Below are 56,939 nucleotides of genomic sequence, written 5' to 3'. Positions count from 1 at the left end.
GTCCTGCTCACGGGCCGACGCGTGACGCTTCTTCCACTCCGTCATGTCGGCGTCCGCCGCCGCGACCGGCTGCGTGCCCGCCTCGTCGTCGGCGAGCCGCCGCGCCTCGGCCAGGCCCTTGCCGAGCGTGGCCATGTTCTTCTCGAAGTCGAAGTCGTAGGCGTCGTAGGTCTCGTCGCCGACCTTCTTCGTCTCCGCGCCGCGCGCCACCAGCGTGAGGTTCTCGTTGCCACGGGCCTTGAGGGAGGCGATGCGGGCCTCGTGCAGGGCGTTCAGGGAGCGGACGCCGTGGTCGTAGGAGTCGTTCAGGTCCGACCGCGCGACGCTGTGGCCGACGACCAGCCAGAGCAGGACGATCGTCGCCGTGGTCGTGGCGGCGACCAGGCCGTGGTTGAGGATCCGGTTGGTGCGCCGGTAGTTGCGGTACTGCGCCCAGCCCAGGGCCGCGAGCGCGAGGACGCCGAGGGCGATCGCCGCCCAGGGGTAGGGCTTGGCGTCGGCGTAGTCGCCGCTCAGCCGCTGGTTCTCCCGCGTGTACAGGTCCTCCGCCGCCGGGAGCATCTCCTTCTGCATCTTCTCGTTGGCGTAGCGCAGATAGGCGCCGCCGACCGGGAAGCCCTGCCGGTTGTAGGTGCGGGCCCGCTCGATCAGGCCCTTGTACTCGGGCAGCAGGCGGTTCAGCCGGGTGATGGTCGTGGCGGCGGGGGAGCCGGCGTCGGAGTTGGCGGCGGCCTCCACGAGCCCCTCGGCGGCCGTGCGGACGCCCTTCTCGTACCGGTCGCGGGAAGCCTTCGTCTCCTGCCCGCCGGCCAGGAAGCCGCTGGACGCCGCGGTGTTGGCGTCGGCGAGGGAGCGGTAGATGTCGGCGGCGGCGGAGCTGAGCGGCTGGCTGCGGTTCAGCACGTCGTCCGCGGCGGCGGACCGCTCGTTCATCTGCCAGGCGGTGACCGCGCCGAAGGCGAGGACCAGCACGGCGAGCAGGGCTCCGATGATGCGCAGCCGGCCCGGTTCGGTGGTGGCCGCGGCGCGCAGGCGGTCCACGCCCTCGGCGAACGCGGTGCGGCGGGGCGCCGGCGGCGGGGACCCGGGCGGGGCGCCGTCACCCGACCGCTGCTGCGGCAGGGGCTGCGGCGGCACGGCGGGCAGCGGGGGCGCGCCCGCGCCCGGCGGTGGCGCCGCGCTGCTCTTCGGCGGTCGAGTCACTCTGACCTCCCCCATGGTCATCCGTCGCCGCAAGTATCGCGCCCCGCACCGACATTCGCACCGGCCTTCACCCGATCTTGATCCGAACGCGGGGTTCCGCATCCCCGCTCACGGCGCCGGCCGACCGGTGGAACCGCCCCCAGCCCTGCCCATGAATACGCGTTCGGAGCGGGTTCGGTTCCCGTCGGGGGCCCTCAGGCGCCGAAGTGCGCCCGCACCCGCTCCTGCGCCCCGGGGGCCGCTCCCGTCCGGTCCAGGCCCAGCAGCACCGCGCCCAGCACCGGGGGCGCGGTCACCACCCGCGGCACGGCCTTGGGCGCACGGGCCGCCAGCAACTCCCGCACCCGGTCGTCGAGCCGGGGGTGCCGGGCGGCCAGGACGCTGCCGCCGAGCAGGACCGGCGTCCGCTCGCCCAGCAGGTCGAGGCGGGTCAGCGCGACGGTGGCCATCGCCACCACCTCGTCCGCCTGCCGGTCGACGACCGCCCCGGCCACGGGGTCGCCGTCGGCCGCCGTGGCGAACAGGACGGGGGCCAGCTCGTGGCGCCGTACCGGCTCGATGTGCCGCAGGTGCAGGGCCTCGACGAGGGCGTACATGGAGTCGAGCCCGAAGTGCGCGGGCAGGGTCCGGGCCAGCGCCGTGGGCTCACCCCGCCCGTCCTCCGCGCGCGCCGCGTGCCACAACGCCTCCTCGGCCAGGGCCCAGCCGCCGCCCCAGTCGCCGGAGATCCGGCCCAGGGCCGGGAAGCGGGCGGTGCAGCCGTCGGGGCGCATGCCGACGCAGTTGACGCCGGCGCCGCACACGACGGCGACCCCGCGCGGCTCGGTGACGCCGGCCCGCAGGATCGCGAAGGTGTCGTTGCGCACCTCGACGGTCGTGCCCCACGCGCGCGCGTGCAGCGCGGCGGACAGTTCCTCCTCCTCCACGGGCAGGTCGGCGTTGGCCAGGCACGCCGAGACGTGGTCGACGCCGGTGACGCCGGCCGCGGCGAACGCCCGCGTCACCGCCTCGGCGAGGGCGTCCACCGCCGGTCCGACGCCCACGGCGGGCGGACGGAAGCCGCCGCCGCGTGCCGTGGCGAGCACCTCCCCGTCCGCCGCCACGACCGCCACGTCCGTCTTGCTGTTGCCCGCGTCGACGGCGAGCACGCTCGCGCTCAGGCCCACGCCAGGTGCTCCCGGTTGTGCGCGACCAGCCGGTCGGTGAGCTGCTCGGCGTAGGCGTACTGGCCGATCAGGGGGTGGGCGAGCAGCGCCCGGAACACCCGCTCCCGGCCGCCGCGCAGGGCCGCGTCCAGGGCCAGGTCCTCGTACGCCGTCACGTTCGCCATCAGGCCGGCGTACAGCGGGTCCACGGCCGGGACGGCCAGCGGTGTCGCGCCCTTGCGGCCCACCGCGGCCTGCACCTCGATCACCGCGTCGTCGGGCAGGAAGGGCAGCGTGCCCCGGTTGAGGGTGTTCACCACCTGGTACGGGGAGCCGGTGCCGCCGAGCAGGGCCGCCGCCAGGTCCACGGCCGCCTCCGAGTAGTAGGCGCCGCCGCGCTTGGCCAGCAGCGCCGGTTTCTCGTCCAGGGCGGGGTCGGCGTACATCTCCAGCAGCCGCCGCTCCATCTGAGCGACCTCGGCGGCCCGGGACGGCTTGTGGCGCAGCTCCTCGACGACCTCGTCGTGCGCGTAGTAGTAGCGCAGGTAGTAGGACGGGACGACGCCGAGACGCTCCAGGAGCGGCCGGGGCAGACGGAGGTCGGCGGCGACGGCGTCGCCGTGCTCGGCCAGCAGCCGGGGCAGGACGTCCTCGCCCTCGGGGCCGCCGAGGCGGACGCCGGTCTCCCAGGTGAGGTGGTTGAGGCCCACGTGGTCCAGGTGGACGTCGGCGGGCGCCGTGCCGAGCAGCGCGGCGAACTTGCGCTGGAGGCCGATCGCCACGTTGCACAGGCCGACCGCCCGGTGACCGGCCCGGAGCAGGGCGCGGGTGACGATGCCGACCGGGTTGGTGAAGTCGATGATCCAGGCGTCCGGGTTGGTCCGGCGCACCCGCTCGGCGATGTCCAGCACCACCGGCACCGTGCGCAGCGCCTTGGCCAGGCCGCCCGCGCCGGTCGTCTCCTGGCCGACGCAGCCGCACTCCAGCGGCCATGTCTCGTCCTGCTCGCGGGCCGCCTGGCCGCCGACGCGCAGCTGGAGCAGGACCGCGTCGGCGCCGTCCACGGCCGCGTCCAGGTCCGAGGTGGTCACGACGCGCCCGCCGTGGCCCTGCCGGGCGAAGATGCGGCGGGCCAGTCCGCCGACCAGCTCCAGGCGGTCCGCGGCCGGATCGACCAGGACCAGTTCCTCGACCGGCAGGGTGTCCCGCAACCGGGCGAAGCCGTCGACGAGTTCGGGCGTGTAGGTCGAACCGCCGCCGACCACGGTGAGTTTCATTCGGTCATCAACCCTTTACTCCAGTCAGCGTGACACCCTCGACGAACGCCTTCTGGGCGAAGAAGAACACGAGGATCACGGGTGCCATGACCAGCACGGTCGCCGCCATGGTCAGGTTCCAGTCGGTGTGGTGGGCGCCCTTGAAGGACTCCAGTCCGTAGGACAGGGTCCAGGCGCCCGGGTTCTCCGAGGCGTAGATCTGCGGGCCGAAGTAGTCGTTCCAGGCGTAGAAGAACTGGAACAGGGCGACGGCCGCGAGGCCCGGCTTCGCCATCGGCACGACCACCCGCAGCAGGGTGCGCAGCTCCCCGCAGCCGTCCACCCGGGCGGCGTCCAGGTACTCGTCCGGGATGGTCAGCAGGAACTGGCGCAGCAGGAAGATCGAGAACGCGTCGCCGAACGCCATCGGGACGATCAGCGGCCACAGCGTGCCGGACAGGTCCAGCTGCTTCGCCCAGAACAGGTACATCGGGATGACGACCACCTGCGGGGGCAGCATCATCATCGAGATCACCAGCAGCAGGGACAGATGCCGTCCGCGGAAGCGGAACTTCGCCAGCGCGTACGCCACCGGCAGCGAGGAGACCACGGTGAGCAGCGTGCCGAGGCCCGCGTACAGCAGGGTGTTGCGCCACCAGGTCAGGAAGCCGGGCGTGTCCAGGACCTCGCGGTAGTTGCCCTACTCCCAGGTGTGCGGGACCAGGTCGCGGGTGAGGGCCTGCTGGTCGCTCATCAGCGAGGTGAGGACGACGAAGACGAACGGCAGGGTGAAGAAGAGGGCGGCGGCCACGCCCAGACTGTGGACGGCGATCCACTGCAGCAGGACGCGCCGGCGGGCGGTGCGCTCCTCGGTGGGCGGCGTCCCGGCCGCCACGGGCCGGTCCAGTACCTGGGTCATCGGTCACCTGCCTGGATCAGTCCGCCCCGGCGGCGCATCAGCAGCGCCGTGAAGGCCATGGCCAGCACGAACAGCACGAGCGCGACCACGCAGGCGGAGCCGTAGTCGAAGCGCTGGAAGCCGAGGTTGTAGACGAGCTGGGGGAGGGTCAGCGTGGACTTGTCCGGGTAGCCCGGTTCGAAGGACTGGCCGGAGCCGCCGATGATCCCGGAGGCGACCTTCCCCGCGACCAGCGGCTGCGTGTAGTACTGCATCGTCTGGATCACGCCCGTGACGACGGCGAACAGCACGATCGGCGAGATGTTCGGCAGGGTGACGAACCGGAACCGCTGCCAGGCCGACGCCCCGTCCAGTTCGGCCGCCTCGTACTGCTCCTTGGGCACGTCGAGCAGGGCGGCCATGAAGATGACCATGAGGTCGCCCACGCCCCACACCGCGAGCGCGGTCAGCGCCGGCTTGGACCAGGCGGCGTCCGTGAACCAGCCGGGCGCGGGTACGCCGAGGCCCTCCAGCACGGAGTTGACCGGTCCGGTGCCGGGGTTGAGGAGGAAGACGAAGGCCAGCGTCGCGGCGACGGACGGGGCGAGGTAGGGCAGGTAGAAGAGGGTGCGGAAGGCACCGGCCCCCGCCTTGATCTTCGTGATGAGCAGCCCGACGCCGAGCCCGAAGACGACCCGGCAGGTCACCATGACGACGACCAGCCAGAGGGTGTTGCGCAGGGCCGGCCAGAACAGCGGGTAGTCCTGGAAGACGTACGTCCAGTTGGCGAGGCCCCGGAACTCGGGGGCGCCGAAGCCGTCGTACTTCATCAGCGAGAAGTACACGGTGGAGACCAGGGGATAGGCGAAGAAGACGCCGAACCCGACGAGCCACGGTGACATGAAGGCCACCGTCCGAAGCGCCGAGGCACGGCGCTTCGCGCGGAGAGTGTTCGTGGCCATGGACGGCTACTTCGCCTGCTCGATGTCCCGGTCGATCTGCGCGGCCGTCTGCTCCAGACCGGCCTTCAGGTCCGTCACCTTGCCCGACTCGTAGCGGTAGCCGAGGTCCTGGAGCGTCAGCTGGTACGTGGCGCCGTTGACGGAGGCGGGCGGGGAGTTCGACTCGGGGTGCTGGGCGATGTCGAGGAAGGTCTGGAACGCCGGGTCCGTCTTCAGGCCGGGCGACTTCAGGGCGGCGAACGTGGAGGGCACGTTGTGGATGGCGTTGGCGAAGGAGACGACGGCCTCGGTGTCGGTCGTCATGTACTTCACCAGCTCCCAGGCCGCGTTCTGCTTCTCGCTGTGCGGCGCGATGCCCATGACCGTGCCGGACAGGAATCCCTTGCCGTACTCGTCCACCTCGTCGTCGGCGACGGGCATCGGCGCCGTGCCGATCTCGAAGTCCACCCCGGCGTCCTTCGCCATGCCGAGCCGCCACTCGCCGTCGAGCTGCATGGCCACCTGGCCGGTGTGGAAGGGGTGCTCGGCGCCCCACTCGTCGCCGAAGGTGTTGCGGTACTTCTCCAGCCGGGTGAAGCCGCCGAGGTCGTCCACGAGCTTCTTCTGGTACGTGAACATCTCGGCGAACGCCGGGTCCGTGGCGACGCTCGACCTGCCGTCCTCGCGGAAGTAGGCGTGGTCCCACTGGGACATGTAGTGGTCGACGACCGTCTCGTAGCCGTGGTAGTTCGGCATGAAGCCGAGCTGCTCGTAGCCGTCGCCCTTGGGCTTGGTGAGCTTCTTGGCGACCTCGGCGAACTGGGACCAGGTCTTCGGCGGCGCCTCGATGCCGGCCGCCGAGAAGGCGTCCTTGTTGTAGTAGAGGCCGTAGGCGTCGCCGAGCAGGGGCAGGGCGCAGCGGGTGCCCTCGAACTGGGTGTACTCCAGCATCGGCTTCGGGATGAGCGCGTCGAGGTCGAGCTTCGACTTCTCCACGAACGGCTTCAGGTCCAGGAAGGCGCCCGAGGAGCAGAACTTGCCGATGTTGGAGGTGGTGAAGGAGGACACCACGTCCGGGCCGTTCGAACCGCCCGCCCGCAGGGCCTGGTTGAGCTTGTCGTCGTTGATGTTGCCGACGACCTTCACCTTGATGTTGGGGTGGGCCTTCTCGAAGCGGTCCACGTTCTCCTGCACGGCCTCGACCTCGGCGGGCGCGCTCCAGCCGTGCCAGAAGGTGATGGTCGTCTCGGCGTTCGGATCGTCCGTGGCGCCGGTGTCGGACTGGCCCGTGCAGGCGGTGGCGAGCAGGGCGAGGGAGGCGGAGGCGGCGACCGCGAAAGCCGCTTTCCTTGATGTTCCGGGCATGGCGAGGTCTCCCAGGGGCAGGGCGGGACGGGGCGGTGCTGCGGAGGTGGTGCCGGGACGGTGCGGGCGTCAGCGCGAGGTGTCGAAGACCTCGTCGCGGGTGGTCGCGAGCGCGCTCTCCAGCGCGCCGCGCAGTACGGGGTGTGCGGTGACGGAGCCGAGGACGAGCCGTGGCCGGGAGGCGGCCAGTTCCGCCAGCTCGTCCCGCACGAGGTCGCACAGCGCCTCGCCGCCGGCGGTGAGCGAGGTGCCGCTGAGGACGACCAGTTCGGGGTCGAGGACGGAGACCAGGGAGGCCAGACCGGTCGCCAGGCGGGTCGCGTACGCCCGCAGCAGCCGGCGGTGCGGCTCGTCGCCGGCCCCGGCCGCCCGGGCGAGGAGGGCGGCGGCGGCCTCCGGATGCGGACCGGCGGGCACGGGGGTGACGCCCAGTTCGCGGGCCAGCCGCGGCACCGCCTGGGAACCGGCCAGCTCCTGGAAGCCGCCGCTGTTGGCCCGGGTGACCTGGCGCACCAGCGGCGCGCCCGGCACCGGCAGGAAGCCGACCTCGCCGGCGCCGCCGGTCCAGCCTCGGTGCAGCCGGCCGCCGAGGACCAGGGCGGCGCCGAGCCCCTCCTGGTTCCACAGCAGTACGAAGTCCTCGTGCCCCCGGGCCGCGCCCAGGCGCTGCTCGGCCAGCGCGGCGAGGTTCACGTCGTTCTCGTACTCGACCGGCATCGGCAGGGCGGCGGCGAGTTCCGCCAGCAGGCCGGGGGAGTGCCAGCCGGGCAGATGGGCGGCGTAGCGCAGCCGGCCGGTGTTCGGGTCGAAGGCGCCCGGCGTGCCGATGACCAGGCGGCGGACGTCGTCCCGGGCGAGCCCGGCGGCCTTCACCGCGCCGTCGAGCGCGTCGGTGACCTGCTGGACGACGGGGACGCCGGGGCGCCGGTGCGGGGTGGGCAGTTCGTACCGGCCGACCGTGCGGCCGGTGAGGTCGGCGACCGCGGCGAGGACGCGGGCCGGGGTGACGTCGAGCCCGGCGGCGTACCCGGCGGCCGGGTTGACCTCGTACAGCTGGGCGCCGGGGCCCGGCCGTCCCTCCGTGGTGCCGCCGGCCAGCACCAGCCCCGCCGCCTCCAGGCGGGCCAGCAACTGGGAGGCGGTCGGCTTGGACAGGCCGGTGAGCTTGCCGATCCGGGTGCGGGACAGCGGCCCGTGCTCCAGGAGGAGGTCCAGGGCGGCCCGGTCGTTCATGGCGCGCAGGACGCGCGGGGTGCCCGGCGTGCCGGCGGTACCTGCCATGCGTGTCCACACCTGCCTCTCGGCCGCTCAGCTTTCCAGGGGGACGGGGGAGACGTCCACCGAGCCCGTACGGGACTGCGAAGGACTGTTAGGAAACTTTCCTGTTGGCTGAGAAACGTAGGGCCGCCCGGAGGAGCCGTCAAGGGATCGCCCCGGCCGGACCGCGCACAGGTCCGCCCCCGAGGCGACGCGGTCGTCACCTCGGGGGCGGGGAGCAGGGGCGGGGCCGGCTACTTGGTGGTGCTCGGCGGAGTGATCGGGGAGGCGGCCATCGACTGCGGCGACACCGTGCTCGCGTAGGCCGACGGAGCCGCGACGCCCGCCGTCGGGTCGGAGGTGACGGTGCCGTCCACCGGGACCGTGGCGCCGCCGACGATCGGGATGTCGGCCGCGTCGAAGGCCCGCTTGATGCGCCAGCGCAGCTCGCGCTCCACGGTGAGGGACTTGCCGGGCATGGTCTTCGCCGAGACGCGCACGACCATGGAGTCCAGCAGGACGCTGTCCAGGCCGAGCACCTCGATCGGGCCCCAGAGCATCTCGTTCCAGGGCTCCTCCTTGCTCATCCGCTCGGCGACGCCGTCGATGGTCTCCTTCACCTTGTCCAGGTCCTCGCCGGAGCGGACCGTCACGTCCACGCCGGCCGTCGACCAGCCCTGGGACAGGTTGCCGATGCGCTTGACCTCGCCGTTGCGGACGTACCAGATCTCGCCGTCGGCGCCGCGCAGCTTGGTCACGCGCAGCCCGACCTCGATGACCTCGCCGGAGGCCACGCCCGCGTCGACGGTGTCGCCGACGCCGTACTGGTCCTCCAGGATCATGAAGACGCCGGAGAGGAAGTCGGTGACCAGGTTGCGGGCGCCGAAACCGATCGCGACGCCCGCGACACCGGCGGAGGCCAGCAGCGGGGCCAGGTTGATCTGGAAGGTGCCGAGGATCATCAGGGCCGCGGTGCCCAGGATGACGAAGCTGGCCACCGAACGCAGCACCGAGCCGATGGCCTGCGACCGCTGCCGGCGGCGCTCGGCGTTCACCAGGAGCCCGCCCAGCGCGGTGCCGTCCACGGCCCCTGCGGTGCGGTTCATCCGGTCTATCAGCTTGGTGATCGCCCGCCGCACCACCGCTCGCAGCACCGTCGCGATGACCAGGATCAGCAGCACGCGAAGCCCGATGGCGAGCCACGTCGACCAGTTCTGCTCGACCCAGCTGGCGGCGTTCGTCGCGTGCTCCTGGGCGTCCTGGAGCGTGGGCACCCCCGGTGCCGTCGTGGAGGGCGACGGTGACGGTGACGGGGACGGACCGGCGGCCGACAGGACGGCGGCGGACAGGGACACGACGGATACCTCCAGGTGCGGCGGCCCGTCCCGCGGCGCGGGCGGCCGGGCGACCGCGGTCCAAGGGTCTGGTCCAAGGTCACGGAAAGGTCACCGGACGGGCAGGACAACCACACTAACGGGGCACCATGTGCGGAACGGCGCGAAGTCCACAGGAGAGACGGTGTTCACCCGCGCTTGAACTGGTCAGGCTCCGGGGGATGCATCAGGTGTGGTCGAAAACACTCCCAGCCCGTTACCGGGACATGGTGGCGCGTCCACCAGGCATGAGGGGAGACTGACTACGGATCGTCCCGGCGCGAGCCACGCGCCGCCGGCGTACAAGGAGGCATCCGTGCCGCATGTCCTGGTTCTCAACGCGTCGTACGAGCCACTCGGCGTCGTACCGCTCCGCCGCGCGCTCGTCCTCGTCCTCGAGAACAAGGCCGTGTGCCTCGAGGAGTCCGGCGCCTTTCTGCACAGCGCGACCGTCACCGTCCCCGCACCCAGCGTGGTCCGGCTCAAGCGATTCGTGCGGGTCCCCTACCGGGGGCCCGTTCCTCTCACCAGGCGGGCGCTCTTCGCGCGCGACGGAGGCCGGTGCATGTACTGCGGTGGGGTGGCCACCAGCGTCGACCACGTCGTCCCGCGCAGTCGCGGGGGTCAGCACGCGTGGGACAACGTGGTGGCGTCCTGCCGCCGCTGCAACCACGTCAAGGCGGACCGGCACCTCGGCGAGATCGGCTGGCGCCTGCGCCACAAACCCGCCCCGCCCACCGGCCTGGCCTGGCGCATCATCGGCACGGGCCACCGCGACCCGCGCTGGCTGCCCTACCTCCAGCCGTACGGAGCGGACGACGCGCTGGCCCGGATCGACGGCATCTCGGCCTGACGGACCGGGGGCCCGGGGCGACCGGCCGACCACTCGGCAAAAGTCTCCCGTGCGCCCCCGGCCGTCGAGGCGTCGTCACGCGTACCGCAGCTCTCCCGGAGTCACCGAGCGCCCCAGCAGGGGCAGGGCCGTCGCCGCCGCCAGCAAGCAGGACGCGTACACCGCCGGTGCGACCAGGAGGGCCGTCCACGGCAGCCCGGCGGTGCCGGTGAGCGTGGCGTACCAGGCGCCGACGACCATGCCCCCGGCGCCGGCCAGCAGCAGGGCGGGCGCGAGGGGAAGGGCGGTCTCCAGGAGGAGGGCACGGCTCAGAACCGTGCGCGGGACGCCGGCGGCGACCTGGGCGGCCAGTGTCCGGCGCCGGGTGGTCAGGGCCTCCGCGGTGCCCACGGCGAGGCCGGAGAGGGCGATCGCGAGGGCGACGAGGAGCGCGGCGCCGGTCAGGTCCAGGCCGGTGGTGTAGTACGCCACGTCGGCCCCGGTCTGCTCGTCGGAGCGCAGCTCGGTGAGGAACGTGTGCCGGATGCACAGGAAGGCCGTCGCGGCGACCGTCACCACCAGGAGGGCCGCGTGCGTGCGGGCCGGGGCCCACGGGTCGTCGCGCAGCCGCTCCGCGGCGATCAGCGGCGCCGCGCTCCGGGCCCGCCCGGCGATCAGCCGCCCGACGCCCCGGGACGTCGCCCCCGCCAGCCACACCGCGCCCGCCCCGAGCGCGAGGACGAGGCAGAACACCGTCAGCGGCGTCTCCCAGCGCGTCCGGTTGGCGGAGCTGTGACCACCGGTGATGGTGAACGCCGCCACCCCGGCCGACAGCGTCAGCGCGGCCAGGAAGAGCAGCCCCGGCCCGCGCCCCGTGGCCGGCCGGACCCGGCGCAGCCGGCCCAGCGGCGACGTCACCACCGGGCGCAGCGCCAGCGCGCCCGCCACCGCGCCCAGCACCGGCACACCGACGGCCACCAGCGCGATCCCCGCCCAGGTCATCGCGTTCGGCCCGCTCCACAGGCGCAGCAGTACGAGCACCGAGCCGGTGGTCGCGACGGCCGAGCCCGCCAGACAGGCCAGCCCGGTCTCCAGGGCCGCGATCCGCCGCACCTGCCACGGCGTCGCCCCGGCCAGCCGCAGAGCGGCGAGGCGCCGGTCCCGGTGCACGGCGCCGATCCGGGTGCACTGCCCGAGGAAGGCCAGCACGGGCACCAGCAACAGAAGCAGGCCGGCGATCACCCCGGACCGCGTGCCGGGGTCGCTCAGCAGGCCGTGGAGGACGGAGACGGTGTAGACACCCTCGACGGACGCCAGGGTGACGGCCGCGAGCGCGAAGCCCGTGGCGAGCGCCGCCCCCGCCCCCGTGAGCGCGATCCGCCACCACTCCCGGCGTTCGGAGCCGCGCAGCAGCTGCCGGGCCAGCCGGACATCGGTGAACAGGGGGAAACCGAACGCGCTCACGCCGGCACCTCCAGCGTCGCCACGGCACCGTCCCGCACCTGGACCTCGCGGTCCGCGTACGCCGCCACCTGCGCGTCGTGTGTGACGAGCAGCACCGCCGTGCCCGATTCCCGGGCCGTGTGCGCCAGCGCCGCCATCAGCTGCTCGCTCGCCAGGGAGTCCAGCGCGCCGGTCGGCTCGTCCGCGAAGACCACCTTGGGTCCGGTGACCAGCGCGCGCGCCAGCGCCGTACGCTGTGCCTGACCGCCGCTCATCGCGCCGGGCCGCAGCTCTGCCTGCCCGCTCGCCCCGAACCGCTCCAGCCACTCGCCGGCCCGCGCCCGCGCCTCGGCCCGGCCGGCACCCGCCAGCATCAGCGGCAGCGCGACGTTGTCCAGGGCCGTCAGCTCCGGGATCAGCTGGCCGAACTGGAAGACCACGCCGAAGTCGGTGCGCCGCAGCTCGCTCAGCCGCTTCTCCGGCAGCCGGTCCAGCCGCTGCCCGTCGTACACGACCGAGCCGGCGTCCGGCCGGACGATCCCGGCCAGGCAGTGCAGCAGCGTCGACTTCCCGCTGCCGCTGGTCCCGGTGACGGCGAGGATCTCACCGGCCCGCAGTTCGAGATCCGCACCGCGCAGGGCCGGCGTCCTGCCGTGCGCCTTGGCCAGTCCGGCGGCCGCGAGCAGCGGCCCCCTCGTCTCCCCGTTCGTCATGTCGCACAGACCTCCGCGGTCAAAGTGGTGAGCCGGGCCGCCGTGGTGGTCATCCATCGGAGGTCGGCGTCGAGGTGGTTGAGGGCGTAGTCGGCCGAGAGCACGGTCGTCAGGTCGGTGCCCGGAGCGGTCTTGACCGCCGTGAGTTCCCGCATCCGCCGCATGTGGGCGGCGCGCTGGGCCAGCAGATAGGCGTCCGCGTCGGCGCCGGTGAGGATCGAGACGACGAGCTTGGCGAAGATCTCGTTCGTCACGAAGGGGGCGGGCGGCGCGATCTCCGCCGCCCAGCGCGACAGTTCCCGCGCGCCCTCGTCCGTCACGCGGTACGCGGTCCGTTCCGGTCCGCCGTCCGAGGCGGTGCCGTCCACTTCCGCCAGGCCGTCCCGGACCAGGCGCTGCAGGGTCGTGTAGACCTGCCCGTAGGCCAGCGGTCGGGCTTGCGGGAAGCGTTCGTCGTGCCGCCGCTTCAGGTCGTAGCCATGGCTCGGCCCCGAGGCGAGCAGCCCCAACAGGATGTGACGGGTGCTCATGGCGATCAGTATTCACCACGTACATGTACTGAGTGAATAGTGGACTGGGGCTCACGCCCGAACGAGGGACGGCCGGAGTGGGTCTTTCGCCCGTATCCGGGGCATCTCCCCGGGGCAGAATGTGACCAGGGACACGTTGTCCGTCCCGGGGCGTCTGTCCGCGCGCCGACTGGGTAGGGCTGCCGTAACCCGTCAGAAGCGTGCTCGACCCAAAGGAGATCTCCGTGGCTGCACCGGCGCCCCTGCTGCTCCCGGCCCCTTCCAAACCCGTGGCGGAGCCGTCCACCCCCTGGGCGGAGCCCTCCGCCGACTCCGGCACCCCGCACTACTGCGTCTTCGGCGCGACCGGCAGCTGCGCCGAGACGCCGCTCACCAGCGAACCGCCGCTGCCCGACGCCGAGCCCCTCACCAGCGAGTCGCCGTTCGCCGACGCCGTGCCGCTGACCAGCGAATCCTCCCCCGAGCTCACGGCGGACGTGCCGGAGCAGGGCGGCCCCTCCTTCGCCGTACCGGAACCCACGAGGTCTCAGAGGTCATAGATGACAGCTGCCCGGCCGGCCGAGCCCCCCACCGAGGACCTGCCCGAGGACCTGTCCCGGCTCGCCGCACTGCACGGCGTCGCCACCTCCTACAGCCCGTCCCCGGACCGCACCGTCGCGGCTTCGGCCACCGCCGTCGCGCTCGCCCTGGCCGCCCTCGGCGTCGACACCCGCGGACCCGAAGCGGTGCGCGCCGCCCTCGCCGCCCGCGAGGACGAACTGCGCGAGCGCCTGCTGCCGCCCACCGTGGTCGCCCGCACCGGCGGCGGCACCCCGGCCGCCCTCGCCGCGCTGCCCGAGGGCACCGCCCTGCGCGTCGAGACCGAGCAGGGCGAGATCCGCGCCGACGCCGGGCAGCTCCCCGCCGGGTACCACCGCCTGACCGCCACCGCGCCCGACGGCCGGACCTCCCGAGCCCACCTGATCGTCGCCCCCGACCGGCTGCCCACCCCGGCCGGACGCTCCTACGGGCTCCTCGTCCAGCTCTACTCCCTCCTGTCCCGCCGCTCCTGGGGCATGGGCGACCTGGGCGACCTCGGCGAACTGGCCGCCTGGGCCGGACGCGCCCTCGGCGCCGGATTCGTGCAGGTCAACCCGTTGCACGCGGCCGTGCCCGGCGCCCCCACGGACCCCTCGCCCTACCGGCCCTCCTCCCGGCGCTTCCCCGACCCCGTCCACCTGCGGATCGAGGCCGTGCCCGAGTTCGCGTACGTCCCCGGCCCCGACCGCGTGCGCGCCCTCCAGGAGCGGGCCGGGCGGCTGCGGGAGGCCGTACTGGAGAAGGGCGCCCTCATCGACCGGGACGCCGTGTGGGAGCTGAAGCGCGACGCGCTGGACCTGCTCCGCGAGGTCCCCCTCGGACCCGGCCGCCGCGCCGCCTACTGCGACTACCTCGCCGAACAGGGCACGGCCCTGGAGGACCACGCCACCTGGTGCGCGCTCGCCGAGGTGCACGGCTCCGACTGGCGCCGGTGGCCCGAAGGGCTGCGGGACCCGCGCTCGGCCGAGACCGCCCGTGCCCGCGGCGAGCTGATGGACCGTGTCGACTTCCACTCGCGCCTCGCCTGGCTCACCGACACCCAGCTCACCGCCGCCCAGCACACCGCCCGCGAGGCCGGCATGCCGGTCGGCATCGTCCACGACCTGGCGGTGGGCGTGCACCCCCAGGGCGCCGACGCCTGGGCCCAGCAGGAGTACTTCGCCGCCGGCATGTCGGTCGGCGCACCGCCCGACGCCTTCAACGCCCGCGGCCAGGACTGGGGCCTGCCGCCGTGGCGCCCCGACCGCCTCGCCGGCTCCGGGTACGCACCCTTCCGGAACCTGCTGCGCGGCCTGTTCCGGTACGCGGGAGCCCTGCGGATCGACCACGTCATGGGCCTCTTCCGGCTCTGGTGGGTCCCCGAGGGCCACCCGCCCACCGAGGGCACCTACGTCCGCTACGACGCCGAGGCCATGCTCGCCGTCCTCGTTCTGGAGGCCACCCGGGCCGGCGCCGTCGTCATCGGCGAGGACCTCGGCACCGTGGAACCGGGCGTGCGTGAGGCCCTGCGCGAACGCGGGGTGCTCGGCACCTCGGTGCTCTGGTTCGAACGGGACTGGGCGGGCGACGGCCGGCCCCTGCCCCCCGAACAGTGGCGCGCCGACTGCCTGGCCACCGCCACCACCCACGACCTGCCGTCCACCGCCGCCCGGCTCACCGGCGAACACGTCGAACTCCGCGACCGGCTCGGCCTGCTCACCCGTCCGCTGGAGCAGGAGCGGGCCGAGGCGGCGACGGACGCCGCGGAGTGGCTGGACCTGCTCGCCCGCCTCGGCCTGCTGCACGGCACCGGCGGCGGCACCGACACCTCCTCCGAGGAGGCCGAGATCCAGGCCGTCCACCGCTTCCTGATGCGCACCCCCGCCCGCATGGTCGGCCTCTGGCTCCCCGACGCCGTCGGCGACCGCCGCCCGCAGAACCTCCCCGGCACCTGGGACCAGTACCCCAACTGGCGGCTGCCCGTCGCCGACGACCGGGGCCGCCCGGTGACCCTGGAGGAACTGGCCGCCGCATCGCGCCTGCACGCCCTGATCGAGGTGATGCGGGATCGTTCCGCGCGCTGAACGGGCCGCCCGGGTCCCCGTACGGCACCCCGGGCGCGCGCCCCGTTCGGCCGTTCGCTAACTTTGCACCGTGGACAAGAAGAACGCCCTGCGCGCCGGCGCCCTGGCAGCCGGTACGACGCTGATGATGCTGCTCATGTCGTCCCCCGCGCTCGCGCTGACCCGCGACGACGGCGACGACCCCGGCACGGGCCTGAGCGTCATCGAGACGCTGGGCCTCTACGTCCTGCTCCCGATCGCGCTGTTCGTGGTCATCGCGGGTCTGGTCATGGTCCTGGACAGGTCCCAGGAGAAGCACCGCGTGACCAGCCGCAACGTGAAGACCAGGGCCAACGCCAAGGCCTGACGGCCCACCACCGCTCCACCGAGGGCGCCGGCCCCGCCGTACGTACGCGCATCAGCCGTACGTACGACGGGGCCGGCGCCCTCGCGGTTTTCCGCGGGGGCGCCGCCCGCTACTTCTCGGTGCCGGCGAGGAGTTCGCGCAGCAGGCCGGCCAGCTGGCCGGCCCGGTCGGCGCCGAGGGCGGACAGTGCCTCGGTCTGGACGGCGAGACCGGCCCCGACCGCCTCGTCGATCAGCTCCAGCCCCTTCTCGGTGAGCGTGACCCGCAGTCCCCGGCGGTCGTGCGGGTCGGGGGAGCGGCGCAGCAGCCCGGCCCGTTCGAGCTTGTCGAGGCGGCCGGTCATGCCGCCGGTGGTGAGCATCAGCGTGGCCGAGAGCTGCCGGGGGGAGAGGGCGTAGGGCTCGCCCGAGCGGCGCAGCGTGGCCAGCACGTCGAACTCGCCCCGGGAGATCCCGTAGGGCGTGTACGCCTTCTCCATCCGGTCGCCCATCGCGCGCGAGAGCCGGAAAACGCGGCCGAACACCTCCATGGCGGTCGTGTCCAGGTCCGGCCGCACCGCCGCCCACTGGTCGATGATCGCGTCGACGGGATCCTCGTGCTCCTGGGGCCGAGGCCGGGGGCTTTCAGTCATGGCACGAGTATCGACGGCCGTCCGGTCAGCCGCAAGAAAGTGGCTTGACGGACACTTGCTTAGCGCTAAGCTACATTCAACCGAGCTGCTTCCCGCCGAGCTATCCCCGTCAAGCTGCTTCCGCCGAGCTACTTCGTCGCCCCGAAGGGTGCCCTCATGGCAACCGGCCGCCCCGCCCTCATCGCGCTCACCGCCCTCGCCCCCGTCTCCTGGGGCACCACCTACGCCGTCACCACCGAGTTCCTGCCGCCCGACCGCCCCCTGTTCACCGGGCTGATGCGCGCCCTGCCCGCCGGCCTGCTGCTGCTCGCCCTCGCCCGGGTGCTGCCGCGCGGCGCCTGGTGGGGCAAGGCGGCGGTACTGGGCGCGCTGAACATCGGGGCCTTCTTCCCGTTGCTGTTCCTGTCCGCCTACCGGCTGCCGGGCGGCATGGCCGCCGTCGTCGGCTCGGTCGGTCCGCTCTTCGTCGTCGGGCTCTCGGCGCTGATGCTGGGCCAGCGGCCCACCGCCCGGTCCGTGCTCACCGGCCTCGTCGCCGCGTTCGGCGTCAGCCTGGTCGTGCTGAAGGCGGCCGGGGCGCTGGACCCGCTCGGCGCGCTGGCGGCCCTCGCCTCCACCGCGTCGATGTCGACCGGCACCGTCCTCACCAAGCGGTGGGGGCGCCCCGACGGCGTCGGCCCGCTCGCCCTCACCGGCTGGCAGCTGACCGCGGGCGGCCTGCTCATCGCACCGCTCGCCTTCCTGGTCGAAGGCGCCCCGCCCGCGCTGGACGGCCCGGCGATCGGCGGCTACCTCTACCTCGCGCTGGCGAACACCGCGGTGGCGTACTGGCTCTGGTTCCGTGGCATCGGCCGGCTCTCCGCCACCCAGGTCACCTTCCTCGGCCCGCTCTCCCCGCTGACCGCCGCCGTGGTCGGCTGGGCGGCCCTGGGGCAGACGCTGACGGCCGTTCAGACGGCGGGCATGGCGCTGGCGTTCGGCGCGACCGTCGCGGGGCAGCTCACGCCGGGCAAGCGGGTCAGGCAACAGCGCAAACCTTTCAGTTCTCCTTCAAGGAACGGTCGAAAGGATTCGATGGACCTGACGGGACCGGCCCTGCGACGGTAGCGGCACCGGGCCTCCGACTGGAAAGGACCTTCGTGGCCGTCGCCGACCGCCGCACCACCACCCACCCCGCCGACACCCCCACCGCCCGGCCGAGGACGACGACTCCCGTCGCCCTCGGCCTCGCGCTCGCCGTCCTCGCGACCCTCGTCTGGTCCGGCAGCTTCGTCACCTCCCGGGCCCTCGGCGACAGCGTCCCGCCCGTCCAGCACGCCTTCTGGCGCTGGGTGGTGGCCCTCGCCGTCGTCGCCCCCTTCGGCGCCAGGCGGGCCTGGCGGCAGCGCGAGCTGATCCGCCGCCACCTCGGCTTCGTGCTCCTCGCCTCCCTGCTCGGCGTGACCGTCTACAACACGCTCGTCAACCAGGCCGGAGTCACCACCCCCGCCGCCAACATGGGCATGATCATGGCCGCCTCGCCGGTGCTGATGGCCGTCTTCGAGCGCGCGGGCGGCGTCCGGCTCGGCGCCCGCCGGATCGCCGGCCTCCTCATCGCCTGCACGGGAGTGCTGCTGCTCGTCGGCGGCGGGGCGTCGTTCTCGGCCGGTGACCTGTGGATGATCGCCGCCGCCTGCTCCTTCGGCTCCTACAGTGCGCTGCTGCGCCGCCGGCCCGCCGGTCTCGACGGCGCCGCGTTCCTGTTCACCACCTTCCTGGCCGGCACCGTCCTGCTGCTGCCCGCGCAGGGCGTCAGCCTCGCCGTCCAGGGCGGCTTCACCCCGACGACCGGCACGGTCCTGCCTCTCCTCTACGTCGGCGTCGCCTCCTCGGCCGTGGCCTTCTTCGCCTGGAACAAGGCGATCTCCCTGATCGGCCCGACCCGCGCGGGCGTCGTCTACTACCTCCAGCCGGTGTGCGTCGCCCTGCTGTCCTGGCTGCTGCTGGCCGAGCCGACCGGCTGGGCGCAGGCCGGGTGCATGGCGCTGATCCTCGGCGGGGTCGTGCTCGGCGCGGGGGCGCGTCGGTGACCGGGGCCGCCCGCGGATAGGTTGCCGCCATGGCCGACTGGGACATCCGCAAGCTGCAGATCCTGCGGACGCTGCGGGAACGGGGCACGGTGACCGCGACGGCCGAGGCGCTGCACATGACGCCGTCGGCCGTGTCCCAGCAGCTGACGAACCTCTCCCGGCAGCTCGGGGTGGAACTGCTCCGGGCCCACGGCAGGCGGGTCCGGCTGACGGACGCGGCCCGGCTCGTCCTGCGGCACGCCGAGGCGGTCTTCGAGCAACTGGAGCGCGCGGACGCCGACCTGGCGGCCTACCTGCACGGGGAGGCCGGTGAGGTGCGGGTCGGCGCCTTCTCCACCGCCGTGCCCGCCCTCGTCGTCCCGGCCGTGACCGCGCTGCGGGCGACGCACCCCGGCATCACGGTGCGGGTGCGGGAGGCCGAGGCGCAGGAGGCGTACGAGCTGCTGGCCGCGCGGGACGTGGACCTCGCCCTGTCCCTGGCGGCCCAGGCGCCCACCGCCGGCGACCCCCGCTTCACCCGCGTGCCGCTGCTCGCCGACCCGCTGGACGTCGCCCTGCCCCGCGACCATCCGCTGGCCGGCGCGGACGGGCCGCGGATGGCCGACCTCGCCGCCGAGCCGTGGATCTTCGGCGGCAGCGGACCCTGGTCGGACATCACCCGGGCCGCCTGCGAGACGGCCGGCTTCCGCCCGCACCAGGCGCACACGGCGGCCGGCTGGACGGCGATCCTCGCGATGGTGGAGGCGGGCATGGGCGTGGCGCTGGTGCCGCGGATGGCGGCGGTGCCCCGGGACGGCGTGGTGATGCGTGAACTGCACGCGGACCGCCCGGTCCGGCACGTCGTCGCGGCGGTGCGCAGGGGCGCGGAGGAGAGGACGGCGGTGGGCCGGGTGCTGGACGCGCTGCGGACGGCCGCCGCGCTCCGCCCCGGCGGACCTCAGGTGCCGTCGGCCGCCGGATAGGCGCTCAGCATGGTGTCGAAGTACCCCTCCACCTCGCCCTCCAGGTACTCCGGCAGGCGGTCCAGGAACGCCCGCAGGGCCGGGAGGGCGTTGTGCCGGTCCAGGTCGGCCTGGGAGCGCCAGACCTCGTAGAGGAAGAACCGGCCGTCGTCGTGCTCGTGCAGGTGGTACTGGAGGTTGCCTTCCTCGTGCCGGGTGGGCTCGACGAAGGAGGTGAGGATCCGTCTGACCTCGTCGGCGCGTTCCGGCCTGGGGCGCAGGAAGCCGTAGAGGGACAGGGGCGTTCGCGGTGAGGTGGTCATGGGCCGACCGTAGGATCTCTCATCGATGTGAGGTTCAAGGCCGTCGAGTGTGAGGTGGGGCACATGAGGATCGGCGAACTGGCACGGGCGACCGGGGTGAGCGTCCGTCTGCTGCGCTACTACGAGGAGCAGGAGCTGCTCGCTCCGCGGCGTGACGCGGGAGGCCACCGCCGGTACCCGGCCGAGGCCGTCACCGAGGTGGCGCGCATCCGTACCCTGTTGGCCGCCGGGCTCCCGACGCGGGTCATCCGCGAACTCGTCCCGTGCGTCCTGGGCGACGGCCCCGAGGTCGACGTCTGCGTCCAGGACCTGCTGCGGGAGCGACTGGCCGACCTGGACACGCGGATCGCCCACCTGCAGCAGGCCCGCGCGGCGCTCGGCGAGCTGCTGGACGCCTCCGTACGCGCGGCGGCCTGACGCGCAGGGGGCGCCCGGTGCGGCACCGGACGCCCCCCTGTTCGTTCCGCCTACTCGGCCGCCGCGGCGTCCGCCGCCTGGGCCTTCAGGGCGCGTTCCACGCCCGAGCGGGACTCCGAGACCAGCCGGCGCAGGGCCGCGTTCGGCTCCGCGGAGGCCAGCCAGGCGTCCGTGCGGTCCAGGGTCTCCTGGGACACCTGCACCGCCGGGTACAGGCCGATCGCGATCTGCTGGGCCATCTCGTGCGAACGGGACTCCCAGACGCCCTTCAGCGCCTCGAAGTACCGCTCCGTGTACGGCGCCAGCAGCTCGCGCTGGTCGGTCTGGACGAAGCCGGCGATGACCGCCTCCTGCACGGCGTTCGGCAGCTTGTCGGACTCCACGACCGACTCCCAGGCCTCCGCCTTGGCCTGCTCGGTCGGGCGGGCGGCCCGCGCGGTGGCGGCGTGGCGCTCACCGGCGGCGGTCTTGTCCCGCTCGTACTCGCTCTGGATCTCCGAACCGCCGAACCGGCCCACGGCCGCCAGCCGCTGTACGAACGCCCAGCGCAGCTCGGTGTCGACGGCCAGGCCCTCGATCGTCTGCGTACCGTCCAGCAGCGCGTCCAGCAGGTCGAGCTGTTCCGGCGTCCTCGCCGTCGCCGCGAACGCCCGCGCCCACGCCAGCTGGTGGTCGCTGCCCGCCTCGGCGGCGCGCAGGTGGGCCAGCGTCGCCTCGGTCCAGCGGGTGAGCAGCGTCTCGCGGGCGGCTGGGTCGGCGTACTGGTCGATGGCCAGCTTCACCTGGCGGTGCAGCGACTGCACGACGCCGATGTCGGACTCCTTGCCGATGCCCGACAGCACCAGCGACAGGTAGTCGCGGGTCGCCAGCTCCGCGTCCCGGGTCATGTCCCACGCCGACGCCCAGCACAGGGCGCGCGGCAGCGACTCGGTGAAGTCGCCCAGGTGCTCGGTGACCACGGCCAGGGACTGCTCGTCCAGACGGACCTTGGCGTACGACAGGTCGTCGTCGTTCAGGAGCACCACCGCCGGGCGGGGCTTGCCCACCAGCTGCGGTACGGCCGTCAGTTCGCCGTCGACGTCCAGCTCGACCCGGTCGCCGCGCACCAGCTTGCCGCTCGCGTCGAGGTCGTAGGCGCCGATCGCGATGCGGTGGGGGCGCAGGGTCGGCTCGCCCTTGGCGCCGGCCGGGAGCGCCGGGGCCTCCTGGCGGACCGCGAAGGAGGTGATGACGCCCTCGGCGTCCGTCTCGATCTCCGGGCGCAGCACGTTGATGCCGGCCGTCTCCAGCCACGCCTTCGACCAGGTCTTCAGGTCGCGGCCGGAGGTCTCCTCCAGCGCGCCCAGCAGGTCGGACAGGCGCGTGTTGCCGAACGCGTGCCGCTTGAAGTACGCCTGCACGCCCCGGAAGAACGCGTCCTCACCGACGTACGCGACGAGCTGCTTCAGCACGCTCGCGCCCTTGGCGTACGTGATGCCGTCGAAGTTGACGAGCACGTCGTCCAGGTCGCTGATGTCCGCCATGATCGGGTGCGTGGACGGCAGCTGGTCCTGCCGGTACGCCCAGGTCTTCATGGAGTTCGCGAACGTCGTCCACGAGTGCGGCCACTTCGAGCCGGGCGCGTCGGCCTGGCAGGCGGCCTCGGCGAAGGTGGCGAACGACTCGTTCAGCCACAGGTCGTTCCACCACTCCATGGTGACCAGGTCGCCGAACCACATGTGCGCCAGCTCGTGCAGGATCGTCGCCGCCCGCACCTCGTACGCGGCGTCCGTCACCTTGGAACGGAACACGTACTGGTCGCGGATGGTCACCGCGCCCGCGTTCTCCATCGCGCCCGCGTTGAACTCGGGCACGAACAGCTGGTCGTACTTCTTGAACGGGTACGGGTAGTCGAACTTCTCCTGGAACCAGTCGAAGCCCTGCCGGGTCACCTCGAAGATGGCGTCCGCGTCGAGGTGCTCGGCCAGCGAGGGCCGGCAGTAGATGCCGAGCGGAACCGACTGGCCGTCCTTCTCGTAGACGCTGTGCACCGAGTGGTACGGGCCGACGATCAGCGCCGTGATGTACGACGAGATGCGCGGAGTCGGCTCGAAGGACCAGACGTTGTCCTTCGGCTCGGGCGTCGGCGAGTTGGAGATGACCGTCCAGCCCTCGGGCGCCTTCACGGTGAACTGGAAGGTCGCCTTCAGGTCCGGCTGCTCGAAGCTCGCGAAGACCCGGCGCGCGTCCGGGACCTCGAACTGGGTGTAGAGGTACGCCTGGTCGTCGACCGGGTCGACGAACCGGTGCAGGCCCTCACCGGTGTTGGTGTACGCGCAGTCGGCGACCACGCGCAGGACGTTGCGGCCCTCCAGCAGGCCCGGCAGGGCGATGCGGGAGTCCTGGAACACCTCGGCCGGATCGAGCGTGTCGCCGTTGAGGGTCACCTCGTGGACGGCCGGCGCGACCAGGTCGATGAAGGACTCGGCGCCGGTCTCCGCGACGTCGAAGCGCACCGTGGTCACGGACCGGTAGGTGCCGCCCTCCTGCGCGCCGGTGAGATCGAGATCGATCTCGTACGAGTCAACGGTCAGCAGCTTCGCCCGCTGCTGCGCCTCTTCGCGAGTCAGGTTTGTGCCAGGCACGCGGTCATCTCCTCGTTATGTGTGGGTTGCGCCATCCTTCCACGGCACCCGCACGGAACGCGATGTCCGTTTCCCGCCGGTCGCCGGTCCGTCCGCGCGCGAGCCTGGTCTCATGAGCAGCCACACCGTACGACCCATCGCACCGGACGTCCTGAAGGAACTGCGCACGGCCGACGACGCGGGCCGCGCCCCCGTCCCCGTGACCGACCACGAGGGCGACACGCCCCTGCGCTGCTGCCTGCGCCACAGCCGCCCCGGCGAACGCATCGCCCTGGTCTCCTACGCCCCGCTGCGCCGCTGGGCGGCGGCGACGGGCGCCGACCCGGGCCCGTACGACGAGCAGGGGCCGGTCTTCGTCCACGCCGAGGAGTGCGCGGGACCGGAGACGGACCGCCTCCCCTTCACCAACTCGCACCGCACCCTCCGCCGCTACTCCGCCGACGGGAACATCCTGGGCGGGCGGCTGGTCGAGGAGCCGGGCGCCTTCGCACCCGCCCTCCGGGAAGCGTTCGACGACCCGGCCGTGGCGTTCGTCCACGTCCGGGCCGTCGAGTACGGCTGCTTCCTCTACGAGGTCGGGCGGGGCTAGCCCTTCAGCTCCGCCGCCACCAGCTCCGCGATCTGCACCGCGTTCAGGGCGGCGCCCTTGCGCAGGTTGTCGTTGGAGACGAACAGGGCGAGGCCGTTCTCGACGGTCTCGTCCTGACGGATGCGGCCCACGTACGACGGGTCCTGGCCGGCGGCCTGGAGCGGGGTCGGCACCTCGGTCAGCGCCACGCCGGGGGCGCCGGCCAGCAGCTCCTTGGCGCGCTCGACGCTGATCGGGCGGGCGAAGCGGGCGTTGATCTGAAGGGAGTGGCCGCTGAAGACGGGCACGCGCACGCAGGTGCCGGAGACCTTCAGCTCCGGGATCTCCAGGATCTTGCGGGACTCGTTGCGGAGCTTCTGCTCCTCGTCCGTCTCGTGCAGACCGTCGTCGACGATCGACCCGGCCAGCGGCAGCACGTTGTACGCGATCGGCGCCACGTACTTGTCCGGCTTCGGGAACTCGGCCGCCGACCCGTCGTGGGTGAGCTTCGGGGCGTCGTCGCCGACCTTCTTGATCTGCTCGAACAGCTCGTCCACGCCGGCCAGGCCGGAACCGGACACCGCCTGGTAGGTGGCGACGACCAGCGCCTCGAGGCCCGCCTCCGCGTGCAGCGGACGCAGCACGGGCATCGCGGCCATCGTGGTGCAGTTCGGGTTGGCGATGATGCCCTTGGGGCGGTCGGCGATCGCGTGCGGGTTCACCTCGGAGACCACGAGGGGCACCTCGGGGTCACGGCGCCAGGCGGAGGAGTTGTCGATCACGACCGGGCCCTGGGAGGCGACCTTCTCGGCCAGCGCCTTGGAGGTGGCGCCGCCCGCGGAGAAGAGCACGATGTCCAGCCCGGAGTAGTCGGCGGTGGCCGCGTCCTCCACCGTCACGCCGTCGAGCTCCTTGCCGGCGCTGCGGGCCGAGGCGAACAGGCGCAGCTCCGTGACCGGGAAGTCGCGCTCCGTGAGGATCCTGCGCATGACCGTGCCGACCTGACCGGTGGCTCCGACGATTCCGACCCTCACGGTGACTCCTTCTGGTGACGTGCGTGCACCCGGCCGGGCGGGCGGGGCCCTTCCATCATGCGGGGATTCCCGGTCGGTGTGTCCAATCGTTTGCCCGAGGGACGGACGGGCAACCCTCTCAGCTCCGCCTTTCGATCACCCAGTCGCCGATGGCCCGCACGTGGAGAATCCCTTCCGAGATGTGGTGCGGACCGGAAGTTGCGGTGACTTTCCGGCGCGGGAACAGATTTTCGTCGAGCTGGTAGAGGTGCTGGATGCCGCCCGTGGAGACGATGGAGACCTCGGTGTCGGGCCCGGTGTGACGTACGACTCCATACGCGGTGCCCTGGGTCCGCGCGCCCAGCAGGGGCGCGTCGGTGAAGGCGGCGGGCTCCAGCCGCCACTTCGTGGACTCCGGGCAGCCGATCAGGATGAAGCAGGTGCCGCCCGGATCGACCCAGACCGGACCGAGGGCGGGCCGGTGCCGGTCGCTGACGTCGGCGATGATCGTCGACTTCCCGTACGGATGGTTCCAGGCGTGCGCCGTCAGCCTCCCCTCCTTCTTGCGGGAGGTGCGCCGGACGGTCATCAGCGTCGGCGGGCCCTGGTAGCGCAGCGCGGTGGTGCCCCTGCCCTCCACCGGGCCGGTGATCAGCGGCGCCTGCTCCTCGGGCAGCAGCTCGAAGCTCCACGGTCCGGAGTGCTTGACCTGCACGGTCCTCTCGGACGCGCCCGCGCCGAAGGTCAGCGCGGTGCCGCGGAGGCCGTGGGCGTGGGTGTTCACCCACTCGGTCTCGTCGCCGTACTCGTCCACGGAGCGGGCCTCGACGCCGTAGCTGTGCTCGGCGTCCCTGAACTCGTACCGCACCAGCGCCGGCCGGCCGGGGCGGGGGCTGACCAGGGTGATCTTCTTGTCGCCCTTGCCCTCGTACACGCCGGCCGCCCGCCGCCCGGACCGGCCGCGGGTCTTCTCCGGCTCGACGGTGAGTTCCCACTGGTGCCGGCTCTTGTCGATCACGAGCAGGAGGGGGCCCTCGGGTATCCGGACGGTCTCCTTGACCCGGCGGCCGTTCCAGGCGTGGACCAGCTCCTCGGCGGGACGCCTCAGCTCGTCGAGGCTGTCGCCCGCGTGGTAGTTGAGCTGGAACCAGCCGTTGTGGCGGTCCGTCGCCCGCACCTTCACCTCGGCGGCGGGGCCCGTGTGGAGGAAGACCTCGCGGCCGCTGCCCTCGAAGGTTCCGGCGCCGAGCCGGCGGGCCGCCGACAGGGGCAGGACGGTCAGCTCCCACTTCCCGTCGTGGCGCACCTTCAGTTTCAGCGGGCCGCCCTTGCGCGGTGGCACGAGCAGGGCGCGGCTGTGGCGGTCCGGCAGGTCGTCGCAGAAGACGTCGTCCTCGCGGCCGGGGATCTGGACGTGGAGGAAGTCGTAGTCCCGGACCTTCGCCTCGAGGATCACCGGCCCCGAGTCGGGCGGGAACGGCAGGTCCACGGTGATCGTCCTGGCCTTGTCCCCGGTGAAGGTGCGTGGCTCGAACTCGAAGGGCTCACCGCCCCAGGAGGGGGTGTCGTCGTCGGCCAGGACGGTGACGTCGTACGGGGCGGCGGCGGGTGCCGGGGCGGTTGCCGCGGGTACGGCCGGGACGGGGGCCGGGCCGGGTACGGCCACCGGCGTGAAGGCGGGCGGGGTGGAGGCGGGTGGGGCGAACGCCGGGGACGCGGGCCCCGCGGGCTGCACCACGGTGGGCGCGGGCCCCGCGGACGCGGCGCCCCCCGCGGGCGCCACCCCCGTCTTGCCCACACCCGTCAGCGGCACGGGCCCGGACCCCGGCGCGGCAGCGGCCGGCGCCGGCGGCGGGGCCGCCTGTGCGACCGGGGCCGCCGCGGACCCGGCGACCACCACCCCGAAGTCCGTCGCCAGCCCCGCCAGCCCCGAGTCGTAGCCCTGGCCCACCGCGCGGAACTTCCACGCCCCGTCGCGCCGGTAGAACTCCCCGAGCACGAAGGCCGTCTCGCTGGACGCGTCCGTCACGTCGTAGTGCGCCACCACCGCGCCGTCGGGCGCCACCACCTGCGCGTACAGGCCGGGGACCTGCCCGAACACCCCGTCGTCGCAGGACCCGGCGATCAGCACCCGCTGGACGGCCGGCTCGATCCGCGGCAGGTCCAGCTCCAGCCACTCGGCGAGCTGCCCGCCGCCCTCACCGGTGCCCATGTGGCGCACGGTGCCGGACGGATGCGCGGGCTGGCCGTGGAAGACGATGTCCGCGTCGCCGCGCACCGATCCGGTCGCGTCGAGCAGCAGGGCGGCGGCCTCCACGGCGGGTACCCCCGGCACCCGGCTGCGGCCCACGGCGACCCGCAACGGCACGGCGGGGACAGGGGCGTTGGCGCCCTTGGTGATGTGCGTCATGGGGCACATCGTGACAGTGAAGACGGTGTGAAGAAAAGATCTTTGTACGGAAGCGAACGTTCCGCCGCGGACCGGCGTCCTAGGGGAAACGCCGCGAGGGGAGGGGTGGCTGTGCTGCGCGGAAGGGGCCGCCGCGGTCAGGGGGACGCCGTGCGCGACGATCCCCTGGACGCGGCCCAGGAACGCCGGGTGCGGGCGGTGCTCGCGCTGGGCGGCGTGCCGCAGGCGGACCTGCCGGACGGGGTGCAGCAGGTCCGCCTGCGGCTGCTGGAACGGGCGGCGCGGGGACACGAGGCGCCGCGGGACGTGTCCGCGTGGGCGGCGGTCGTCGCCTCCAACCTGGCCATGGACTGGCACCGGGCCCGGAGCCGGCAGGACCGGCTCGGTGAGCGCCTGGCGGCGCTGCGGCAGTCCGACCAGCCGTCGGGGGAGGACACCAGCGTCCTGTCCCTCGCCGTCGCCCAGGGCCTGGACGGGCTCCCCGACACCCAGCGGCAGGTCGTGGTCCTGCGCTTCTACGCCGACCTGCCCGTGCGCGCCATCGCCGAGGAGCTCGGCCTCCCCGAGGGCACGGTCAAGAGCCGGCTGCACACGGCGGTACGGGCGCTGCGGGCCCGCCTGCACGAGGACGAGGTGGTGTGAGATGGCCGCCGAACAGCACCCCGGTGGGCACGACGCGCTGATGGCGGCGATCACGGGCGAGCCGCTGCCGCCCGGCTCCGGCGCGGACGCCCACGACGCGTACCGCTCGGCGACGGCCGACGTGGCGCTGCTGCGGGAGCAGTTGGGGATCCTCGGGCGCGTCCTGGGCGAACCGGCCCCGGAACCGGAAGCCGCCCGGCCCGCACCCGTGCCCCGCCCGCGCCCCCGGCGCCGTTCGCTGCGCCTCGCGCTGGGCACGCTCGCCGTGGCCTGCGCGGGTGTGATGGTCGCCGGTCTCGGATGGCTGGTGGTGCAGGGCCCGGGCGGCGACGACGCGGCGGCCGACAGCGCCGCCTCGGTCGCCGGGCAGGACGGCCCGGCCCCCGGGGGGAAGACCGGCGCGGGCTTCGGTACGCCGCGCTACCTCGCCTGCGCCCGTCTGGTCGCCGAGGGCACGGTGACCGGCGCCGAACCCGTGCCGGGGGCCGCGCGGCACCGGATCACGCTCCGGGTGACCCGCACGTACACACCGCGGGAGGGCACCGGACGGAGCACCTTCGTGCTGGACGACACCACCGCCCGGCTCACCCCCGGCGACCAGGTGCTGGTCGGCATCCCGCGGGACCTGCCCGCCCCGGACGCCGTGATCACCGGCGCACAGGACATCGCCGCCGCCCGCGCCCTGATCACGGCCTCCCTGCCCGAGTCCCGCACCCTCACCTGCGACTGAGCTGCGGACGGCAAAGGGGCGGGCGCCCCACAGAGCGCCCGCCCCCTCACGACCTGCGTACCGGACTACGGCACGACGTTGCCGATCCGTACGCTGCCGAGGCCCGCGACCGTGCCGCGCGCGTTCACCAGCTGGACCCGGCCGAAGAACTCACGGTCCTCCGGCCCGGCGGCCAGCGCCGTCGCGCTGCCGGAGACCGTCGCCGAGTCGCCCGTGCCGAGCTTCACCGGCGCCGAGCCGTCCACGGTGACCGAGCCGAGGGACGCGGCGAAGTACACGTCCCGGTAGTCGTACTCGGTGGTGCCGGACGGCACCGAGTAGCCCGCGACCTTCACGGTGTACGTACCGGCGGCCGGGGCCGGGATCGACACCGACTCCTCCGAGTCGCCGTCGGCGGACTGGCCGGCGACCTTGCCGTCCTTGTCGTAGACCGTCAGGTCCAGGTCGGAGGCCGCGTCGGAGACGCCCCCGATGGCGACGTCGAGCGACGTGGCGCCCTCGGGCACCTCGACCGTGGTCGTCCTCGTCTCGCCCTGCTTGATCGTCGGGCGGGACGTCCCGGCCGAGCCGAGCGGGCCGCCGACCAGCTTGCCCTCGAGGGGGGCGTACTGGTTCGTCACCGTCCAGGAGGCGGTCGCCGGGGTGCCCGCCTTGGCCTCGGGCACGGTCACGACCTCCGGGTCGAAGACGGCGCCGAGGATGCTGACGTCCAGCGTGTACGGGTTGTCCAGCAGCGGCGAGGTGCGCCGCGACTCGACCTCCACCTCCCAGACGCCGGGCTGCGGGTCGGCGTACGCGCGCACGTCGGGCCGGCAGCCGTTGCCGTCGAGGTAGTTGTTGTAGCAGTACGGCGTGGACGTGTTGTCGACGGCGACGCCGTACGGGTGGATGGCGATGAACCGGGTCTGGCTCTTGTCCTCCAGCCCGCCGATCGCCACCTCGAGCGTCTTCGCGCCCTCGGGGACGGTCACGAAGTACGACTGGGTGCTGTTGCGCTGCACGGAGTTCTTCGCGGAGAAGGTGTACTTCAGCGGCGCGGAGACCACGACCGTGGTCAGGACCTGCTTGTCGATGCCCTCGGTGCGCGGGTCGTCGACCTCGAGGATCGCGCTCTTGAGCCCCGCGGAGCCCGGCCGCGCCTCGACCTTGACGGTCACCGGCTTGTTCAGCGGCAGCTTCACCTCGTCGGAGCCGACGATCCGGAAGGTGCGCCCGGCGTTGTTCTCGAAGTGCAGCTCGTGCCGGAGTGCCCGGTCGGCGCCGGACGTACGGGTCAGCGTGATCTCGTACGTCTTCTTCTGGCCCGCCTTCAGGCCGCCCTCGCGGTCGTACAGGCCGGTGCCGTGACCCGGGGTCTTCAGGAACTGGTCGATCGCGGTGTCGACCGGCGCCTTGACCGCGTAGTCGTGCGCGGTGGCGCCGCGCTCGATCGCACGCCAGGCGTCGGGCACGTTGACCAGGCCCGCGCCCTCCTCGTACGCCTGCACGCCCTGGATGTGGTCGGCGGTGGAGGTCAGCGCGGTGCGCAGCTTCGCCGGGGTGAGGTCGATGCCCTGGCGCTCGGCGGCGGACAGCAGCAGCGCGGCGGCGCCGGCGGCCTGCGGGGAGGCCATCGAGGTGCCCTGGAGCATGCCGTAGCCGGCCGGGAGCTGGTAGCCCGCCTCCGGGACGGGGGCGCCGGGCATCCAGGTCTGGATGGTGTTGATCGCGGCGCCGGGCGCGGTGAGCGTCGGCGTGAACCCGCCGTCCTCACGCGGGCCGCGCGAGGAGAACGGCATCATCGCGTACTTCGTCTCCACCGCGGAGCCGTAGTTGGCGGCCCAGGTCTCGCGGGAGATGGAGGCGCCCACCGAGATGACCTTGTCGGCCAGGCCCGGGTCGCCGATGGTGTTGGCGCCGGGGCCGGAGTTGCCCGCGGAGATCACCAGCTGGACGCCGTAGGTGTCGATGAGGCGCGTGTAGAGCTCGGCGCGCGCGTTGTTGCCGTCGTTCAGCGCCGGGAGCCCGCCGATGGACATGTTGACGATGTCGACGCCGCGGTTCACGACGAGGTCGATCATGCCCTCGGTGAGCGCGACGTTGGTGCAGCCGCCGGACCAGGAGCAGGCCCGCGAGGAGACGATCTTCGCGCCCGGAGCCGCGCCGTTCATCTTCCCGCCGAACAGGCCGTGGGCGGCGGTGAGGCCGGCCACGTGCGTGCCGTGCTCGGACTCGATGACGCCGATGTTGACGAAGTCGGCCTTGGTGCCGGACCCGTCGACGACGACGTCCTTGCGGATCTCGACCACGAACGGCTGACGCTCGGCGACGTCCGTCTTCGGGTCGTCGGTGCCGAAGTACCCGACCTGGAAGCCGTCCTTGTACGGCTTCATCGGGGTGTCGTCGGTGAAGTCGTGGTTGTTGTTCAGGTCGACGCGGACCGTGCCGGCCTGCGCGTCGTACAGGACGCCCCAGGAGTCGGTGGTGTCGCCGTCCCGGTTCGCGTCGCCCTTGGCGTCCCCGCCGGCGGTGACGGACTCGCGGAAGACGTTGACCCGGTACGAGCCGGCGGGCGCCGTCCAGCTCCGGCCGTCGTAGGTGAAGGCGGGGCCGGCGACCGGGGTGTCCATGCGCCGCCAGGTGGCGTCCCCGTCGACGACCGGGTCGGTCGCGGTGACCCAGTCGACGATCTTGCGCTCCCCGGTGGTGGTCTTCTGCAGCGCCGGGTGGCCGAGGTCCACGCCGGAGTCGAGGATGCCGATGGTGACGCCGCGGCCGTCCGCCTTCGGGTTCTTCTTCACGAAGTCGACGGCGCCCGTCTCGAAGGACGGGTTGTACGGGTTCTCGGCGGGCGTGTTCCGGCCGGGCGCCGGGTAGGCGCGGCCCTGCTGCGAGGCGCCGGCGGCCGTGTCCGCGCTCGGCGTCGGGTCGTCCAGCGGGATCTCGTCGCGCAGGTCGATGCCGTGCACGGAGGAGAGCTTCGCGGCGGCGGCGATGGCCGAGTCCGCCCTGGCGGTGGGGACGGTGGCGCGGACGTAGCCGAGCTTGTCGTCGGTCCGGCCCACGGCGCCGCCGCCGACGGCGTCCAGTTCCTCGGCGACCCGCTCGGTCTGGCCGGGCGCGGTGGCGACCATCATCGTGACGTTCTTCGTGCCGTCGGCCTTCGCCTCGGCGAGCCGGTCCGCGTCGTCCGAACCGAGCTTGTCGTGCGCGGACTTGACGGAGACGTCGGCCGGCAGCACGGCCCCGGTGCCCGGACCGTCGGCCGCGAAGGCCAGGGGTATCGGCCCGGCCGCGGAGAGCGCGGCGACGAGACCCGCGGCCACGGCTATGCGGGCCGCGCGTCTCGCGCCCGGTATCGGTTCGCGCTGGGGGGTGTGGGTCATCGGCATCCCTTGGAGTGAAGGAACGAGCGTGTACGACCGGGGCCGTTCGGTCCTGGCCGAAGCAGTCCGGAATGCGATCCCGGACGACCGCTCAGCTTTACGCAAGGGTTCGCTGTTTGGGGAGAGTTGTCCGTGACGTCTGGGAGGCATGGCGTACTTCCGCCATACGCCATCGAGGACGTAAGGAACATCTTGTGACAATCGCGGGAAACACGAGGAGGGACCGGTGGGCAGTCGCGCCCGCCGGTCCCTCCTCTCCCCTCCTGATGCCGCCCCGGTCCGTCACTACCGGGGCAGCACCACGACGTATGCAGCGGGTTCCCTGTCTCCGGCCGCCATCAACGCCGTTCGGACCACGGCCGCCTGGTGCTCCAGGGACTCCCGCAGCTTGCGCGGCGTGATGTGCACGACCGTGATGCCCAGTCGTTCCAAGTGCTCGCGCTTGCGGGCGTATTCCGACCACAGCGCGTCGTCCTCCTGGCGGTGGGCGCGGGTGTCCAGCTCCAGGGCCACCGCCTGCTCCGGCCAGTACGCGTCCAGACCGCCGAGGTGGGGGCCGCCGGGCAGCCGCAGGTCGACGTTCCACACCGGATCCGGCAGGCCGTGCTCGCGCACCATCCGGTACAGGCGCTGTTCCGCGATCGCCCGTCCCTCGGCCACCAGCGAGTCCACGGCGTCCACCACGTGCGGCCGGCCCAGCAGCCGCGCCCGGTTCAGCTCCCGTACCACCGCCGCGGGTTCGCAGTGCCCCCCGCGCACCGCCTCCGTGAGCAGCCGGCGGACGAGGCCCGCGTCCGTCAGTCCCGCCACCGCGTCGGCCAGGGCGCGCGCCACCGGCGCCACCGGCACCCCGGTGACCTGGACGGCGGCGGGCAGCGCGGCGGTGCGCACGATCCGCGCGCAGCCGGTCGAGCGCAGCCGGCGCATCCGCGGCACCAGGACGTCGATGGCCTCCAGAGACGGCAGCGGGGGAGCGCCGCTGAAGCCGTGCAGGGTCAGCGCGGCCAGGCCCGTGATCACCGCCTCCGCGTAGGCGGGGTCCGGTGCCCCGCCCGCGCCGGGCTGGACCGGCACCCCGGCGGTGGGCCGTTCCCTGGCCGCGTACAGCAGCACGGCGTGCAGCCGCTCGTCGCTGGTGGGCGGGCCGGGGTGGAGCAGGACGACGTTCGGCAGCAGCTGCTGCCAGGGCCCGCCGGGGCGGCACTGCTCGGCGGCCTCCGCGGCCGAGACGCCGTGCGCCCGGAGCTGAGCGGCCGTCATCAGGCGGCGGCGGCCGTCGGCCAGGTGGCGGAGGGGGCGGGGGGAGAGCGGGGTGTTGTGCGTCATGACCGGGGACTTCCCGCGCCCGGTCCCTCCCTTAACCGCTGTTACACGTCCATCGCCGAATCAGGACAAGCCCGCCCTAAAGGACGGGTGTTCGGATGCCGAAAACCCCTGGTCCGCGAAGGTGCGGGCCAGGGGTTACGGCTGCTATTGACTGAATTCCGTAACGATGACGGAACGCCCAATCATTGGCCAAAGCTCCGGGTGCTCTTGGCGCGCGGTGCAGGACAGTGACCTGGGCGGCGCCTCCGGCCGGTATGTCGCCGCCAGCGCCGAGACCGTCGCCCTGCTGCGCCAGCGGTCCCGGCCGTCCCCGTCAGGGGCGCGGGGAGCTGCGCGACCAGCCACGACGAACCCGCAGCCGAAGCGCCACCCCGCGCCCCGCTCACTCCCTCAGAGCCCGGCGGCAGCCCGGTCGCAGGCCTGCCCCCGCAGCGCCCGGGCCAGGTCGTCCCGTGCCTCCAGGACCAGCCGCCGCAGCGCCGGCGCGGCCTTCTCGTGGGTGGACAGCCAGGCGTCCGTGGCGTCGAGCGTGTCCTGGGAGTCGCGCAGGGACGGGAACAGGCCCCGGACGACGTCCATCCCGATCTGGATCGACCGCTCGCTCCACACCCGCTCGATCGCCGCGAAGTACTTCTCCGCGTACGGGGCGATCAGCTCCCGCTGCGAGGCCTGTGCGAAGCCCGCGATGGTCGCCTCCACCAAGGCGTTCGACAGGGCGTCCGACTCCACGACCTGCGCCCAGGCCTGCGCCTTCACCGCCGCCGACGGACGGGCGGCCAGGCAGCGCACCTGGTGCCGCTTGCCGGAGGCCGTGTCGTCCCGGGCCAGCTCGGCCGCCAGCATCTCCTCGTCGGCTTCGCCGTGCGCGGCGAGCGGCTCCAGGAACGCCCAGCGCAGCTCCTGGTCCACGTCCAGTCCGTCGATCTTCTCCGTGCCCTCCAGCAGACCCCGCAGCAGCGCCAGTTCCGCCTGGTCGGAGGCGACCACCGCGAAGAACCGCGCCCACGCCAGCTGCTGCTCGCTGCCCGGCGCCGCGTCGCGCAGCTCCCGCAGCGCGCCCTCGCCCAGCAGCCGGCCGACGGCCTCGCGCCCCTCGGGGGCCACGTAGTGCACCAGCGCCGACCCGGCCCAGGCGTGCAGCATCTGGAGGACGCCGATGTCGGACTCGCGCCCCGCGAACCGCAGCACCAGCCCGGCGAAGTCCCGCGCCGGCAGCAGCGCGTCCCGCGTCATGTTCCACAGCGCCGACCAGCACAGCGCTCGGGCCAGCGGGTCGGTCAGCGACCCCAGGTGCTCGCGCAGGGTCGCCAGCGAGGTCTCGTCGAAGCGGGTCTTGCAGTACGTCAGGTCGTCGTCGTTGACGAGGACCAGCTCGGGCGCCTCGGCCCCGGCCAGCTCCGCCACCACCGTGCGCGGCCCGTCGACGTCCACCTCGGCGCGCGCGTACCGCTCGAGCGCGCCCTCGCCGGTACGCCGGTACAGGCCCACCGCCACCCGGTGCGGCCGCAGTTCGGGGTGCGACTCGGCCGCCTCCTGTACGACGGCCAGCTCGTCGACGCGGCCCCCGGCGCTCAGCAGCACCTGCGGGGTCAGCGAGTTGACGCCGGCCGTCTGCAGCCAGGACCGCGCCCAGGCGGCCATGTCCCGGCCGCTGGTCTCCTCCAGTACCGACAGCAGGTCGCCGAGGCGCGTGTTGCCGTACGCGTGCCGCTCGAAGTAGCGCCGCGCGCCCTCCATGAAGGCGTCCTGCCCGACGTACGCCACCAGCTGCTTGAGCACGCTCGCGCCCTTGGCGTACGTGATGCCGTCGAAGTTGAGCTTGGCGTCCTCCAGGTCACGGATGTCGGCCGTGATCGGGTGGGTGGAGGGAAGCTGGTCCGCACGGTAGGCCCACGCCTTGCGGCGGTTGGCGAACGTGATCCAGGCGTCCTTGAAGCGGGTCGCGCCGACGTTGGCGAACGCGCCCATGAAGTCCGCGAAGGACTCCTTCAGCCACAGGTCGTCCCACCACTCCATGGTGACCAGGTCGCCGAACCACATGTGCGCCATCTCGTGCAGGATCGTGTTGGCGCGGCCCTCGTACGACGCCCGCGTCACCTTCCCGCGGAAGATGTACTCCTCCCGGAAGGTCACCATCCCCGGGTTCTCCATCGCGCCGAGGTTGTACTCGGGCACGAACGCCTGGTCGTACTTCCCGAAGGGGTACGGGTAGTCGAAGTGGTCGTGGAAGAAGTCCAGGCCCTGCTTGGTGACGAGGAAGACGTCGTCGGCGTCGAAGTGCGGCGCGAGACCCTTGCGGCACATCGCGCCGAGCGGGATCTCCAGCCGCGTACCGTCCTCGAGCAGGCGCTCGTACGAGTCCGTGACGTAGTGGTACGGACCCGCGACCACGCACGTGATGTACGTGGAGATCGGCTTGGTCTCCGCGAACCGCCACACCCCGTCCGTGCGGTCCCCGGCGCCGTTGCTCCACACCGTCCACGCCTCGGGCGCCCGCACCTCGAAGCGGAAGGGCGCCTTGAGGTCCGGCTGCTCGAAGCCCGCGAAGACCCGGCGCGCGTCGGCCGGCTCGTACTGGGTGTACAGGTACACCTCGCCGTCCTCGGGGTCGACGAAGCGGTGCAGGCCCTCGCCGGTGCGGGAGTAGGCGCACTGCGCGTCGACGACCAGCTCGTTGTCGGCGGCCAGGTCCTCCAGGACGATCCGGGAGCCGTCGAAGACCTCGCTCGGGTCGAGGTCCCGCCCGTTGAGGGACACGGCGGTCACGCTCGGTGCGATCAGGTCGGCGAAGCTGCTCGCGCCGGGCTCGTTGCACCGGAAGCGGATCGTGGTGACGGACCGGAACGTGCGCGGCCCCTCGCCCTCCGCGGCGCCGACGGCCGAGCGCACGTCGAGGGACACCTCGTACCCGTCGACGGACAGCAGGGCGGCCCGCTCCCGGGCCTCGTCGCGGGACAGATTCTCACCGGGCACGGGCGGCACTCCCTCGGGTGGTGTTCAGTATGCGGACAGCACTGATCCTGCCATGTGCCCCTGACGCGCGGCAGCCGGGAATGGCCGGGGTCGGCTCCTGCGTTGCCCGGGAAGAACGCTCGGCCGCGCACGCCCCCTGAGGAGAGACATGTCGGACAAGACTCCCGTCGACTTCTGGTTCGACCCGCTGTGCCCCTGGGCCTGGATGACCTCCCGCTGGGTCCTCGAGGTCGAGAAGGTACGGGACATCGAGGTCCGCTGGCACGTGATGAGTCTCGCCGTCCTCAACGAGGACAAGCTCGACGAGCTGCCCGAGGAGTATCGCGACATGCTGGAGAACAAGGCCTGGGGCCCGGTCCGGATCGTCATCGCGGCCCAGGAGGAGCACGGCCCCGAGGTGCTCGGTGACCTCTACACCGCGCTCGGCACCCGCATCCACAACCAGGGCGAGGGCCTCGGCAAGGAGACGATCGCCGCCGCCCTGAAGGACGTCGGCCTGCCCGAGTCCCTCATGGACCACTGGGACTCCACCCCCTACGAGCCCCAGCTGCGCGCCTCCCACAAGGAGGGCATCGACAAGGTCGGCCAGGAGGTCGGCACCCCGGTCATCGCCGTCCCCGGCGCCGACGGCGAGCAGCTCGCCTTCTTCGGCCCGGTCGTCACCCCCGCCCCCAAGGGCGAGGACGCCGCCAAGCTCTGGGACGGCACCCTCGCGGTCGCCTCGGTCCCCGGCTTCTACGAGATCAAGCGCACCCGCACCAAGGGCCCGGACTTCAGCAACCTGTAGTGCGGAAGGACTCCGGCAGATCGAAGCCGGACCTCCAGTTGAAGTAGGACTGCACCCGCACGCACCCTTCGCGGGCGCAGCGCCGGTAGGTGCCCAGGTCGGCCCTGGGCACCTTCCCCGCCGCCAGTGCGTACGCCTTCTCGGCGTCGACGAGCGGCCGGAAGTCCTGGTCCGTGTCCCCGCAGTTGGGGCACCGCCTGTTCGGAAGACCCATGCGGGCCACTGTCGCCCGGAACCCCTCCCACCGGGAAGCCCGGCGCGCGCAAAAGCGGCATTCCGGCCCGCGGACTCCCCCGCAGGGGGACCATGGAAGCCCCCACCACTGGAGGCGAGTCCCACCCCATGACGGAGATCGACACCTCGGTGCCGCACTCGGCCCGGATCTGGAACTACTGGCTGGGCGGCAAGGACAACTACCCCGTGGACGAGCAGGCCGGTGACGCCTACACCGCCGTCTTCCCCGGCATCGTCACCATCGCCCGCAGCAGCCGCGCCTTCCTCGGCCGCAGCATCCGGTACCTGGTGCGGGAGGCGGGCGTCGGGCAGTTCCTGGACGTCGGGACCGGGCTGCCGACCGTCGACAACACCCACGAGGTCGCCCAGCGGTACGCCCCCGATGCGCGGATCGTCTACGTCGACAACGACCCGCTGGTCCTCGCCCACGCCCGCGCCCTGCTCACCTCCACCCCCGAGGGCGTCACCGCCTACGAGGACCTCAGCCTCTTCGAGCCGGACCGCGTCCTCGAGGCCGCCGGCCGGACCCTGGACCTGGCCCGCCCCACCGCCCTGATCCTCAGCGGCATCCTCGGCCACGTCGCCGACCACGACCGGGCCTGTGACCTGGTCCGCCGCCTGATGGCCGGCCTGCCCTCCGGCAGTCACCTGTGCGTCAACGACGGCTCGCGGGGTACCGACCCGGACTACGAGGCGGCCCAGGACGGCTACAACGAGACCGGCGCCGTCCCGTACTTCCTGCGGCCCGTCGAGCAGATCGAGGCCTACTTCGAGGGGCTCGACCTGGTCGACCCCGGCGTGGTGTCCGTCCCGCTGTGGCGCCCGGACCCGTCCCCGGACGGCACGCCCCCGCGGCCCGTCGGCCAGCACGGCGGGGTCGCCCGCAAGCCCTGACCGACGCCCGCCGGCACAGGAAGCCCCCGCGAGTCACGTCCTCGCGGGGGCTTCCCTCATTCCGCCCGCCGCCGTGAAGGGTGAGAAGACGATCACGAGGCGGGACGTCTGCGGCTCGGGCGGCTCAGGGGGCCAGCAGCAGCGTGTTCGTGCGGGACTTGGCGGCCTCGTAGCGCCTGGCCACGTCCTGCCAGTTCACGACGGCCCACATGGCGTCGATGAAGTCGACCTTCTGGTTCTTGTACTGCAGGTAGAAGGCGTGTTCCCAGGCGTCGAAGACCAGGATCGGGGTGGAGCCCTGGCCCACGTTGCCCTGGTGGTCGTAGACCTGCTCGACGATCAGGCGCCCGCTCAGCGGCTCGTACGCCAGCACACCCCAGCCGGAGCCCTGCGTGGTCGCGGCGGCCTTGGTGAGCTGCGCCTTGAAGCCCGCGAAGGAGCCGAACGACTCGGCGATCGCGTCCGCGAGCTCGCCCGTGCCGTCCTTCTCCAGCGGCTCGCCGCCGCCGTCGCCGGTCATGTTGTGCCAGTAGATGGAGTGCAGGATGTGGCCGGAGAGGTGGAAGGCCAGGTTCTTCTCCAGGCCGTTGACCGACCCCCACGACTCCTTGTCCCGCGCCTCGGCGAGCTGCTCCAGCGTGTCGTTGGCGCCCTTCACGTAGGCCGCGTGGTGCTTGTCGTGGTGCAGCTCGATGATCTCGGGGCTGATCACGGGGGCCAGCGCGGAGTAGTCGTACGGCAGTTCAGGGAGCGTGTAGACGGACATGGCGGATCCCCTCCGACCTCTTATTGCAAAAGGCTTGCAAGTGCACGCTAGCAGCAAGAGTGGGTCCGGGGGGCGCCCGAGGGGGTGGCCGGGCGTGCCGCCGCGGACCCTGCGAGGGTCGTTCGGTGGGCAAGGAGGGGCCGCCCCGGGTCGAGCGGGACACGGGTGCCGGAGGTGCCTGTCTCCGAATCGGCCCACGAATCTTTTACAAAGATCACTACAACCCTTTCGGGGTGTGGTGCACATCACAACGAATACCTGACGGTTATCCGATTTCTGCCCGGTTTCTGCAATGGACGAGTCCACCAACCCCCGGCTTCGATAAGGGACTTGGCATTCAGGGGGGCGGCGACATTTCCCCTCGTAATCGAGAAGGGAGTCGTGATGTCACCATCACGACGGATATTCAGCAGACGCCAGTCTCTGGCCATTTTCGGCGGAATTGCGGCGGGTGCCGCACTGCCTCTGGGGGCATTCGGGTCCCGGCCCGCGTATGCGGCGGGCACGGTGGCGGCCGGCGGCGGTACGGGGCTGCCCGGTACCGACCGCGGCAAGGTCGTGCAGGCGTACCGGACCGGCGGCCGCGCGGTGCGCACGGCCGCGGCGGCGGCGCTCGTGGGCAACGCGGACGACGTGGCCACGTTCCTCGGCGAGAGGCTGCCGGCGGCGACGGCCGAGGACAACCGGTTCACGCTCACCGAGGCCCTGGTCAGCGCGGGCAAGGCCACGCGGGCCGGGATCGGGCAGGCACTGTCCGGCGGGGACGCGGCGGTCTCGGCCTATCTGCAGGGCGGCTTCGCGACGGCCGTGACCGAGGACCTCGAAGTGGCCGTGACCACGGTCAACGCGCACGGCGGCAGGGCCGTCAAGCGCGAGTCCGCCGAGGCGCTGGCCGCCCGTACGGACTTCGCGCTGCGGGACTTCCTCAGCACCGGGCAGTACGACGCCCAGCACGAGGACCAGCGCGTCGAGGTGACCTCCATCCTCGTGACCGCCTCGCCGCAGGTGCGGGAGTACGCGGAGCGGGCGCTCGACGACGGATCGCCGCGGGCGATCCAGTGGTTCCTGACGACGGGGCAGTACATCGCCCGGGCGCGGGACGAGGAGTCGGCGGAGATCCAGCAGCTGGTCAAGATCGTGGAGGCGGAGGGGCGGCGCGCCGAGCGCAAGACCGACGAGGCGGTCGAGCTGTCCGAGCAGGCGGTCAAGGCCGCCGAGAAGGCCAAGGCGGCCGCGCTGGAGGCGAAGGCCGAGGCGCAGGCCGCCGAGCAGGACGTGCAGCGCTCGGCCAGGGCCGCGAACAAGGCGGCGCGGGCCGCCCAGGGTGCCGCGGCCGCCGCGTCGACCGCGGTGTCCGCCTCGCGTACCGCGCAGGCCGCGGCCCGGCGCTCCGTTGCCGCCGCGAACGCCGCCTCGGCAGCCGCCGCCGCCGCGGGTCGCGCCGCGTCGCGTGCCTACCGCGCCGCGATCAGCGCCTCCAAGAACGCGAACATGGCGGAGGCCGCCAACCAGGCGGCGCAGGCCGCGCGGACCATGGTCAACTGGGTGCGCACCGTGGCCGCGAAGGCCACGCTCGCGGCCCTCGCCTCCGACGCCGCCGAGGCCGCGGGCAACGCGGCCGCGGGTGCCGCGGTCAACTCGGCCGCCGCCGCGCGCGCGTCGGCCGACGCGGCCGTGTCCGCCGGTGCCGCGCGGTCCGAGGCCGCCGAAGCGCAGCGCCAGGCCGCCATCGCGGAGGCCGCCGCCGGCCGGGCCACGGCGGCCGCGAGCCGGGCCTCGACGCTGTCCCGCAGGTCGGCCGCCGCCGCGCGTACCGCGTCCGCCGCCGCCGACAGCGCGGCCGACCACGCGGAGAAGGCCGCCGACGCCGCCGAGGAAGCGGCCCGGAACGCCGGCAAGGCCGTGGACTACGCCAACCGCTCCACCGCCGCCGCGAACGCCGCCGTGGAAGCCGCGAACAAGGCGTACGACGCGGTCACCGAGGCGCGTACGGTCGAGCAGGAGGCCAGAGAGGCCGAGATCGCGCGGCTCGAGGAGGAGACCGAGGAAGCGATCGAGGCCGCCAGGCAGCAGCGGGCCGCCGAGACCGACCGTCTCGAACGCGCCAACCAGGAGCGTACGCAGGAAGCGCGCTTGTCCGAGGAACTCGCCGCGCTGATCACCGCGATGGAGGCGGCGCTCAGGGACGGCCGGACCGGAGAGGCCGTGAGCAAGGGGCGGCAGGCCGCCGTCCAGCTGCTCGACCGGTCCGGTACGTGGACCCGCGAGGCCGCCGAGTTCGCGCTCGCCGGCTCGGACGAGGACGTCCTGCGCTGGATCGAGGCCGACCGGGCCATCGCGCTGCAGCAGGACAACGCGGAGAACGCCGCGGCCATCGCCGCGATCTCCACGCAGAACGTGGCCGAGGCCGCCGTGGCGGCGCTGCGAACCGAGGACGCCGCCACCATCAGGACCTTCCTGGCGAAGGGCGCGGTCGAGGCGGCCCGGGACGACAACGAGGTCGAGATCACCACGCTCCTCGCGGACACGTCCACCGGTACCGCCGTACGGCGGGCCGCGGAGGCCGCCCTGACGGACGGCTCAGCCGAGGCGCTGCACACCTTCCTGCACGTGAAGCGCGCCGCGGCCGTCCACGAGGACGACAAGGTGGCGGCCACCACGCTCCTGGCGAGCGGCGGCCCGTACGTCCAGGCCGCGGCGAAGGTCGCCCTCGAAGGCGACACGCACATGCTGCGCCAGTTCATCGGCACGACGCAGCACGAGTTCGCGCGGATCGACCACGATCACGCCACGCACATCAGCGCGATCCGTGCGGCGATCGCGCGGGCTGCCAAGGTCGCGCAGGACGCGCTCGAGGACGCGGCCCGCGCCTCCGAGGCCGCGGCCATCGCCCGGCAGGCCGCCCAGGAGGCCACCGACTGGGCCAACAAGGCAGAGGGCTGGGCGGCCGACGCCAAGGCCTCCGCGGAGGAGGCCCGCAAGAACGCGGAGGCCGCCGAAGCCTCCGCGGCCGCCGCCGCGAGGTCCGCGCAGACCGCGGCGAACGCGGCCGCCGCGGCCCGCAAGGCGAGCAGTGTGGCGCGGGACGCGGCCAACCGGGCCGTGCGCTCCGCCTCGACCGCCGCGGCCTACGCCGCTGACGCGCAGGCCTCCGCGACGAGGGCCCGGCAGGCGGAACTCGCGGCGGGCAAGTCCTTCACCGAGGCGGCCATCGCCGCCACCGAGGCGCGGATCCTGGTCATCCAGGCCGCGATCCAGCAGGCGATCCAGGACGCGATCGACAACTCGAAGGTGCCGATCGACGGCGAGACCGGGCTTCCCGACGGCGCCGAGAGCTGTCTGACGCCGTTCGGCGACCCGATCGAGCACAGCAACAGCACCAACCCGTGGGAGCTGGGGTGGAGCTGGCTGACCGGCACCGGCCCCCAGTCGCAGTGTTTCGGCCCGAACGACGAATTCACCAAGCTCTACCGCGAGCACGCGAACACCAAGGGCGTCATCGCGTACTTCCTCAGCGAATGGCAGCGCACCGGGAAGTACGAGCTGGGCCACACCTACATGTATGACTACCAGCTCAGCGGCTTCGACGGCGTCGGCAAATACCTCACGGACTACGGCACGCTCACCACGGCCGGGCTCACCGGCAACCTCGCGTACACGTTCCTGGGCTCGCACCAGGTCCGTATGACTCCCATCCGGGAGAACGCGGACGGATCGGTCACCTGGCGCTACACCGCGTACAACGAATCGGACATCGAGTCGGCGACGCACCCCCCGGTCATCGGATACACGGACTGGTGGAGCGACACCGTGGGCGCGTTCGTGGACAAGGTCGTCGGTGACGAGGGGCCGATGTCGCCCAAGACCCAGGTGATCGAGTTCGACGTTACGCTGGGCCCGTGACGCGCAAGAGGGCGAGTGGACGGTGGCTCTTCGCCGTGCTCGCCGCTTCGGCGGTGCTCGTCTCGGGGTGCTCGGGGGCGGTCGACCCGGAGGAGCTGCCCGGTGTGTACCGCTCCGACGACGGCGGGCGGATCGAGCTCTCGGCGAAGGGCACCTTCTCGGCCACCGGTGTGACGACGAGCGAAGGCGCGGAGCCGGTCGATTTCCATGGCAGCTGGGAATACGAGGACCCGGGAACGTCGAGTGATTTCGTCTACCTGGGGGTCGAGGACGGCGGGCTCGGCAAGACCGCCGGAATCCAGCTCTATGTAGACGATCAGGACACGCTGTATTTCCAGTCCGATCCGGACGGGCCGGTCACGCAGGAGCTCAACAGGACGAGCTGAGTGGTCCGACGGCGCCGGGCGGAAAGGGCGCGATGTTCTCCTTCGCGCCCTTTCCGTCTTCTTCCCGGACGCTTCTCTGCGGGCCGCACGGCGAGCTATTGCGAAGTCGTTATGGAGATCGCTACAACCCTTCCCTGATGTGACGCGTATCACGATCCATACCCACCGGTTATCCGGTTTCCGTCCGTTTCAGGTATTGGACGCGCTCGCCAAGTGCCCGCTTCGATAAGGGACTTGAACCGAAGAACTGTCGAGTTTTAGGACTGTGATGAAGTCACGCAGCGCATTCGTGCGCATTCTGGGCGCCGCGGCCACCGCCGGCGCCCTGGCATGGGCCGTACTCGCCCAGGGCGGCGCGGGTGCCGCCGCCGGGTCCTCCACCGACGCCGTCGCCGATGGCACGCCCGGCTACGCCGTCGAGGACTACAACTACCCGAACGCCGACAAGATCCTGGCCGAGCAGAACGTCGTCCTCAAGCGCGGAGACGGCCACATCGTGCTCGCCGACTGCGCCGGCGGGGGCAACCTCCTGCAGTTCCTCGCGCGCGACCACGAGGACGTCTGCTTCCAGGTCACCGCCGACGAAGGCTTCCTGACCCTCGAACTTCCCTCGGTGCACGGGGTGAAGACGGACGACTCCGCCAACACCCACCTGGAGATGACCGCCGAGGGCGACCAGGTCGAGTACGACATCCCCGCGGACACGTGGAAGGGCGTCGGCGAGTCCGTCGACGGCCGCGAGCACGTCCTGGTCGAGATCCGCGTCAACAACTAGCCGGGGCCGCCCCGTGAATGAGGAAACCACTCGTATGTCTTCCATCGGACGTCCCCGTCTGGCCGCGCTCGGCGCGGTCCTGGCCGCCGGGTCGCTCGCGCTGAGCACGGCGCCCGCCGTCGCCATCACCGGCGGCACACCGGTCGCCGGCTCGGACACCACCCACGCCTACACCGCACAGATCACCATCGGCGACCACGACCGCGGCTGCTCCGCCGTCCTCGTCGACGCCGAATGGCTGCTCACCGCGGCCAGCTGCTTCGCCGAGAACCCGGCCGTCTCGCTGGCCGTCCCGGCCGGCGTGCCCGCCAAGGCGACCACCGCCGTCATCGGCCGCTCCGACCTCTCCGGCACGCAGGGCGCCGAGCGCCGCGTCGTCGAGATCGTGCCGCGCACGGACCGCGATGTGGTCCTGGCCCGCCTCAACCGGCCCGTCACCAACGTGGCCCCGGCCCAGCTCGCCACCACCGCGCCCGCGGCCGGCGCGGAGCTGACCTTCGCCGGCTACGGCCGTACGAAGACCGTGTGGGCGCCGCTCCAGCTGCACACCGGCACCTACACCGTCGACTCCACCGCGGCCACCTCCGCGGGCGTCACCGGCAAGGGCGGCGCGGCCGCCTGCATGGGCGACACCGGCGGTCCGGTCATCTCCGGCGGCAAGCTCGTCGGCCTCAACAGCCGGTCCTTCCAGGGCGGCTGCCTCGGCACCGACGAGACCCAGACCTCCACCGCGGGCGTCATCGCGCGCGTCGACGACCTCGCCTCCTGGATCGACGCGGCGGTCGGCGCCACCCGCATCGTCGACTTCAACGGCGACGCCGTCGAGGACATCGCCATCGGCGACCCGATGGCCACGGTCGGCGGCGACACCACCGCGGGTCTCGTCCGCGTCGTCCACGGCGGCGGCAAGGGCACCGCCGAGATCACCCAGGACCTCGACTGGGTGCCCGGCGGCACCGAGGCCGGGGACCACTTCGGCAACCACCTCGCGACCGTCGACTACAACGAGGACGGCTACACCGACCTCGTCGTCTCCGCGTCCGAGGAGAACGTCGGCAGCGCGGTCGACGCCGGCTTCGTCGACATCCTGTTCGGCGGCAAGAACGGCCTCGGCAGCGGCCCGGCCACCCGCCACTTCGAACAGGGCTCCGGCAACGGCTCCATCAAGGCCTCCGCGCCGGAGACCGGCGACCGGATGGGCGCCTCCCTCGCCGCGGGCACCACCGCCGCAGGCGAGCCGTGGGTCCTGATCGGCACGCCGGGCGAGGCGCTCGGCTCGCTCGCCAAGGCCGGCGCCGCCTTCTACGTGCACGGCGACACCAACATCGCCATCAACCAGGACACCGCGGACGTCCCCGGCGCGGCCGAGGCCAACGACGCCTTCGGCACGTCGGTCGCGGGCGACTCCAACTTCATCGCCGTCGGCGCTCCCGGTGACGCCATCGGCGCCAACGCGAACGCCGGCAACCTGGCCGTGCTCAGCCACAAGCTGGACGCCACCGGACGGCCCACCGTGGTCGCGGGCCTGGACCAGGACAACGAGAAGATCAGCGGCGCAGCCGAGGCCGGTGACAAGTTCGGTCAGGCCCTCGCGCTGGTCGCCTACCGCCCGTCCGGTGCGGCCACGGCCACCGACTCGATCCTCGCCGTCGGCGCGCCCGGCGAGGCCCTGGCCGCCGAGACCGGTGCCGCGCAGCAGGCCGGCGCGGGCAACGTCGTACTGCTGCACTTCAATGCCAACGGCACCTGGGACTACCTGCACGCGCTCAACCAGGGCTCCGCGACCGACGACCGCTCCGGCACGATCGAGCCCGGCGACTCCGTGGGCGCGTCCCTCAGCGCGGTCAACACCGCACCCCGGAAGGTCGGTTCGGCCGCCACGCTGAAGATCGCCGTGGGCTCCCCCGGTGAGGACCTCGCGGGCTTCACCGACGCCGGTGCCATCCACACCTTCTCGCTGATGGACGCGGCAGGCGCCAACGACCTGTGGATCGAGGCCGGCGACGGCGACGGCATCCCCGGCTCCCCGGGCGAGGGCGAGAAGCTGGGCACGAGCATCCTCTTCACGCCGCGGAACCTCTACGCCGGTATGCCCTACGGGCCCACCGCCACCGGGGCCCTGCACGTCCTGCCCTTCCCGAACGCCGTGCCGGGCGGTACGAGCCTGCCCGCGACCACGTACCAGCCGGGCCAGGGCGGACTCCCGGCCAACGGCGACTACTTCGGGTACTCGGTGGGCTGACGGCTGCCGCCGTACGCCATGAGCCGCCCCCGGGGACCGTCCGGTGACGCCGTCGGTCGGACAGGGGGCGGGCTCTTCTCGGCCCCGCCGGGCTTCGGCTCGGCGGGGCCGCGGGGGCTGTTCGGATCATGCCGGCGTCGCGGGGCGCTGAAAGCGCAGTCCCTCTCGACCGACCTGATCCGAACGACAGGCCCTAGGCGCGCGCCCGCCGCCGCTGCCAGGCGTAGCCGACGGCGGCCAGGACCAGCGTCATCCCGCCCGTCGAGTACAGCTGTACCCGGGTGTCCGGCTCACGGGCCATCAGCACGAACACCGTGGCCATGCCCGCCAGCGCCACCCAGGTCAGCCACGGGAACGCCCACATGCGCACCACCAGCTTCTCGGGCGCCTCCCGCTCCAGACGGCGCCGCAGCCGCAGCTGCGAGACGGCGATGAAGATCCAGACGACCAGGATGACCGCGCCGATCATGTTCAGCAGCCAGGAGAAGACGTCGTCCGGCCGCCAGTAGCTGAGCAGCACGCAGCCGAAGCCGAAGACGGAGGAGACGAGGACCGCGATCCGCGGCACCCCGCCCGACACCCGGCCCAGCGCCTTCGGGCCCTGGCCGCGCTCGACCAGCGAGTAGCCGATGCGCGAGGCCCCGTAGATGTTGGCGTTCATCGCGCTCAGCAGCGCGACCAGCACGACGACGTTCATCAGCTGGCCGGCGCCCGGGATGCCCAGCTCGTCGAGGGCGGCGACGTACGGGCCCTTCGCCACGACCTCCTCGGAGTCCCAGGGCACCAGGGTGACGATCACCGCCATCGAGCCGATGTAGAACAGCGCGATCCGCCACATCGCCGTGCGCACGGCGCTCGCCACGCCCTTGACCGGGTTCTCCGACTCGGCCGCGGCGATGGTGACCGTCTCCAGGCCGCCGTAGGCGAACACCGAGGCGAGCAGGCCGATGATCAGGCCGTTGCCGCCGTTCGGCAGGAAGTCGTTCAGATGGGAGGCGCCGGGGGAGTCGGTGCCGGGCAGGACACCGGCGATCGCCAGCACACCGAGCACCAGGAACAGCGAGATCGCGCCGACCTTGAGGGTGGCGAACCAGAACTCGAACTCGCCGAAGTTCTTCACGGCGGCCAGGTTCGTCCCGCAGAACACCACCATGAACAGCGCCACCCACGCCCACTCGGGCGTGCCCGGCAGCCAGCCGTGCACGATCTGCGCCGCGCCGATGCCCTCCAGGCCGACGGCCGTGCACAGCAGCACCCAGAACGACCAGCCCGCGGTGAAGCCGGCCCAGGGGCCGATCGCCCGCTCGGCGTGGGCGGAGAAGGAGCCCGACGAGGGATACGCGGCGGACATCTCGCCCAGCATCCGCATCACCAGCATCACGAGGAGACCGGAGAGGGTGTAGGCGACGACGATCGACGGCCCGGCGGCGGCGATGCCGGCCCCGGACCCGACGAACAGCCCGGCGCCGATCACACCGCCGAGGGCGATCATCGACAGGTGGCGCTGCTTGAGGCCGTGCGAGAGGGAGGCGCCGTCCGACTGCGGCGGCGCCTCGGTGGTGGTGCTGTCGGACATCGTGCGGCTCGTCCAATGCGTGGGGGACGGGGGTAAAAACGCCCACAGTCTCGGCGGTGGCGCCACCCTGCGACAGCGGCTGCCCACCATGCGGACGACCGCAATACGGAACGTGACGGTCCGGTAGCCCGTCGGCGTCCCGATCTCCCACGGCTCCCCGGCCATCCGCGGCTTGGCGGGACCCAACAGCCTGCGCCCGGGGCCCCGGGGTGACGCTCACCTCCCCACCTCAGTGACCGGTGTCACCCCGGAACGCGTGTGCCCGGCGTTCTTTGTCGGAAGCCCACCAAGCCGCCGATCCGGCCTTTGTCGAGCGCTGCTCGTGATCGGCTCCGGCCCGCTGGGATAGCGTCACGGTGTCCCGACATGTCCACACCACCGCGGAGTCCCCATGAGCACCGCTGCCGTCCCCGCCCGCACCGGGCAGGTCCTCGCCGACCTCATCCCCTCCTCCCGAGTCCGTGACATCGCGCTCGTGGCGGGCGGCGCCGTGCTCACCGGCCTCGCCGCCCAGATCGCGGTGCCCGTCCCCGGTTCCCCGGTGCCGGTGACCGGCCAGACCTTCGCGGCGCTCCTCGTCGGCACCTCCCTCGGCGCCGGCCGCGGCCTGCTGTCCCTCGCGCTGTACGCGCTGGTCGGCATGGCGGGTGTGCCGTGGTTCGCGGAGGGCGGCTCCGGCACCGGCGCCCCGTCCCTCGGCTACGTCTTCGGCATGCTGCTCGCCGCCACGGTCGTGGGCGCCCTCGCCCGCCGCGGCGCCGACCGCTCGGTGCTGCGCACGGCCGGCACGATGCTGCTGGGCGAGGCGATCATCTACGCCGTCGGCGTCCCGTACCTGGCCCTCGCCGCCGACATGTCCCTCAGCGCCGCGATCGCGGCCGGCCTCACGCCGTTCCTGATCGGCGACGCCCTCAAGGCCGCCCTGGCCATGGGCGTGCTGCCGGCCGCCTGGAAGCTCGCCGACAAGCGGTGACGCCGTAGCCGCTGGCACGCAAGAGGCTCGCCGGGTCGCACTGCGACCCGGCGAGCCTCTTCGTTTGCGCGCCGTACGGCGACGGGTGTCAGCTCCTGCGGGCGACGACCCGCTGCTTCACGACGGCGATGACGACCACGATCGCCGCGACGAGCAGTGTCAGCAGCACCGTGGTGCGCCCGTCGTGCTCGGTGTCGGTCAGCATGTAGCCCAGCACGAAGACGATGACGGCGGCGGTCACCCAGGTCAGGTACGGGTACAGCCACATCCGCACGACCAGCTTCTCCGGCGCCTCGGCCTGGATGATCTTCCGCAGCCGCAGCTGCGAGAAGCAGATGACCAGCCAGACGAAGAGCGCGACGGCGCCCGACGAGTTGAGCAGGAAGAGGAAGACCGTGTCGGGGAACTTGTAGTTGAAGAAGACCGCGACGAAGCCGAACACGACGGACGAGAGGATCGCCGTCTGCGGCACCCCGCGCCGGGTGGTCCGGGCGAACGCCTTCGGCGCGTCCCCGCGCTGACCGAGCGAGAAGGCCATGCGGGACGCCGTGTACAGCCCGGAGTTGAGGCAGGACAGCACGGACGTCAGCACGATGAAGTTCATGACCTCGCCGGCGTTCGGGATGCCGAGCGAGTCGAGGGCGGCGACGTAGGAGCCCAGGTCGACGATCGACTGGGAGTCCCACGGCAGCAGGGTCACGACGACGAAGATGGAACCGAGGTAGAAGACGGCGATACGCCAGATGATGCTGTTCGTCGCCTTGGTCACGGCCCGCTGCGGGTCCTCGGACTCACCGGCGGCCAGGGTGGGGATCTCGCTGCCCATGAAGGAGAAGACGACCAGCAGCACACCGGTGAGGACGGCCCCCGGGCCGTGTGGCAGGAACCCGCCGTGCTCGGTCAGGTTGGACAGCCCCGCCTGGTCGCTGTCGACGCCCGGCAGCAGGCCGAAGACGGCCAGTCCGCCGACGACGATGAAGGCGGCGATCGCGACGACCTTGATCCCGGCGAACCAGAACTCGAACTCGCCGTAGGAACCGACCGAGACGAGGTTGGTGGCGGTCAGCACCACCATCACGATGAGGGCCCAGCCCCACTGGGGCACGGCCGGCATCCAGCCTTCGAGGATCTTGGCCCCGGCGGTCGCCTCCACGGCCAGGACGACGACCCAGAAGAACCAGTAGAGCCAGCCGATGGAGAACCCGGCCCAGGGCCCGAGCGCGCGGTCGGCGTGCGCGGAGAAGGAGCCGGACGTCGGATTGGCGGCGGACATCTCGCCGAGCATCCGCATCACGAACACCACGAGGGTGCCGACGAGGGCGTACGACAGGAGAATGCCGGGTCCGGCGGTGGCGATACCGGAACTGGATCCCACGAACAGCCCGGCCCCGATGACACCGCCGATGGCGATCATCGAAAGGTGGCGGTTCTTGAGTCCGGCCTGGAGCCCGGACCCGGGTTCTCCGGGGTCTCCGGGGCCGTTCCCGGCCTTGGTCAGGGTCGGCTGCGAAGTCATGGGGTGTTTTTCCTTTGCGCCGGTCGATCATTTACCCGTACGAGCGGTGTACGAGCCGGACCAGTGAAACGGAGGTGAACGAATTCGGGAACCTTTGATTCCGGATCGTTACTTGAGCTTCCCCTGAGGTTCCATAGTTTCCCTCCCTCTTTTCACAGCCGACACCCGACGCTGCTTCCCCGCGGCCCGCGTGTCACACTCGACGCATGCGCGTGTATCTCGGCTCCGACCATGCGGGCTACGAACTCAAGAACCACCTCGTCGAGTGGCTCGAGGCGGCGGGCCACGAGCCCGTCGACTGCGGCCCGCACCTCTACGACGCCCAGGACGACTACCCGCCCTTCTGCCTCCGCGCGGCCGAGCGGACGGCCGCGGACCCCGACGCCCTCGGCATCGTGATCGGCGGCTCCGGCAACGGCGAGCAGATCGCGGCCAACAAGGTCAAGGGCGTCCGTGCGGCGCTGGCCTGGAGCGAGGAGACGGCGTCCCTCGGCCGCCAGCACAACAACGCCAACGTCGTGGCCGTCGGCGCCCGCATGCACTCGCAGGAGGAGGCGACGAAGTTCGTCGAGACCTTCCTCGCGACGCCGTTCTCCGGTGACGAGCGCCACATCCGCCGCATCGACATGCTGTCGTCCTACGAAACGACGGGCGACCTCCCGCCCATCCCCCCGCACCACCCGCAGCAGTAACGACGTCGCCCGGGCGGCCTTCCCCCGCTGCGTGAGCACGGGGGAGGGACGCGGGGGACGGAGTCCCCGCCGGGGTCCGGGGCGGAGCCCCGGCGAGCCCCGTCTCCCGGCCGACCGAGTCGGGCGGGCGGGTGGGCGGGCGGGGGGCGAAGACCACGAAAGGAACCCCGTGCCAGAGGGGCACACGATCCACAGGCTGGCCCAGGACTACGCCACCGCCTTCGCCGGCACGGCAGTGCACGTCAGCAGCCCCCAGGGCAAGTTCTCCGACGCCGCCTCCCTCCTCACCGGCACGGAACTCACCCGCACCGAGGCCCACGGCAAGCACCTCTTCCTCGGCTTCGGCGCCGACGGAACCGACTGGGTCCACATCCACCTCGGCCTGTTCGGCAAGGTCGCCTTCGGCGAGACCCCCGCGCCCCCGCCCACGGACACGGTCCGCCTGCGTCTCGTCAACGACACCGCGTACGTCGACCTCCGCGGCCCCACCACCTGCGCCCTGATCACGGACCCCGAGAAGCAGGCCGTACACGACCGCCTCGGCCCCGACCCGCTCCGTCCCCCGGGCGACGGCAACGACCCCCGCACCGCCTACGCCCGGATCTCCCGCAGCCGCACCACCATCGCCGCGCTGCTCATGGACCAGAAGGTCATCGCCGGCGTCGGCAACGTCTACCGCGCCGAGGTCCTCTTCCGGCACGGCATCGACCCGTACCGTCCCGGCCGGGACATCACCCCCGCCGAGTGGGACACGATCTGGCGCGACCTCGTCGAGCTCATGCACGAGGGCGTGCGCAACAACCGCATCGACACCGTCCGCCCGGAGCACACCCCCGAGGCCATGGGCCGCCCGCCCCGCGTCGACGACCACGGCGGCGAGGTCTACGTCTACCGCCGGACCGGCGGCCCCTGCCATCTGTGCGGCGACGCCGTCCGCACCGCCGACCTCGCCGCCCGCAACCTCTTCTGGTGCCCGACCTGTCAGAAGAACTGACCGCCGCTCGCAGCAGCCGCGGCCGTCAGAACCCGTGCGGCAACCACGGCGCCACGTCCGACGCGAACCCCAACGACGCCTCCGCCAGCGCACCGGACCGCAGCTCCCGCACCCGCCCGGCCGCGCCCAGCGAGCCCAGGGAGACGCCCCCGAGATAGGCCGCACCCAACTCCCTTGCGGACAGGGCGAGATCCGCCGCGTCGTTCGTACGCTCGCAGGACGCCCCCTTCGCGTCCCCCGTCAGCCGCCAACGCCCCTCGTTCCAGGGGCAGAAGGTGTCCTCGACCTCGAACACGACGTCCACCGGCGCCTGGTAGGTGCGCGCCGCCAGCGCGTCCCCCACATCCACCAGCCGCACGTACAGCCCGTCCCGCAACTGCGGCCGGCACCGTCGGATGTCGGACACCTGGTACTGCCACGCCTCGTCGACCGGCCGCCCGCGCATGGTCAGCTTCGTCGTCAGGTCGATGTCGAACAGGAAGCGCCACAGCGCCGCCCGGGTCGCCGGATCCAGCCCCGCCAGGTCCTGGAGGACGACCGTGCCGTCGGGTCCCGAGGGCCCCCAGCCCGGCCGCACCCGGAACCGCGCGTACCCCGTGACCTCCCCGTCCCGCCGGGCCACCACGCACTGCAGCGGCGACGCGCCGTCCCGGCTGCTCTCCGGGTCCAGCAGTCCCAGCCGCTCCCAGCCCGGCAGCCGGGCCAGCATCCCCGGCCGCCCGGGCACCAGCCGCGCGTACACGGCCTCGCACACGTCGAGGACGTCCGCGGGCTCGGCGTACCGCAGCCGTACGTCGTCCGTCCCCTCCGGCACCGACAGACGGACCCGGTCCGTCTCGATCTCGGCGTTCACCTGGAAGGTCGCGGCACCGTAGCCGAACCGGCCGTAGATCGCCGGTTCCGAGGCCGTCAGCACGGCCAGCGGCTCGCCCCAGGACCGTACGTCGTCCAGCTGCCGTCGCATCATCGAGGTCAGCACGCCGCGGCGCCGGTGCGTGGCGGCGACGCCGACCATGGTGACCCCCGCGGCGGGCACCATCGCACCGCCGGGCACGGTCATCCGGAAGGCGAACGCTCCCGACGTCCCGACGCACTCGTCGCCGTCCCAGACGCCGAGGGAGCGGTCGCACCGCGTCAGCTCCCGGTACAGTTCCAGCTCCTCGGCCGGTTCCGGGACGCCGCCGAAGGCACGGATCAGCATCCCGTACCACGTGTCCCATTCGTCCGGCCGCAGCACGCGCAGCCCGCTCGTGGGGTCGAACCCGGTGTTGTCGCTGCCGCCGATCCGGCCGATGCCGTCATTGCCCATGGACCCATGCCTACCAGGGGCCCGCAAGGACGGGCGAGGGAATTTCCGCCAGGTTGCGGCGCGAGGGCCGTTCGTGAAGTTCACTGTGAAGTCCGGCCTCGGACGGGGGACAAGTAGGACCTCCCGTGCCGAGCGACCGGTCCGATGGATAGGGTCCCGAACTAATGGCAGCAGGACGACAGCGGCGCGCGGAAGCCGAGACGTTCACGGCACGGTGGAACAAGCAGTGGCACCGGGCCCGCGTCGGCATGCGCAGATCCGCCGTCGACTACTTCCGCGGCGACGGCTCCGACTGGATCGCGCTCGCCGGGCTGCTGCTGATGATCCCCGTCATCGCGGCCACCACGATGGTGAACTCCGTGTGGTGCTCACCGGCCGCGCTGGTGCTGCCGATCGTCGCGGGCGGCCTGCTGCTGCGCCCGGCGAGCCTCCTCGGTCTGTACGCGGCCGCGGCCACCGCCCTGATCGTGGAGTCGGTGCAGCTGGGCCCCTATACCGAGGGCCCCTCCCGGGTCACCCCCGGCGTGGTCCTGGTCGTCGCGGCCTGCGGCTTCTTCGGGCTGCTGATCGCCCAGTTCCGCAGCCGGGTCGGCGTGCCCTGGCGGCGCGGCGGCACCATGCTCTTCGACCTGCGCGAACGCATCCGCGTCCAGAGCAAGCTGCCCCAGCTGCCGCAGGGCTGGCACCGGGAGATGGCGTTGCGCCCGGCCGGCGGCCAGTCCTTCTCCGGCGACTTCGTGGTCGCGGCCCGCACCAACGGCGGCCGGACCCTGGAGGTCGTCCTCACCGACGTGTCCGGCAAGGGCATGGACGCGGGCTCCCGCGCCCTGCTGCTGTCGGGTGCCTTCGGCGGCCTGCTGGGCAGCCTGCCCCCGCACTCCTTCCTGCCGGCCGCCAACGGCTATCTGCTCCGCCAGGACTGGGACGAGGGCTTCGCCACCTCCATCCACCTCGTCCTGGACCTCGACTCCGGCGACTACGAGCTGTACTCCGCCGGACATCCGCCGGGTCTCCAGCTCAGCGCGGGCACCGGACGCTGGGAGGAGAAGTCCGCCGAGGGACCGCTGCTGGGCGTGTACGACGGTGCCCAGTTCGACCCGGTGAAGGGCTCGCTGCGCCCCGGGGACGTATTGATGCTGTTCACGGACGGTCTGGTGGAGACCTCCGACCGCGACATCGCCGAGGGCATCGACCGCCTCACCGGCGAGGCCGACCGCTATGTCGCCGGCGGCTTCCACGGCGCCGCCTGGCACCTGATCGAGGCGGTGGCCAAGGACGTCAACGACGACCGGGCGCTCCTGCTGATCTGCCGGGAGGGCCCGACGGCCCAGTGGGCGACGGCGGCGGACTGACACACTGGACCGCGTGTCCCCCACCCCGTCACCCACCCCCGGGCCCGCCGACCGGCTCTCGCTGGCCGACGTCGAGGCCACCGCCCGCGCCGCCCACGCCGGACAGACCGACAAGGCCGGGCGGCCGTACGCCGAACACCTGCTGGCCGTCGCCGAGGGCGTCCGGCGGCGCGGCGGGGACGACGAGCAGATCGCCGCGGCCTGGCTGCACGACTCGGTCGAGGACGACGCGCTGTCGGAGCGCTGGCTGCGCGAGGCCGCACTGAGCACCCGTACCAAGGACATCGTGCTCGCGCTCACCAGGCGCGCGGGGGAGCCGCCCGAGGGGTACGCCGCGCGGATCCTCGCCACGCCCGGTGCGCTGCTGGTCAAGGAGGCGGACCTGGCGCACAACGCGGATCCGGCGCGGCTGGCGGTCCTCGACGGGGCGACCCGCACCCGGCTGACCGAGAAGTACGCCCGGATGCGGGCACTCCTCGGCCTGCACGGCTAGGCCGGAACCTTCTCGCGCTGCTCGTCCGCCCGCAGGCGTTCCCCGCGCCCGGGCGGCGGCGCGACGGCTTCCCGCCGGAACGCCCACTCCATCCGCGGTTCCATCACGCACCGGAAGACGCGCCGTACGGGCCTGGTGCACAGCAGCGTGACGGCCGCCGCGGCCAGGACCGTCGCGGCGAACTCACCCAGCGGCCGGTGCAGTGCGGGCTGGTCGAAGAGGCCGGTGCAGTAGCCGGCCTTGATCAGGAAGCCGTGCAGCAGATAGCCGTACAGCGTGCCCGTGCCCAGCGCGGTGAACCAGGTGCGCCGGCCCGGCACCCAGGAGAAGAAGCAGGCCGTCAGCAGCACCGAACAGCCGAAGAGTGCGAGGACCATGACCGGCCCGGTCCACCAGGGGGCGTCCATCTCCTGCGCGGAGGAGTTGCGGTACACCCAGCCCAGGTCCATCTGCGGCGACGCCCACCAGCCGACGAGCAGCGCGGCCGCGAACACCGGCACCGACGCGATCCGCACCGAACGGCGCCGCACCAGACGGAAGTGCTCGGGCCGCAGGCACAGGCCCAGCACGAAGCAGGGCAGGAACTGCAACAGCCGCTGCATGTCCAGGTCGTCACCGACCTCCGGCGCCATCGACGCCAGCATGGCGACGCCCAGGGCGACGGGCAGCGGGTGGCGGATCGCCTTCCACAGCGGGGTGGTCAGACGCCAGACGAAAAGCGCGCACAGGAACCACGTCAGGTACCAGGGGTCCAGCAGGCTGATCACGTGCTGCGGATCGTCCCCGGCGAAGCGCTGGAAGAGCGCGTAGGCGGTCTCGAAGACGACGTACGGCACGGCGACGCCGGTGATCAGCCGTCTGACCCGGTCGGGGCGCATGTCGAAACTCCGGGAGAAGTACCCGGAGATGACGACGAACGCCGGCATGTGGAAGACGTAGACCACCGTGTACAGCGTCTCCAGGACCCGGCTGTCGTCGTTGAGCGGGTCCCAGGAGTGGCCCATGGCCACCAGCACGATCGCCAGGTACTTGGCGTTGTCGAAGAACGCGTCGCGTCGCGCGCCGGACGGGGCCGCACCCGTCGTCGACCTCGCTGCGTTTGGTGGGGACGAGGCAGCGTTGAACATCTGAGGCACCCTAGCGTTGTCCAAGTGATCCCGTAAAACCCTCCACGCCCCTCCCGTATTCGGTCTTCCGGGGCTCTCCGCGACTACCCGCAATTCCGTGGGAGTCGACCCTCCGAATTGCGTGACAGGCCCCACAGCCCCCGGTGCCACCGGGCGGCAGCGGGCGCCCAACGGGCCCGTATTGTCATGACTCTTCGGTACTAAAGCAGGCATAAGCCCGCCGGGGGACTCCACTGGAATGTCCGCGTCCGGACGCCTTCGGCAAGCACGTCCGGTGCCCTCGTGTGTCCACGAAGACAATTCGAAATACCTGCGAACGTGTTGTGTGTGCATCGAAACGGAACAGTTCGAATTCCCCGTGCGGGTGCCGTGTCGAATTTCTGTACGGGGCGTGCCCGTTGGGCCGTGCCCGCGTGCGCGGGGGAGCGCGGCCGGCCGGATGACGGCCGGACGATGTGTCACCTGCCGCATGACGGGGCCCGGTTGGTGGCACGATGGTTCTGGCGGGGGTGCGCGGGGTCGCATCCCCGGGCCGGGAGACGCGGACCGACCTAGGGTGTGATCAGTTGTGGCCATTTCATTGTCAGTGGTGCTGCTGTTGGCGATCATCCTGGTGGTGCTGCTGCGAGGAGGCTCCATCAAGGCGGGCCCGGCGATCGTCGCGGTCCTCTTCGGCTTCTTCCTGGCCTCGACCGGCATGGCCGACGACATCCAGCGGTTCCTGAACTCGATAGCGGAGACGATCAACTCCATCCAGTTCTAGGGCGCACCCAGGTGCGCTCCCGGCGCACAAAGGCCTCCGGCCCGGCCCCCTCGGGGGACCGGGCCGGAGGCCTCTCGGAGCGGGCGACGGGAATCGAACCCGCGTAGCCAGTTTGGAAGATCGCGTACGCGGATGTGGTCCCACCTGCGGTCTTCCTGACCTGCTGCTATGTGGCGCGTTC

At 72.5% G+C, this 56,939-nt stretch carries 47 protein-coding genes and 1 pseudogene (1 of these 48 running past the window's edge); 23 read left to right on the top strand and 25 right to left on the bottom strand.

Annotated elements, in window-relative coordinates:
• The 8 genes and pseudogenes from IEZ05_RS16040 to IEZ05_RS16005 form a co-directional block, all read right to left on the bottom strand.
• Nucleotides 1–1,203, bottom strand: partial view of a hypothetical protein gene (locus IEZ05_RS16040; protein WP_373298787.1) — the 5' portion only. Its footprint begins 249 nt before the window's first position; the window shows 1,203 of its 1,452 coding nt (coding positions 1–1,203); the start codon lies at nt 1,201–1,203; its stop codon lies off the left edge, out of view.
• A gap of 194 nt (nt 1,204–1,397) precedes the next feature.
• Nucleotides 1,398–2,369, bottom strand: coding sequence for an N-acetylglucosamine kinase (locus IEZ05_RS16035; RefSeq protein WP_189230788.1), 972 nt, complete (start codon nt 2,367–2,369; stop codon nt 1,398–1,400).
• On the bottom strand, nt 2,360–3,625 hold the full coding sequence (locus IEZ05_RS16030) for a 6-phospho-beta-glucosidase (RefSeq protein WP_189230787.1): 1,266 nt from the start codon (nt 3,623–3,625) through the stop codon (nt 2,360–2,362). The genes IEZ05_RS16035 and IEZ05_RS16030 overlap by 10 nt, the downstream gene beginning before the upstream one ends.
• A gap of 7 nt (nt 3,626–3,632) precedes the next feature.
• Nucleotides 3,633–4,523, bottom strand: a pseudogene (locus IEZ05_RS16025) (carbohydrate ABC transporter permease).
• Nucleotides 4,520–5,464 (bottom strand): carbohydrate ABC transporter permease, encoded by a 945-nt coding sequence (locus IEZ05_RS16020; protein WP_189230786.1) that lies wholly within the window; start codon nt 5,462–5,464, stop codon nt 4,520–4,522. Before IEZ05_RS16020 ends, IEZ05_RS16025 begins: the two are co-directional and overlap by 4 nt.
• Nucleotides 5,465–5,470: 6 nt before the next feature.
• Nucleotides 5,471–6,808: an ABC transporter substrate-binding protein gene (locus IEZ05_RS16015; protein ID WP_189230785.1), complete on the bottom strand. Its 1,338-nt coding sequence runs from the start codon at nt 6,806–6,808 to the stop codon at nt 5,471–5,473.
• Nucleotides 6,809–6,877: 69 nt separating this feature from the next.
• Entirely contained in the window at nt 6,878–8,089 is a 1,212-nt protein-coding gene (locus tag IEZ05_RS16010; protein WP_189230784.1) for an ROK family transcriptional regulator, read from the bottom strand.
• Nucleotides 8,090–8,319: 230 nt separating this feature from the next.
• On the bottom strand, nt 8,320–9,420 hold the full coding sequence (locus tag IEZ05_RS16005) for a mechanosensitive ion channel family protein (protein ID WP_189230783.1): 1,101 nt from the start codon (nt 9,418–9,420) through the stop codon (nt 8,320–8,322).
• Between the two features lie 334 nt (nt 9,421–9,754).
• On the opposite strand from IEZ05_RS16005, the gene IEZ05_RS16000 reads away from it, so the two are divergent.
• Nucleotides 9,755–10,291, top strand: coding sequence for an HNH endonuclease (locus IEZ05_RS16000; protein WP_189230782.1), 537 nt, complete (start codon nt 9,755–9,757; stop codon nt 10,289–10,291).
• Nucleotides 10,292–10,366: 75 nt separating this feature from the next.
• Here IEZ05_RS16000 and IEZ05_RS15995 read toward each other — a convergent pair whose 3' ends face one another.
• The 3 genes from IEZ05_RS15995 to IEZ05_RS15985 are packed head-to-tail and all read right to left on the bottom strand — an operon-like array spanning nt 10,367 to nt 12,956.
• Nucleotides 10,367–11,734, bottom strand: a complete 1,368-nt coding sequence (locus tag IEZ05_RS15995; RefSeq protein WP_229869730.1) for an FtsX-like permease family protein — start codon at nt 11,732–11,734, stop codon at nt 10,367–10,369.
• On the bottom strand, nt 11,731–12,426 hold the full coding sequence (locus IEZ05_RS15990; protein ID WP_189230781.1) for an ABC transporter ATP-binding protein: 696 nt from the start codon (nt 12,424–12,426) through the stop codon (nt 11,731–11,733). Before IEZ05_RS15990 ends, IEZ05_RS15995 begins: the two co-directional genes overlap by 4 nt.
• On the bottom strand, nt 12,423–12,956 hold the full coding sequence (locus IEZ05_RS15985) for a PadR family transcriptional regulator (RefSeq protein ID WP_189230780.1): 534 nt from the start codon (nt 12,954–12,956) through the stop codon (nt 12,423–12,425). Before IEZ05_RS15985 ends, IEZ05_RS15990 begins: the two co-directional genes overlap by 4 nt.
• A gap of 224 nt (nt 12,957–13,180) precedes the next feature.
• Between IEZ05_RS15985 and IEZ05_RS15980 the strand changes: the two genes are divergently transcribed.
• The 3 genes from IEZ05_RS15980 to IEZ05_RS15970 all read left to right on the top strand — a co-directional run bounded on the left by IEZ05_RS15980 (nt 13,181) and on the right by IEZ05_RS15970 (nt 15,944).
• On the top strand, nt 13,181–13,495 hold the full coding sequence (locus IEZ05_RS15980) for a hypothetical protein (protein WP_189230779.1): 315 nt from the start codon (nt 13,181–13,183) through the stop codon (nt 13,493–13,495).
• On the top strand, nt 13,496–15,598 hold the full coding sequence (gene malQ, locus IEZ05_RS15975) for a 4-alpha-glucanotransferase (RefSeq protein ID WP_189230778.1): 2,103 nt from the start codon (nt 13,496–13,498) through the stop codon (nt 15,596–15,598).
• A 70-nt stretch (nt 15,599–15,668) separates the two neighbouring features.
• The gene (locus tag IEZ05_RS15970) at nt 15,669–15,944 is read left to right on the top strand and encodes a hypothetical protein (RefSeq protein WP_189230777.1); all 276 of its coding nucleotides are present in this window, start codon (nt 15,669–15,671) and stop codon (nt 15,942–15,944) included.
• Between the two features lie 109 nt (nt 15,945–16,053).
• Here IEZ05_RS15970 and IEZ05_RS15965 read toward each other — a convergent pair whose 3' ends face one another.
• Nucleotides 16,054–16,575, bottom strand: coding sequence for a MarR family winged helix-turn-helix transcriptional regulator (locus tag IEZ05_RS15965; RefSeq protein ID WP_189230776.1), 522 nt, complete (start codon nt 16,573–16,575; stop codon nt 16,054–16,056).
• 156 nt (nt 16,576–16,731) lie between these two features.
• Here IEZ05_RS15965 and IEZ05_RS15960 point away from each other — a divergent pair, with 156 nt between their 5' ends.
• Genes IEZ05_RS15960 through IEZ05_RS15950 form a run of 3 tightly spaced genes read left to right on the top strand, consistent with a single transcriptional unit; the run spans nt 16,732 to nt 19,606 of the window.
• On the top strand, nt 16,732–17,682 hold the full coding sequence (locus IEZ05_RS15960; RefSeq protein ID WP_189230775.1) for an EamA family transporter: 951 nt from the start codon (nt 16,732–16,734) through the stop codon (nt 17,680–17,682).
• Between the two features lie 32 nt (nt 17,683–17,714).
• A complete protein-coding gene (locus IEZ05_RS15955) occupies nt 17,715–18,644 on the top strand; it encodes a DMT family transporter (RefSeq protein ID WP_229869729.1) in 930 nt (309 codons plus the stop codon).
• 29 nt (nt 18,645–18,673) lie between these two features.
• Nucleotides 18,674–19,606, top strand: a complete 933-nt coding sequence (locus IEZ05_RS15950) for a LysR family transcriptional regulator (RefSeq protein ID WP_189230774.1) — start codon at nt 18,674–18,676, stop codon at nt 19,604–19,606.
• Here the strand turns inward: IEZ05_RS15950 and IEZ05_RS15945 are convergent.
• Nucleotides 19,582–19,908 (bottom strand): putative quinol monooxygenase, encoded by a 327-nt coding sequence (locus IEZ05_RS15945; RefSeq protein ID WP_189230773.1) that lies wholly within the window; start codon nt 19,906–19,908, stop codon nt 19,582–19,584. The genes IEZ05_RS15950 and IEZ05_RS15945 overlap by 25 nt on opposite strands.
• 63 nt (nt 19,909–19,971) lie before the next feature.
• Here IEZ05_RS15945 and IEZ05_RS15940 point away from each other — a divergent pair, with 63 nt between their 5' ends.
• The gene (locus IEZ05_RS15940; RefSeq protein WP_189230772.1) at nt 19,972–20,325 is read left to right on the top strand and encodes a MerR family transcriptional regulator; all 354 of its coding nucleotides are present in this window, start codon (nt 19,972–19,974) and stop codon (nt 20,323–20,325) included.
• A gap of 50 nt (nt 20,326–20,375) precedes the next feature.
• On the opposite strand, the gene pepN (IEZ05_RS15935) is transcribed toward IEZ05_RS15940, so the two are convergent.
• The gene (gene pepN, locus IEZ05_RS15935) at nt 20,376–22,949 is read right to left on the bottom strand and encodes an aminopeptidase N (protein WP_189230771.1); all 2,574 of its coding nucleotides are present in this window, start codon (nt 22,947–22,949) and stop codon (nt 20,376–20,378) included.
• Between the two features lie 112 nt (nt 22,950–23,061).
• Between pepN (IEZ05_RS15935) and IEZ05_RS15930 the strand changes: the two genes are divergently transcribed.
• Nucleotides 23,062–23,538 carry a DUF1203 domain-containing protein gene (locus IEZ05_RS15930; protein ID WP_189230770.1) on the top strand — a complete coding sequence of 159 codons (477 nt, stop codon included), beginning with the start codon at nt 23,062–23,064 and terminating at the stop codon, nt 23,536–23,538.
• Here IEZ05_RS15930 and IEZ05_RS15925 read toward each other — a convergent pair.
• Entirely contained in the window at nt 23,535–24,551 is a 1,017-nt protein-coding gene (locus IEZ05_RS15925) for an aspartate-semialdehyde dehydrogenase (RefSeq protein WP_189230769.1), read from the bottom strand. The two genes, IEZ05_RS15930 and IEZ05_RS15925, sit on opposite strands and share 4 nt — an antisense overlap.
• A 118-nt stretch (nt 24,552–24,669) precedes the next feature.
• On the bottom strand, nt 24,670–26,940 hold the full coding sequence (locus IEZ05_RS15920; protein WP_229869728.1) for a TerD family protein: 2,271 nt from the start codon (nt 26,938–26,940) through the stop codon (nt 24,670–24,672).
• A 105-nt stretch (nt 26,941–27,045) separates the two neighbouring features.
• Here IEZ05_RS15920 and IEZ05_RS15915 point away from each other — a divergent pair, with 105 nt between their 5' ends.
• Nucleotides 27,046–27,582, top strand: coding sequence for a sigma-70 family RNA polymerase sigma factor (locus IEZ05_RS15915; RefSeq protein WP_189230767.1), 537 nt, complete (start codon nt 27,046–27,048; stop codon nt 27,580–27,582).
• A 1-nt stretch (nt 27,583) separates the two neighbouring features.
• The gene (locus IEZ05_RS15910; protein WP_189230766.1) at nt 27,584–28,312 is read left to right on the top strand and encodes a hypothetical protein; all 729 of its coding nucleotides are present in this window, start codon (nt 27,584–27,586) and stop codon (nt 28,310–28,312) included.
• Nucleotides 28,313–28,377: 65 nt separating this feature from the next.
• Here the strand turns inward: IEZ05_RS15910 and IEZ05_RS15905 are convergent, their stop codons facing one another.
• The 3 genes from IEZ05_RS15905 to pepN (IEZ05_RS15895) all read right to left on the bottom strand — a co-directional run bounded on the left by IEZ05_RS15905 (nt 28,378) and on the right by pepN (IEZ05_RS15895) (nt 35,976).
• On the bottom strand, nt 28,378–31,677 hold the full coding sequence (locus IEZ05_RS15905; protein ID WP_189230765.1) for a S8 family serine peptidase: 3,300 nt from the start codon (nt 31,675–31,677) through the stop codon (nt 28,378–28,380).
• A 285-nt stretch (nt 31,678–31,962) separates the two neighbouring features.
• Nucleotides 31,963–33,003, bottom strand: a complete 1,041-nt coding sequence (locus IEZ05_RS15900; RefSeq protein ID WP_189230764.1) for a hypothetical protein — start codon at nt 33,001–33,003, stop codon at nt 31,963–31,965.
• Between the two features lie 390 nt (nt 33,004–33,393).
• A complete protein-coding gene (gene pepN / locus IEZ05_RS15895; protein ID WP_189230763.1) occupies nt 33,394–35,976 on the bottom strand; it encodes an aminopeptidase N in 2,583 nt (860 codons plus the stop codon).
• A 148-nt stretch (nt 35,977–36,124) separates the two neighbouring features.
• Between pepN (IEZ05_RS15895) and IEZ05_RS15890 the strand changes: the two genes are divergently transcribed.
• On the top strand, nt 36,125–36,763 hold the full coding sequence (locus IEZ05_RS15890) for a mycothiol-dependent nitroreductase Rv2466c family protein (RefSeq protein WP_189230762.1): 639 nt from the start codon (nt 36,125–36,127) through the stop codon (nt 36,761–36,763).
• Here IEZ05_RS15890 and IEZ05_RS15885 read toward each other — a convergent pair.
• Nucleotides 36,750–36,977 carry a hypothetical protein gene (locus IEZ05_RS15885; protein ID WP_189230761.1) on the bottom strand — a complete coding sequence of 76 codons (228 nt, stop codon included), beginning with the start codon at nt 36,975–36,977 and terminating at the stop codon, nt 36,750–36,752. The genes IEZ05_RS15890 and IEZ05_RS15885 overlap by 14 nt on opposite strands.
• A 128-nt stretch (nt 36,978–37,105) precedes the next feature.
• On the opposite strand from IEZ05_RS15885, the gene IEZ05_RS15880 reads away from it, so the two are divergent.
• Nucleotides 37,106–37,891 carry an SAM-dependent methyltransferase gene (locus IEZ05_RS15880; protein WP_189230760.1) on the top strand — a complete coding sequence of 262 codons (786 nt, stop codon included), beginning with the start codon at nt 37,106–37,108 and terminating at the stop codon, nt 37,889–37,891.
• 124 nt (nt 37,892–38,015) lie between these two features.
• Here the strand turns inward: IEZ05_RS15880 and IEZ05_RS15875 are convergent, their stop codons facing one another.
• Nucleotides 38,016–38,657, bottom strand: a complete 642-nt coding sequence (locus IEZ05_RS15875; protein WP_189230759.1) for a superoxide dismutase — start codon at nt 38,655–38,657, stop codon at nt 38,016–38,018.
• A 507-nt stretch (nt 38,658–39,164) separates the two neighbouring features.
• Between IEZ05_RS15875 and IEZ05_RS15870 the strand changes: the two genes are divergently transcribed.
• The 4 genes from IEZ05_RS15870 (at nt 39,165) to IEZ05_RS15855 (ending at nt 45,963) form a co-directional block, all read left to right on the top strand.
• On the top strand, nt 39,165–42,560 hold the full coding sequence (locus IEZ05_RS15870) for an ALF repeat-containing protein (protein ID WP_229869727.1): 3,396 nt from the start codon (nt 39,165–39,167) through the stop codon (nt 42,558–42,560).
• Nucleotides 42,557–42,946, top strand: a complete 390-nt coding sequence (locus IEZ05_RS15865) for a hypothetical protein (RefSeq protein WP_189230758.1) — start codon at nt 42,557–42,559, stop codon at nt 42,944–42,946. Before IEZ05_RS15870 ends, IEZ05_RS15865 begins: the two co-directional genes overlap by 4 nt.
• A gap of 268 nt (nt 42,947–43,214) precedes the next feature.
• Nucleotides 43,215–43,721 (top strand): hypothetical protein, encoded by a 507-nt coding sequence (locus IEZ05_RS15860; RefSeq protein ID WP_189230757.1) that lies wholly within the window; start codon nt 43,215–43,217, stop codon nt 43,719–43,721.
• 34 nt (nt 43,722–43,755) lie between these two features.
• Entirely contained in the window at nt 43,756–45,963 is a 2,208-nt protein-coding gene (locus IEZ05_RS15855; protein WP_189230756.1) for a S1 family peptidase, read from the top strand.
• 193 nt (nt 45,964–46,156) lie between these two features.
• On the opposite strand, the gene IEZ05_RS15850 is transcribed toward IEZ05_RS15855, so the two are convergent.
• On the bottom strand, nt 46,157–47,539 hold the full coding sequence (locus IEZ05_RS15850) for an amino acid permease (RefSeq protein ID WP_189230755.1): 1,383 nt from the start codon (nt 47,537–47,539) through the stop codon (nt 46,157–46,159).
• 391 nt (nt 47,540–47,930) lie between these two features.
• Here IEZ05_RS15850 and IEZ05_RS15845 point away from each other — a divergent pair, with 391 nt between their 5' ends.
• Nucleotides 47,931–48,512, top strand: coding sequence for a biotin transporter BioY (locus tag IEZ05_RS15845; protein WP_189230754.1), 582 nt, complete (start codon nt 47,931–47,933; stop codon nt 48,510–48,512).
• A gap of 88 nt (nt 48,513–48,600) precedes the next feature.
• Here IEZ05_RS15845 and IEZ05_RS15840 read toward each other — a convergent pair whose 3' ends face one another.
• Nucleotides 48,601–50,028, bottom strand: coding sequence for an amino acid permease (locus IEZ05_RS15840; RefSeq protein ID WP_189230753.1), 1,428 nt, complete (start codon nt 50,026–50,028; stop codon nt 48,601–48,603).
• Between the two features lie 206 nt (nt 50,029–50,234).
• Here IEZ05_RS15840 and IEZ05_RS15835 point away from each other — a divergent pair, with 206 nt between their 5' ends.
• Complete coding sequence (locus IEZ05_RS15835; RefSeq protein ID WP_189230752.1) at nt 50,235–50,720, top strand: ribose-5-phosphate isomerase; 486 nt, start codon at nt 50,235–50,237, stop codon at nt 50,718–50,720.
• Between the two features lie 169 nt (nt 50,721–50,889).
• On the top strand, nt 50,890–51,714 hold the full coding sequence (locus IEZ05_RS15830; RefSeq protein ID WP_189230751.1) for an Fpg/Nei family DNA glycosylase: 825 nt from the start codon (nt 50,890–50,892) through the stop codon (nt 51,712–51,714).
• 25 nt (nt 51,715–51,739) lie between these two features.
• Here IEZ05_RS15830 and IEZ05_RS15825 read toward each other — a convergent pair whose 3' ends face one another.
• Nucleotides 51,740–52,915, bottom strand: a complete 1,176-nt coding sequence (locus IEZ05_RS15825) for a GNAT family N-acetyltransferase (RefSeq protein WP_229869744.1) — start codon at nt 52,913–52,915, stop codon at nt 51,740–51,742.
• A 272-nt stretch (nt 52,916–53,187) separates the two neighbouring features.
• Between IEZ05_RS15825 and IEZ05_RS15820 the strand changes: the two genes are divergently transcribed.
• Nucleotides 53,188–54,375: a PP2C family protein-serine/threonine phosphatase gene (locus IEZ05_RS15820; protein WP_189230749.1), complete on the top strand. Its 1,188-nt coding sequence runs from the start codon at nt 53,188–53,190 to the stop codon at nt 54,373–54,375.
• Nucleotides 54,376–54,388: 13 nt separating this feature from the next.
• Nucleotides 54,389–54,868, top strand: a complete 480-nt coding sequence (locus tag IEZ05_RS15815) for an HD domain-containing protein (protein ID WP_189230748.1) — start codon at nt 54,389–54,391, stop codon at nt 54,866–54,868.
• On the opposite strand, the gene IEZ05_RS15810 is transcribed toward IEZ05_RS15815, so the two are convergent.
• The gene (locus IEZ05_RS15810) at nt 54,865–55,995 is read right to left on the bottom strand and encodes an acyltransferase family protein (RefSeq protein ID WP_189230747.1); all 1,131 of its coding nucleotides are present in this window, start codon (nt 55,993–55,995) and stop codon (nt 54,865–54,867) included. The genes IEZ05_RS15815 and IEZ05_RS15810 overlap by 4 nt on opposite strands.
• Before the next feature lie 568 nt (nt 55,996–56,563).
• Between IEZ05_RS15810 and IEZ05_RS15805 the strand changes: the two genes are divergently transcribed.
• Complete coding sequence (locus tag IEZ05_RS15805; RefSeq protein WP_123999966.1) at nt 56,564–56,758, top strand: hypothetical protein; 195 nt, start codon at nt 56,564–56,566, stop codon at nt 56,756–56,758.
• The last annotated feature ends 181 nt before the right edge of the window (nt 56,759–56,939 follow it).

Origin of the sequence: Streptomyces flaveolus (genome assembly GCF_014648815.1) — a bacterium.
GTDB lineage: Bacteria > Actinomycetota > Actinomycetes > Streptomycetales > Streptomycetaceae > Streptomyces > Streptomyces flaveolus.
This window is presented reverse-complemented; position numbering and strand designations above follow the sequence as displayed.

Coding starts and splice junctions, on each gene's coding strand:
- IEZ05_RS15850 (WP_189230755.1), bottom strand. CDS start 47,539: ATGTCCGACAGCACCACCACCGAGGCGCCGCCGCAGTCGGACGGCGCC.
- IEZ05_RS15945 (WP_189230773.1), bottom strand. CDS start 19,908: ATGACCACCTCACCGCGAACGCCCCTGTCCCTCTACGGCTTCCTGCGC.
- IEZ05_RS15820 (WP_189230749.1), top strand. CDS start 53,188: ATGGCAGCAGGACGACAGCGGCGCGCGGAAGCCGAGACGTTCACGGCA.
- IEZ05_RS15880 (WP_189230760.1), top strand. CDS start 37,106: ATGACGGAGATCGACACCTCGGTGCCGCACTCGGCCCGGATCTGGAAC.
- IEZ05_RS15860 (WP_189230757.1), top strand. CDS start 43,215: ATGAAGTCACGCAGCGCATTCGTGCGCATTCTGGGCGCCGCGGCCACC.
- IEZ05_RS15905 (WP_189230765.1), bottom strand. CDS start 31,677: ATGACCCACACCCCCCAGCGCGAACCGATACCGGGCGCGAGACGCGCG.
- IEZ05_RS16010 (WP_189230784.1), bottom strand. CDS start 8,089: ATGGCAGGTACCGCCGGCACGCCGGGCACCCCGCGCGTCCTGCGCGCC.
- IEZ05_RS15825 (WP_229869744.1), bottom strand. CDS start 52,915: ATGCTGATCCGTGCCTTCGGCGGCGTCCCGGAACCGGCCGAGGAGCTG.
- IEZ05_RS15810 (WP_189230747.1), bottom strand. CDS start 55,995: ATGTTCAACGCTGCCTCGTCCCCACCAAACGCAGCGAGGTCGACGACG.
- IEZ05_RS15965 (WP_189230776.1), bottom strand. CDS start 16,575: ATGACTGAAAGCCCCCGGCCTCGGCCCCAGGAGCACGAGGATCCCGTC.
- IEZ05_RS15930 (WP_189230770.1), top strand. CDS start 23,062: ATGAGCAGCCACACCGTACGACCCATCGCACCGGACGTCCTGAAGGAA.
- IEZ05_RS15960 (WP_189230775.1), top strand. CDS start 16,732: ATGGCAACCGGCCGCCCCGCCCTCATCGCGCTCACCGCCCTCGCCCCC.
- IEZ05_RS15845 (WP_189230754.1), top strand. CDS start 47,931: ATGAGCACCGCTGCCGTCCCCGCCCGCACCGGGCAGGTCCTCGCCGAC.
- IEZ05_RS15920 (WP_229869728.1), bottom strand. CDS start 26,940: ATGACGCACATCACCAAGGGCGCCAACGCCCCTGTCCCCGCCGTGCCG.
- IEZ05_RS15840 (WP_189230753.1), bottom strand. CDS start 50,028: ATGACTTCGCAGCCGACCCTGACCAAGGCCGGGAACGGCCCCGGAGAC.
- malQ (WP_189230778.1), top strand. CDS start 13,496: ATGACAGCTGCCCGGCCGGCCGAGCCCCCCACCGAGGACCTGCCCGAG.
- IEZ05_RS15990 (WP_189230781.1), bottom strand. CDS start 12,426: ATGACGAACGGGGAGACGAGGGGGCCGCTGCTCGCGGCCGCCGGACTG.
- IEZ05_RS16020 (WP_189230786.1), bottom strand. CDS start 5,464: ATGGCCACGAACACTCTCCGCGCGAAGCGCCGTGCCTCGGCGCTTCGG.
- IEZ05_RS15985 (WP_189230780.1), bottom strand. CDS start 12,956: ATGAGCACCCGTCACATCCTGTTGGGGCTGCTCGCCTCGGGGCCGAGC.
- IEZ05_RS15940 (WP_189230772.1), top strand. CDS start 19,972: ATGAGGATCGGCGAACTGGCACGGGCGACCGGGGTGAGCGTCCGTCTG.
- IEZ05_RS15835 (WP_189230752.1), top strand. CDS start 50,235: ATGCGCGTGTATCTCGGCTCCGACCATGCGGGCTACGAACTCAAGAAC.
- IEZ05_RS15875 (WP_189230759.1), bottom strand. CDS start 38,657: ATGTCCGTCTACACGCTCCCTGAACTGCCGTACGACTACTCCGCGCTG.
- IEZ05_RS15855 (WP_189230756.1), top strand. CDS start 43,756: ATGTCTTCCATCGGACGTCCCCGTCTGGCCGCGCTCGGCGCGGTCCTG.
- IEZ05_RS16030 (WP_189230787.1), bottom strand. CDS start 3,625: ATGAAACTCACCGTGGTCGGCGGCGGTTCGACCTACACGCCCGAACTC.
- IEZ05_RS15885 (WP_189230761.1), bottom strand. CDS start 36,977: ATGGGTCTTCCGAACAGGCGGTGCCCCAACTGCGGGGACACGGACCAG.
- IEZ05_RS15910 (WP_189230766.1), top strand. CDS start 27,584: ATGGCCGCCGAACAGCACCCCGGTGGGCACGACGCGCTGATGGCGGCG.
- IEZ05_RS15950 (WP_189230774.1), top strand. CDS start 18,674: ATGGCCGACTGGGACATCCGCAAGCTGCAGATCCTGCGGACGCTGCGG.
- IEZ05_RS15900 (WP_189230764.1), bottom strand. CDS start 33,003: ATGACGCACAACACCCCGCTCTCCCCCCGCCCCCTCCGCCACCTGGCC.
- IEZ05_RS15890 (WP_189230762.1), top strand. CDS start 36,125: ATGTCGGACAAGACTCCCGTCGACTTCTGGTTCGACCCGCTGTGCCCC.
- IEZ05_RS16015 (WP_189230785.1), bottom strand. CDS start 6,808: ATGCCCGGAACATCAAGGAAAGCGGCTTTCGCGGTCGCCGCCTCCGCC.